53 protein-coding genes and 4 pseudogenes (2 of these 57 running past the window's edge) are annotated in these 56370 nt (G+C 70.5%); 32 read left to right on the top strand and 25 right to left on the bottom strand.

All coding sequences use genetic code 11. The annotated features are described in order from the left end of the window. On the top strand, nucleotides 1-35 hold the 3' end of the coding sequence (locus QWI33_RS15095) for a serine hydrolase domain-containing protein (protein ID WP_289957974.1). It extends 1843 nt beyond the left edge of the window; only the last 35 of its 1878 coding nucleotides appear in the window; its start codon lies off the left edge, out of view; it ends in the stop codon at nucleotides 33-35. A 54-nt stretch (nucleotides 36-89) separates the two neighbouring features. Here QWI33_RS15095 and QWI33_RS15090 read toward each other — a convergent pair whose 3' ends face one another. Then, complete coding sequence (locus QWI33_RS15090) at nucleotides 90-950, bottom strand: sigma-70 family RNA polymerase sigma factor (RefSeq protein ID WP_289957973.1); 861 nt, start codon at nucleotides 948-950, stop codon at nucleotides 90-92. Between the two features lie 88 nt (nucleotides 951-1038). Here QWI33_RS15090 and QWI33_RS29405 point away from each other — a divergent pair. After that, nucleotides 1039-1779 (top strand): annotated as a pseudogene (locus QWI33_RS29405) (SDR family NAD(P)-dependent oxidoreductase); the annotation flags it as partial. 242 nt (nucleotides 1780-2021) lie between these two features. On the opposite strand, the pseudogene QWI33_RS29400 reads toward QWI33_RS29405, so the two are convergent. After that, nucleotides 2022-2384 (bottom strand): annotated as a pseudogene (locus tag QWI33_RS29400) (CPBP family intramembrane glutamic endopeptidase); the annotation flags it as partial. Between the two features lie 423 nt (nucleotides 2385-2807). Beyond that, nucleotides 2808-3356 (bottom strand): hypothetical protein, encoded by a 549-nt coding sequence (locus tag QWI33_RS15070; protein ID WP_289957969.1) that lies wholly within the window; start codon nucleotides 3354-3356, stop codon nucleotides 2808-2810. A gap of 280 nt (nucleotides 3357-3636) precedes the next feature. Between QWI33_RS15070 and QWI33_RS15065 the strand changes: the two genes are divergently transcribed. The 3 genes from QWI33_RS15065 to QWI33_RS15055 all read left to right on the top strand — a co-directional run bounded on the left by QWI33_RS15065 (nucleotide 3637) and on the right by QWI33_RS15055 (nucleotide 6187). Beyond that, nucleotides 3637-5163 (top strand): MFS transporter, encoded by a 1527-nt coding sequence (locus QWI33_RS15065; RefSeq protein WP_289957968.1) that lies wholly within the window; start codon nucleotides 3637-3639, stop codon nucleotides 5161-5163. Then, nucleotides 5141-5731: a TetR/AcrR family transcriptional regulator gene (locus QWI33_RS15060; protein ID WP_289957967.1), complete on the top strand. Its 591-nt coding sequence runs from the start codon at nucleotides 5141-5143 to the stop codon at nucleotides 5729-5731. Before QWI33_RS15065 ends, QWI33_RS15060 begins: the two co-directional genes overlap by 23 nt. 219 nt (nucleotides 5732-5950) lie before the next feature. Then, on the top strand, nucleotides 5951-6187 hold the full coding sequence (locus QWI33_RS15055) for a PIN domain-containing protein (RefSeq protein WP_289957966.1): 237 nt from the start codon (nucleotides 5951-5953) through the stop codon (nucleotides 6185-6187). Here QWI33_RS15055 and QWI33_RS15050 read toward each other — a convergent pair. Next, nucleotides 6184-7179: a polyprenyl synthetase family protein gene (locus QWI33_RS15050; RefSeq protein ID WP_289957965.1), complete on the bottom strand. Its 996-nt coding sequence runs from the start codon at nucleotides 7177-7179 to the stop codon at nucleotides 6184-6186. The genes QWI33_RS15055 and QWI33_RS15050 overlap by 4 nt on opposite strands. 77 nt (nucleotides 7180-7256) lie before the next feature. Then, entirely contained in the window at nucleotides 7257-8450 is a 1194-nt protein-coding gene (locus QWI33_RS15045; protein WP_289957964.1) for an MFS transporter, read from the bottom strand. Nucleotides 8451-8979: 529 nt separating this feature from the next. Between QWI33_RS15045 and QWI33_RS15040 the strand changes: the two genes are divergently transcribed. Further along, nucleotides 8980-9891 carry an IclR family transcriptional regulator gene (locus QWI33_RS15040; protein WP_289957963.1) on the top strand — a complete coding sequence of 304 codons (912 nt, stop codon included), beginning with the start codon at nucleotides 8980-8982 and terminating at the stop codon, nucleotides 9889-9891. A 76-nt stretch (nucleotides 9892-9967) separates the two neighbouring features. After that, a complete protein-coding gene (locus QWI33_RS15035) occupies nucleotides 9968-11155 on the top strand; it encodes a hypothetical protein (RefSeq protein WP_289957962.1) in 1188 nt (395 codons plus the stop codon). 64 nt (nucleotides 11156-11219) lie between these two features. Here QWI33_RS15035 and QWI33_RS15030 read toward each other — a convergent pair whose 3' ends face one another. The 4 genes from QWI33_RS15030 to QWI33_RS15015 form a co-directional block, all read right to left on the bottom strand. Further along, nucleotides 11220-12239: a 2-oxoacid:ferredoxin oxidoreductase subunit beta gene (locus QWI33_RS15030; protein ID WP_289957961.1), complete on the bottom strand. Its 1020-nt coding sequence runs from the start codon at nucleotides 12237-12239 to the stop codon at nucleotides 11220-11222. Next, nucleotides 12232-14088: a 2-oxoacid:acceptor oxidoreductase subunit alpha gene (locus QWI33_RS15025; protein ID WP_289957960.1), complete on the bottom strand. Its 1857-nt coding sequence runs from the start codon at nucleotides 14086-14088 to the stop codon at nucleotides 12232-12234. Before QWI33_RS15025 ends, QWI33_RS15030 begins: the two co-directional genes overlap by 8 nt. Nucleotides 14089-14425: 337 nt before the next feature. Continuing rightward, nucleotides 14426-15343 (bottom strand): hypothetical protein, encoded by a 918-nt coding sequence (locus QWI33_RS15020; protein ID WP_289957959.1) that lies wholly within the window; start codon nucleotides 15341-15343, stop codon nucleotides 14426-14428. Beyond that, entirely contained in the window at nucleotides 15340-15963 is a 624-nt protein-coding gene (locus QWI33_RS15015; protein ID WP_289957958.1) for an RNA polymerase sigma factor, read from the bottom strand. Before QWI33_RS15015 ends, QWI33_RS15020 begins: the two co-directional genes overlap by 4 nt. A 463-nt stretch (nucleotides 15964-16426) precedes the next feature. On the opposite strand from QWI33_RS15015, the gene QWI33_RS15010 reads away from it, so the two are divergent. The 5 genes and pseudogenes from QWI33_RS15010 to QWI33_RS14990 all read left to right on the top strand — a co-directional run bounded on the left by QWI33_RS15010 (nucleotide 16427) and on the right by QWI33_RS14990 (nucleotide 21304). Then, complete coding sequence (locus tag QWI33_RS15010) at nucleotides 16427-16795, top strand: NADH-quinone oxidoreductase subunit A (protein ID WP_270110510.1); 369 nt, start codon at nucleotides 16427-16429, stop codon at nucleotides 16793-16795. Between the two features lie 35 nt (nucleotides 16796-16830). Next, nucleotides 16831-17434 (top strand): annotated as a pseudogene (locus QWI33_RS15005) (NADH-quinone oxidoreductase subunit B); the annotation flags it as partial. Continuing rightward, nucleotides 17350-18069, top strand: a complete 720-nt coding sequence (locus tag QWI33_RS15000) for an NADH-quinone oxidoreductase subunit C (RefSeq protein WP_289957956.1) — start codon at nucleotides 17350-17352, stop codon at nucleotides 18067-18069. The pseudogene QWI33_RS15005 and the gene QWI33_RS15000, both read left to right, overlap by 85 nt. Beyond that, nucleotides 18059-19027, top strand: a complete 969-nt coding sequence (locus tag QWI33_RS14995; RefSeq protein ID WP_289957955.1) for a complex I subunit 1/NuoH family protein — start codon at nucleotides 18059-18061, stop codon at nucleotides 19025-19027. Before QWI33_RS15000 ends, QWI33_RS14995 begins: the two co-directional genes overlap by 11 nt. 72 nt (nucleotides 19028-19099) lie before the next feature. Then, the gene (locus QWI33_RS14990; RefSeq protein ID WP_289957954.1) at nucleotides 19100-21304 is read left to right on the top strand and encodes a transglycosylase domain-containing protein; all 2205 of its coding nucleotides are present in this window, start codon (nucleotides 19100-19102) and stop codon (nucleotides 21302-21304) included. A gap of 70 nt (nucleotides 21305-21374) precedes the next feature. On the opposite strand, the gene QWI33_RS14985 is transcribed toward QWI33_RS14990, so the two are convergent. Together QWI33_RS14985 and QWI33_RS14980 are read right to left on the bottom strand one after the other, a co-directional pair. After that, on the bottom strand, nucleotides 21375-21698 hold the full coding sequence (locus QWI33_RS14985; protein ID WP_289957953.1) for an FmdB family zinc ribbon protein: 324 nt from the start codon (nucleotides 21696-21698) through the stop codon (nucleotides 21375-21377). A 152-nt stretch (nucleotides 21699-21850) separates the two neighbouring features. Beyond that, nucleotides 21851-22453, bottom strand: a complete 603-nt coding sequence (locus QWI33_RS14980) for a 5-formyltetrahydrofolate cyclo-ligase (RefSeq protein ID WP_289957952.1) — start codon at nucleotides 22451-22453, stop codon at nucleotides 21851-21853. A 158-nt stretch (nucleotides 22454-22611) separates the two neighbouring features. On the opposite strand from QWI33_RS14980, the gene QWI33_RS14975 reads away from it, so the two are divergent. The 4 genes from QWI33_RS14975 (at nucleotide 22612) to QWI33_RS14960 (ending at nucleotide 27676) form a co-directional block, all read left to right on the top strand. Continuing rightward, nucleotides 22612-24744: a diguanylate cyclase gene (locus QWI33_RS14975; protein WP_289957951.1), complete on the top strand. Its 2133-nt coding sequence runs from the start codon at nucleotides 22612-22614 to the stop codon at nucleotides 24742-24744. An 87-nt stretch (nucleotides 24745-24831) separates the two neighbouring features. Continuing rightward, nucleotides 24832-25722, top strand: a complete 891-nt coding sequence (locus QWI33_RS14970; RefSeq protein WP_289957950.1) for a UTP--glucose-1-phosphate uridylyltransferase — start codon at nucleotides 24832-24834, stop codon at nucleotides 25720-25722. 54 nt (nucleotides 25723-25776) lie between these two features. After that, the gene (locus QWI33_RS14965) at nucleotides 25777-27015 is read left to right on the top strand and encodes a molybdopterin molybdotransferase MoeA (RefSeq protein WP_344469270.1); all 1239 of its coding nucleotides are present in this window, start codon (nucleotides 25777-25779) and stop codon (nucleotides 27013-27015) included. A 31-nt stretch (nucleotides 27016-27046) separates the two neighbouring features. Continuing rightward, the gene (locus tag QWI33_RS14960) at nucleotides 27047-27676 is read left to right on the top strand and encodes a GNAT family N-acetyltransferase (protein WP_289957949.1); all 630 of its coding nucleotides are present in this window, start codon (nucleotides 27047-27049) and stop codon (nucleotides 27674-27676) included. Nucleotides 27677-27839: 163 nt separating this feature from the next. On the opposite strand, the gene map is transcribed toward QWI33_RS14960, so the two are convergent. Next, a complete protein-coding gene (gene map / locus QWI33_RS14955) occupies nucleotides 27840-28607 on the bottom strand; it encodes a type I methionyl aminopeptidase (RefSeq protein WP_289957948.1) in 768 nt (255 codons plus the stop codon). A gap of 179 nt (nucleotides 28608-28786) precedes the next feature. On the opposite strand from map, the gene QWI33_RS14950 reads away from it, so the two are divergent. Genes QWI33_RS14950 through QWI33_RS14940 form a run of 3 tightly spaced genes read left to right on the top strand, consistent with a single transcriptional unit; the run spans nucleotide 28787 to nucleotide 30875 of the window. Further along, a complete protein-coding gene (locus QWI33_RS14950; protein WP_289957947.1) occupies nucleotides 28787-29920 on the top strand; it encodes a 5-(carboxyamino)imidazole ribonucleotide synthase in 1134 nt (377 codons plus the stop codon). Next, complete coding sequence (gene purE / locus QWI33_RS14945) at nucleotides 29920-30432, top strand: 5-(carboxyamino)imidazole ribonucleotide mutase (protein WP_353895474.1); 513 nt, start codon at nucleotides 29920-29922, stop codon at nucleotides 30430-30432. Before QWI33_RS14950 ends, purE begins: the two co-directional genes overlap by 1 nt. A gap of 53 nt (nucleotides 30433-30485) precedes the next feature. Further along, a complete protein-coding gene (locus QWI33_RS14940) occupies nucleotides 30486-30875 on the top strand; it encodes a RidA family protein (RefSeq protein WP_289957945.1) in 390 nt (129 codons plus the stop codon). Between the two features lie 121 nt (nucleotides 30876-30996). On the opposite strand, the gene QWI33_RS14935 is transcribed toward QWI33_RS14940, so the two are convergent. Genes QWI33_RS14935 through QWI33_RS14925 form a run of 3 tightly spaced genes read right to left on the bottom strand, consistent with a single transcriptional unit; the run spans nucleotide 30997 to nucleotide 32563 of the window. Continuing rightward, entirely contained in the window at nucleotides 30997-31440 is a 444-nt protein-coding gene (locus QWI33_RS14935) for a nuclear transport factor 2 family protein (RefSeq protein WP_289957944.1), read from the bottom strand. 44 nt (nucleotides 31441-31484) lie between these two features. Then, on the bottom strand, nucleotides 31485-31976 hold the full coding sequence (locus tag QWI33_RS14930) for an HPP family protein (protein WP_289957943.1): 492 nt from the start codon (nucleotides 31974-31976) through the stop codon (nucleotides 31485-31487). A gap of 44 nt (nucleotides 31977-32020) precedes the next feature. Next, nucleotides 32021-32563, bottom strand: coding sequence for a carboxymuconolactone decarboxylase family protein (locus tag QWI33_RS14925; protein WP_289957942.1), 543 nt, complete (start codon nucleotides 32561-32563; stop codon nucleotides 32021-32023). Nucleotides 32564-32674: 111 nt separating this feature from the next. Between QWI33_RS14925 and QWI33_RS14920 the strand changes: the two genes are divergently transcribed. Both QWI33_RS14920 and QWI33_RS29395 read left to right on the top strand, forming a co-directional pair. Continuing rightward, the gene (locus tag QWI33_RS14920) at nucleotides 32675-33196 is read left to right on the top strand and encodes a CGNR zinc finger domain-containing protein (protein WP_289957941.1); all 522 of its coding nucleotides are present in this window, start codon (nucleotides 32675-32677) and stop codon (nucleotides 33194-33196) included. 48 nt (nucleotides 33197-33244) lie between these two features. Next, nucleotides 33245-33501: pseudogene (locus QWI33_RS29395) on the top strand (HigA family addiction module antitoxin); the annotation flags it as partial. On the opposite strand, the gene QWI33_RS14915 reads toward QWI33_RS29395, so the two are convergent. Next, nucleotides 33501-34655 carry a class I SAM-dependent methyltransferase gene (locus tag QWI33_RS14915; protein WP_289957940.1) on the bottom strand — a complete coding sequence of 385 codons (1155 nt, stop codon included), beginning with the start codon at nucleotides 34653-34655 and terminating at the stop codon, nucleotides 33501-33503. The pseudogene QWI33_RS29395 and the gene QWI33_RS14915 overlap by 1 nt on opposite strands. A 228-nt stretch (nucleotides 34656-34883) precedes the next feature. On the opposite strand from QWI33_RS14915, the gene groES reads away from it, so the two are divergent. Both groES and groL read left to right on the top strand, forming a co-directional pair. Next, complete coding sequence (gene groES / locus QWI33_RS14910) at nucleotides 34884-35183, top strand: co-chaperone GroES (RefSeq protein WP_270118789.1); 300 nt, start codon at nucleotides 34884-34886, stop codon at nucleotides 35181-35183. A 53-nt stretch (nucleotides 35184-35236) separates the two neighbouring features. Then, nucleotides 35237-36871, top strand: a complete 1635-nt coding sequence (gene groL / locus QWI33_RS14905; protein ID WP_289957939.1) for a chaperonin GroEL — start codon at nucleotides 35237-35239, stop codon at nucleotides 36869-36871. A gap of 292 nt (nucleotides 36872-37163) precedes the next feature. Here groL and QWI33_RS14900 read toward each other — a convergent pair whose 3' ends face one another. Then, nucleotides 37164-38900, bottom strand: coding sequence for an ABC-ATPase domain-containing protein (locus QWI33_RS14900; protein ID WP_289957938.1), 1737 nt, complete (start codon nucleotides 38898-38900; stop codon nucleotides 37164-37166). 189 nt (nucleotides 38901-39089) lie between these two features. Here QWI33_RS14900 and QWI33_RS14895 point away from each other — a divergent pair, with 189 nt between their 5' ends. After that, nucleotides 39090-39710, top strand: coding sequence for a response regulator transcription factor (locus tag QWI33_RS14895; RefSeq protein ID WP_112135091.1), 621 nt, complete (start codon nucleotides 39090-39092; stop codon nucleotides 39708-39710). Between the two features lie 657 nt (nucleotides 39711-40367). Here QWI33_RS14895 and QWI33_RS14890 read toward each other — a convergent pair. From QWI33_RS14890 to QWI33_RS14880, 3 genes are all read right to left on the bottom strand, one after another. After that, nucleotides 40368-41495, bottom strand: a complete 1128-nt coding sequence (locus QWI33_RS14890) for an amidase (RefSeq protein ID WP_289957937.1) — start codon at nucleotides 41493-41495, stop codon at nucleotides 40368-40370. Nucleotides 41496-41615: 120 nt separating this feature from the next. Next, complete coding sequence (locus tag QWI33_RS14885; RefSeq protein ID WP_289957936.1) at nucleotides 41616-42557, bottom strand: DMT family transporter; 942 nt, start codon at nucleotides 42555-42557, stop codon at nucleotides 41616-41618. 8 nt (nucleotides 42558-42565) lie between these two features. Further along, nucleotides 42566-43381, bottom strand: a complete 816-nt coding sequence (locus QWI33_RS14880; RefSeq protein WP_289957935.1) for an SDR family NAD(P)-dependent oxidoreductase — start codon at nucleotides 43379-43381, stop codon at nucleotides 42566-42568. Between the two features lie 135 nt (nucleotides 43382-43516). Between QWI33_RS14880 and QWI33_RS14875 the strand changes: the two genes are divergently transcribed. Beyond that, nucleotides 43517-44092, top strand: a complete 576-nt coding sequence (locus tag QWI33_RS14875) for a TetR/AcrR family transcriptional regulator (protein ID WP_289957934.1) — start codon at nucleotides 43517-43519, stop codon at nucleotides 44090-44092. Nucleotides 44093-44181: 89 nt separating this feature from the next. Here QWI33_RS14875 and QWI33_RS14870 read toward each other — a convergent pair whose 3' ends face one another. Further along, nucleotides 44182-44586 carry a hypothetical protein gene (locus QWI33_RS14870; RefSeq protein WP_289957933.1) on the bottom strand — a complete coding sequence of 135 codons (405 nt, stop codon included), beginning with the start codon at nucleotides 44584-44586 and terminating at the stop codon, nucleotides 44182-44184. Between the two features lie 116 nt (nucleotides 44587-44702). Next, the gene (locus QWI33_RS14865; RefSeq protein WP_289957932.1) at nucleotides 44703-45458 is read right to left on the bottom strand and encodes an SDR family NAD(P)-dependent oxidoreductase; all 756 of its coding nucleotides are present in this window, start codon (nucleotides 45456-45458) and stop codon (nucleotides 44703-44705) included. A gap of 85 nt (nucleotides 45459-45543) precedes the next feature. Here QWI33_RS14865 and QWI33_RS14860 point away from each other — a divergent pair, with 85 nt between their 5' ends. Both QWI33_RS14860 and QWI33_RS14855 read left to right on the top strand, forming a co-directional pair. Further along, complete coding sequence (locus tag QWI33_RS14860) at nucleotides 45544-46137, top strand: TetR/AcrR family transcriptional regulator (RefSeq protein WP_289957931.1); 594 nt, start codon at nucleotides 45544-45546, stop codon at nucleotides 46135-46137. 24 nt (nucleotides 46138-46161) lie between these two features. Next, nucleotides 46162-46758, top strand: a complete 597-nt coding sequence (locus tag QWI33_RS14855; RefSeq protein WP_289957930.1) for an O-methyltransferase — start codon at nucleotides 46162-46164, stop codon at nucleotides 46756-46758. Between the two features lie 54 nt (nucleotides 46759-46812). Here QWI33_RS14855 and QWI33_RS14850 read toward each other — a convergent pair whose 3' ends face one another. Next, nucleotides 46813-47457, bottom strand: a complete 645-nt coding sequence (locus QWI33_RS14850) for a dihydrofolate reductase family protein (RefSeq protein WP_289957929.1) — start codon at nucleotides 47455-47457, stop codon at nucleotides 46813-46815. Nucleotides 47458-47841: 384 nt separating this feature from the next. Then, nucleotides 47842-48540 (bottom strand): hypothetical protein, encoded by a 699-nt coding sequence (locus QWI33_RS14845; protein WP_289957928.1) that lies wholly within the window; start codon nucleotides 48538-48540, stop codon nucleotides 47842-47844. A gap of 709 nt (nucleotides 48541-49249) precedes the next feature. Here QWI33_RS14845 and QWI33_RS14840 point away from each other — a divergent pair. The 3 genes from QWI33_RS14840 (at nucleotide 49250) to QWI33_RS14830 (ending at nucleotide 53941) form a co-directional block, all read left to right on the top strand. Beyond that, entirely contained in the window at nucleotides 49250-50383 is a 1134-nt protein-coding gene (locus tag QWI33_RS14840) for a lipase family protein (protein WP_289957927.1), read from the top strand. 134 nt (nucleotides 50384-50517) lie between these two features. After that, nucleotides 50518-51582 (top strand): patatin-like phospholipase family protein, encoded by a 1065-nt coding sequence (locus QWI33_RS14835; RefSeq protein ID WP_289957926.1) that lies wholly within the window; start codon nucleotides 50518-50520, stop codon nucleotides 51580-51582. Further along, nucleotides 51563-53941, top strand: a complete 2379-nt coding sequence (locus QWI33_RS14830) for a protein kinase domain-containing protein (protein WP_289957925.1) — start codon at nucleotides 51563-51565, stop codon at nucleotides 53939-53941. The genes QWI33_RS14835 and QWI33_RS14830 overlap by 20 nt, the downstream gene beginning before the upstream one ends. Nucleotides 53942-53984: 43 nt before the next feature. Here the strand turns inward: QWI33_RS14830 and QWI33_RS14825 are convergent, their stop codons facing one another. Next, on the bottom strand, nucleotides 53985-54356 hold the full coding sequence (locus QWI33_RS14825) for a DUF5319 family protein (RefSeq protein ID WP_270116089.1): 372 nt from the start codon (nucleotides 54354-54356) through the stop codon (nucleotides 53985-53987). Nucleotides 54357-54516: 160 nt separating this feature from the next. On the opposite strand from QWI33_RS14825, the gene QWI33_RS14820 reads away from it, so the two are divergent. Continuing rightward, nucleotides 54517-54708: a hypothetical protein gene (locus QWI33_RS14820; RefSeq protein WP_289957924.1), complete on the top strand. Its 192-nt coding sequence runs from the start codon at nucleotides 54517-54519 to the stop codon at nucleotides 54706-54708. A 273-nt stretch (nucleotides 54709-54981) separates the two neighbouring features. Then, nucleotides 54982-56370, top strand: partial view of an IMP dehydrogenase gene (gene guaB, locus QWI33_RS14815; RefSeq protein WP_353895486.1) — the 5' portion only. 102 nt of this gene lie beyond the right edge of the window; the window shows 1389 of its 1491 coding nt (coding positions 1-1389); the start codon lies at nucleotides 54982-54984; the stop codon falls past the right edge of the window.

Below are 56370 nucleotides of genomic sequence, written 5' to 3'. Positions count from 1 at the left end.
ACCACTTCGCCACCGCGCCAATGCAACTCTTCTAGCGCACCGACGAAGTAGCCGCGGGGAGCGATCGCTCCCCGCGGCCTTTCGGCGTCTCAGGCGACCGTCAGCTCGATCGCCGACAGAGCGGACGCGTCGGCCACGGCGTGGATCTCGGCGATGCGGTCGCCCTCGAACCGGACGGTGAACAGCATGATGACCTTGCCGCGCGGGGCGAAGACGATCCCGGGTTCGCCGTCGATGAGCACCGGACGGGCCAGCGCGGCCTGGCCGTTGAAAGCCTCGGCCACGGCGGTCGCGCCGGTGAGCGCGGACCTGGCGCTCAGGAGCCGGGCCGCGTCGTCGAGGCGCATCGTCACATTCGGGTCCAGCAGCGACAGGAGCATGCCGAACTCGCCGTCCCGCGAAGCCTGGAGGAACGCGTCGACGGCCTGGAAGCGCCGCAACCGGTCACCGTCCACACTCGACTTCCCGTGCACCCGCCGGCGCGCTCGGCTGGCGAGGCGCTGCGTGGTCTCGGGGCTGCGCTCCACGATCGGGGCGATCTCCGCGAACGGCACCGCGAACATGTCGTGGAGGACGAACGCGAGCCGCTCGACCGGCGAGAGCGCGTCGAGGACCACGAGCATCGCCAGCCCCACCGAGTCCGCGAGCTGCGCCTCCGCCTCCGGGTCGACGCTGGGCCGCAGACGCACCTCGGTGCCTTGAGCGTCGAGGGCGTCCTCGCGGCGGGCCTTGCGGGACCGCAACAGGTCCAGGCACACCCGGCTGACCACGGTGGTGAGCCATCCGGCCGGGTTCTCGACCCCGGCGGTGTCCGCCCGCGAGACCTTGATCCAGGCCTCCTGGACGGCGTCCTCGGCTTCGCTCAGGGACCCGAGCATCCGGTAGGCGACCGCGCGGAGATGCGCCCGGTGGGCCTCGAAGGCCTCCGCCGTGAGATTTTCTTCAGTCATCCGTCTGGTTCTTCCGTCGCGGTCCGTCAAAGAGATGCACGACCAATTCCGACACGGAGCGAGAAGGAAAGCAACCATGGGAGCCAACATGACGCAGCAGTCACAGACCTCGGTCCTCATCACCGGCGCCAACAAGGGCCTCGGTCTCGAGGCCGCCCGCCGCCTCGGGGCGATGGGCTGGAAGGTCTTCCTCGGATCGCGCGACGAGGAGCGCGGGCGCGAAGCCGTCGCGAAGCTGCAGGCCGACGGCGCGGACGCGGTCCTCGTCCCGCTCGACGTGGACTCGGACGCCTCGGTGGCCGCGGCCCTCGCGATCGTCCGCGAGCACACCGCGACCCTCGACGTCCTCATCAACAACGCCGGCAACCCCGGGCACTTCGTCGCCCCTGAGCTGGCGACCGCCGATGAGCTCCACGGGGTCTACGAGACGAACGTGTACGGCCCGGTCCGGGTCACGCACGCGTTCCTGCCGCTGCTCCAGGCCGCCGAGCACCCGCGCGTGATCATGGTGTCGAGCGGCGGCGGCTCGTTCGCGGTCATCACCGACCCGACCCAGCCCGTCGCGAGCATGCACGAACTCGCTTACAGCTCTTCGAAAGCCGCGCTGAACATGATCACCGTCCGGTACGCGCAGGCGCTCCCGGGCATCAAGTTCAACGTCGTCACCCCCGGCGAGGTCGCCAACCGCAAGTTCGCGGCCACCGACATGAACGGCCACCGCGGCCAGCTCACCGTCACCGAAGGGACCGACCCGTTCATCGCCCTCGCCACCGCAGGCCCCGACGGCCCCACTGCGACGTTCACCGACCGCCTCGGCCCGGTCGCCTGGTTACCGCCGATCGGCAGCCGCGGGGAGCAGCCGCTCCCCGCGGCGCCGAGCGGTAAGAGGCCGGGTTCGCGCATGAGCCCCCCGGTCTCGGCGCGGCCGCGCACCAGGAACAGCGCGGCCACGGCCAGGAGCGCGTAGAGCACGACCGATGCGCCGGCGAGGGTGACGAGCGGGCTGGTCCCGCCCGCGGCGACCTCGTCGACGCCGCCGGTGGCGAGGAACGTCGAAGGGTCGGTGACCGCGTGGAGGAGCATCGGCCAGACCAGGAACCCCGTCACCCGCAGCGTGAGGTACATGGCGACGCCGAACACGAACGCGAACCCCATCGTCGCCAGCACCGTGCCGAGGGCTTGGCCCGAAACGATGTTGGTGGCGTGCATCAAAGCGAACAGCAGCGACGAGAGCAGCATGACCGCCGGTTCCGAGCGGCCGGCCCGGCGCAGCATGCCGATCACGATGCCGCGCGCCAGGATCTCCTCGGTGAAGCCGATGAGCAGACCTGTGGCGTACGTCAGCGCGATCACGCCGCCCGAGTACTGCTCGTAGTCCGTGCCCGCGGCGCGAGCCGCCGCGGCGAGCACGACGACGACCGGGGCGATCCACATCCAGGCCCGGCCCCGCACCGGCTGGCGTCCGAACAGCGGCCCGAACCAGCGCAGCGCGGCGACGGCCGCCAGGAGCAGCGCCGAACCGACCAGCAGCGGCAGGGCCATCGCCAGGAACAGCGTCGTGGCGTCCCCGAAGGGGTCGTCGCCGATCGCATCGCCGAACAGCGTCTCCACGAGCAGCCCCGCCCCGACGTACAGGGCCAGGTACACGGCGGTGAACAGGACCGCCCGCCACCAGCCGCCGCGTTCCATGAAGCGGCCGAACCGGTTCGAGGCCGTCTCCGGTGCGGACATGGGGCCCTCCTCGCGTGCGGGCGCTGACATCGCTGCACGGAACGTATCCCGAAGACCCCCGGGGCGGCCCGCGCATGGAAGAAGCCGCGGGGAGCGATCGCTCCCCGCGGCTTTTCGCTACGGCTGTCAGCCGACCTTGGCCGCTTCGAGCTCACCGGTCTCGGCGAGCTCGCGGTCGATCTCCTCGAAGAGCTCCTCGGCGGCGAACCAGGCCTTGGCGGCCTTGGAGCGCAGCAGCAGGAGCGCCGCGGTGGGGAAGGACCCGCACACGACGAGCATCGCGGCGGCGCTGACGAAGAACGGGGCCTCGTCGGGGAAGGTCGCGAAGTAGGCGCGGCCGAGGATCCAGAGGAACATCGCGCCGGGGACGATCGCGAGGGCCCACCAGGCGGCCTTGACCGCGTGGGCGCGGCGGCGGCCGAGGCGGACGGCGATGAACGGCATCGAGACGGTGACGGCGACGCTGAGGAGGATCGTGACCAGCCGCTCGAGGTCGATCGAACCGATGACGTCGAGCATCGTGTCGTGGCTGGAGGAGGACCTCGTCGCGTCGAAGAGGAACCGCACGCCGATCGAGTAGAGCAGCACGATCGCCGCGAACTGGAGCCAGATGACCCCTTGCGCGGCGAGAACGGTCTTCGGCTTGGCAGGGGGCCCGTGGTGTCCGAGTCGCACTGCGCTCCCTTCTCGGCCGCGAACGCGCGCCGAAGGACTCCCTGACGGGACTACGCAGTCGGCGCCAGGAGGGCTGAGCTGGAGGCACGGCTCGCGAGCTTCGCCGTGGCTGGGGGTGCCGCTTCCTGGGGACAGCGACCTTTGAACGATAGCGAACCCCGGCCACCCCCGGGGACCCGGTGGGAGCCGAAACACGTTCCGCGCTCGCATCGACACGCCTTGACATGCCTCATTTTGATAGCTACTGTCAAATGACAGTTACTTCCAGAATTGAGGACGCATGGCTCCCGTCTCCGCCCGCCGCCGCTGGTGGGCCCTCCTCTCGCTCCTGTTCGGCCTGCTCGTCGTCGGGCTCGACGTCACGATCCTCAACGTCGCCCTGCCGACCCTGGCCGTCGACCTCGACGCCTCCAACGCCGAACTCCAGTGGATCGTCGACGCCTTCATCGTCGCGCTGGCCGCGCTGCTCCTGCCCGCCGGACTGCTGGGGGACCGGCTCGGACGCAAGAAGGTCCTCCTCGCCGGCCTCGCGATCTTCGGCGCGTCCTGCGCCCTCGCCACCACCGCCGACTCGGTGGGCGTGCTCATCGCCGCCCGCGCACTGATGGGCGTCGGCGCCGCCGTGGTCATGCCCGTGTCGATGGCGGTGGTGCCCAGCATGTTCAGCGGCGCCGAGCGCACCCGCGCCGTCGCGCTCCTGACCGCCGGCATGGCCATCGGGCTCCCGCTCGGCCCGCTCCTGGGCGGCTGGCTCCTCGAGCACTACTGGTGGGGCTCGGTCTTCCTCATCAACCTGCCGCTCATCGTGCTCGGCTTCGTCGCGATCGCGTTCCTGCTCCCCGAGTCCACCGACCGCAGCGCCCCGCGCCTCCAGCCCCTCGCCGCCCTCGCATCGGTACTGGGCCTGGGCGCGCTGGTCTACGGCGTCATCGAGGCGCCCGTGGACGGCTGGCTCTCGCCGGCCACGCTCATCGGCGGCATCGGCGGGCTCGTCCTCATCGGCGCGTTCGCGGTCTCGCAGATCCGCTCCGCCGCGCCCATGGTCGACCTCGGGCTCTTCCGCGACCGGGCGTTCCTGTGGGGCTCGGCCATCGCCACGGCCTCGTCGATGCTCATGATGGGCGCGCTGTTCCTGGTGCCGCAGTTCCTGCAGATCGTGCAGGGGCACAGCGCCTTCGGGACGGGGCTGCGGCTGCTCCCGATGATCGGCGGGCTCATGGTCGGCGGCCTCGGGGCCGAGCGGCTGGCCGCCCGGTTCGGCTACCGCGCCACCGTGATCGCGGGCCTCGTGCTCTCGGCGGCCGGCTGCGCCGCCGCGACGGCCACCGACCCGGGCACCGGGTTCGGCTTCGTCGCGCTCTGGCTCGCGGTCCTCGGCGCGGGTTTCGGCATGTCCCTCGTCCCCGCCACGGACGCGGTCCTCGCCTCGCTCCCGCCCGACCGGGCCGCGATCGGCTCGGCCCTCATGCAGACGCTGCGCCAGACCGGCGGCGCGATCGGCGTCGCGGTCTTCGGGTCGATCGCCGCCAGCGTCTACCGTGCGGAGCTCGACCTGCCGCCGCTGCCGGCCGAGGCCGAACGCGCCGCCGAGGACTCCGTGGCCGGGGCCGCGGCGGTCGCCGAAGCGACCGGGTCGCCGGAGACCGCGCACCGCGCGTTCGCGGCGTTCACCGACGGCATGGGCGCGGTGTTCCTGGTCTGCGCGGGGCTGGCCGTCGTCGTCGCGTGCGCGGCGGGCCCGAGGTTCCCGAAGCACCCGGGGGCGGCCGAGGCACAATCGCAGCATGAACCGTCCCGGGCTGCGTGAGCGCAAGAAGATCGAGACCCTGCACCGCTTGCAGGAGGAGGCCCTGCGGCTCTTCGACGAGCACGGCTACGACGCGACCACGATCGAGCAGATCGCCGAGGCCGCGGGCGTCTCCCCCTCGACCTTCTACCGCTACTTCCCGGTGAAGGAGGACGTGGTCGTGCAGGACGAGTACGACCCGCTCATCGTCAACGTCTTCGAGAGCCAGCAGGAGGGGACCGCGCCGCTGGAGGCCCTGCGCGCGGTCCTCACCGCTTTGTTCAGGGAGTTCACCGACGAGGACATCGAGCGCGTGCGACGCCGGGTGCGGTTGATCTTCTCGGTCCCGGCCCTGCGCGCCCGCCAGGTCGGGCAGTCCGCGGCCACCGAGCGGCTCCTGGCCCGGATGGTCGCCGAACGCACCGGACGCGACGCCGGAGACCTGGAGGTCCGCCACTTCACCGCGCTCGTCGTCGCCTCGTGGACCGTGGCGATCAGCGCCTGGGCCGAGACCGACGGCGCCAAGGACGACCTCGCCGCCACCCTCGACACGTGCCTCGCCCACCTGGAGGCGGGCGCCCCGCTCTAAGCCCGATAGCATCCGCCGAGAACTCGACCGCGACCGCTTGAGCGACCGTGAAGACTTGGAGGACGCCGTCGCCGTCCTCCGCAACCGGCTCGCCCGTGCCGAGGGCGTGGCCGATCGAACACGAACGCGCGAAGCATGTCCTTTGCGAGGCGGCCTACTCTGACCGAGCTCCATCAAGGTGTCGCGACGGCTCGGACCGCGACCTCGCGCGCACTCCGGTTGGAGATGCTCAACTCCGCCGTTGACGAGTGCGAACCGCTGCCCTGCAGCGGCGAGGCCGCCAGCCGGTTCGGCACGCTCGCGACCTTGACGGTCGAGCGGGGGCGTTCACCGAAGCCTCGCCGGACGGACCTCATGATCGCGGCCGTCGCATCCGTGCACGGGCTGCCGCTCTACACGCGCAACCCGGATGATTCCAAGGGACTCGAGTCATTGGTGCGCGTCATCGCGGTTTAGGCGTCGCGTTCGATCATGTAGTCGCAGATGTCGACCAGGGCCTTCTGAGCCGGGCCGTCCGGGAGGGACTTCGCCAGTGACCGGGCCCGCTCCTGGTACTGCAGGAGGGTCGCCCGCGCCTGCCCCAGGGCCTTCGATCCGCGCAGGAGCGCCAGGGCCTCCGGCAGGTCCTCCTCCGGCACGGGTCCCGCGACGAGTTCGCGCAGGCGCGCCTCGGCCGGGTCGTCGTCGGCGAGCGCGTAGATCACCGGGAGGGTCGGCACCCCTTCGAGGAGGTCCGTGCCCGGGGTCTTGCCCGAAGAATCGGAGGCGATGTCGATGATGTCGTCCGCGATCTGGAACGCCACGCCGATGACCTCGCCGAACTCCTCGGCAGTCGCGATCGTCGCTTCCGCGGCGCCCGCGAACCAGGCGCCGAACTTCGCGCACGTGGCGATGAGCGAGCCGGTCTTCTCGGACAGGATCTCCAGGTGCCATTCGACCGGGTCGATGCCCTCGGGCTGCGGCATGGTCTCGTTGATCTGGCCGCGCACGAGCCGCGCGAACGTGGAGGCCTGGAGGCGCACGGCGTCGATGCCGAGGTCGGCCATCATCTGCGCGGCCTGGCTGAACAGGTAGTCGCCGGTGAGGATCGCGACCGAGTTGTCCCAGCGGGCGTTGGCGCTCGCGGCGCCGCGGCGCACGAGCGCCTCGTCCATGACGTCGTCGTGGTAGAGCGTCGCGAGGTGCGTGAGCTCGAGGGCGACGGCGGCGTCGAGGATGCCGGGCCGGGTCGGGTCGCCCAGGTGCGCGCACGCGAGGGTGAGCATCGGGCGGAAGCGCTTCCCGCCGGCGCGGATGAGGTGGGACCCGGACTGGCGCAGCAGCGGCTGGTCGGTGTCGACGGCTTTGAGCAGTCGTTCCTCGACGAGATCGAGCGAGGCTCGGATCTCTTCGGCGAAAGCCTCGTCGGAGAAGGTCAGCGCGGTCTGGGCGCGTCGGGTGGTCACCACAGCCACACCATATCGCGTAACCACCCTGGACTGCTCGGCACGGGAACCGGTAGTCGCGCGCGCCGCAACGAGGAACGTCAATGCGCGGGGCGTTTGCCGACCATGCTGCCCGCCACGATGAACAGGGCCGACGCCGCCATCGACGCGACCGCGGCCGTCCACCCCACGCCCCAGCCCGCGTGGTCGACGACGAGGCCGAAGCAGACCGGCCCCACCGCGCCTCCGAGGAAGATCCCCGTCTGCGTCACCGAAGTCGCCAGCGCCGGCGCGTCCGCGTACCGCTGGACCACGGCGTGGTTCATCAGCCCCGGCCAGGCCCAGCCGAGGCCGTACGCGGCGGCGGTGCCGATCGGCAGCAGCCACGGCAGCTCGAGCAGGTACGTGGCGACGCCCGCGGCCCCGGCGGCGAGCATGAGCGCGATGATGCGGAACTCGCCGCCCTTGCGCACGTCCGCGAGGGCGCCGAAACCGGTGCGGCCGATGACGCCCGCGATGCCGCCCGCCATGAGGACCATCCCGGCGTAGCTCTCGGACCCGCCGGTGTCGACGGTGAACGTGGTGATGAACGAGCCGATCGGGGTCGCGGCGAGCGAGCCGAGGAAGGTCGCGACCGCGAACAGCAGCAGCCGCAGGTCGAAGGAGCGCGCGCCTGTGTTCCTGGGCCGCACGGCGGGCCGTCCGAGCCCGGCGAGCGGAACGAGCGCGAGGAGCACCAGTCCGGCGCCGAAGACGAACGCCCACCGCCAGCCGAGCGTGAGCGCGACGAGCGGGACGCTGAGTCCGCCGAGCATGGTGCACAACGGCACGGAGGCCTGCTTGGCGCCGAAGAGGAGCCCGCGGCGGCCCTGCGGCGCCCATTCGCTGAGGACGGTGTTCGAGGCGAGCTGCCCGAGGCCGTTCGCGGGCGCGGAGAGCACCATGAACAGGGTGAGCACGACCGGGTCGCGGGCGACGAACGCGATGCCGAGGAGTCCGGCGGCGGACATCGCGATGGCGACGCGCGCGGTCACGAGTGCGCCGAAGCGGTCGACGAGCCGCCCGGAGGGCACGGTGGTGACCGCGGTGACGGTGAAGTAGATGCCGGAGATCCAGCCGATCGCGCTGAGGCCCATGCCGAGTTCGCCGGTGATCTGCACGGCGAGCCCGCCGAAGAGGAAGAGCGGGAGGACGGCGGCGACCTGGACGGTCATGGCGGCGGTGACGGTGGTGGCGGTCCGGGGCGGTGCGGTCCGGGGCCGGGGGCGGCGCCGGGAGGGTGCGGAGGTGGACACGACGGCAACCGTACTCCGCATATCAGATAACCCGTCGACCGCTCACAATGTCCGGTCGTGAGTGTGCGTCCCCCGTCTGCGTGACGTGTCCTGGCTTGTCTTGACTCCGGCACACAGCGTGTGCGACTGTTGCGTCTGTACGACAGCGTTGCCTAACGACAGCCGGCTTCGCCCCCGCAGGCGCACGTCACCTGCGGTTTTCCCGCCCGGAACCGCCGTATCGCTGCTCTCCCAAGAACATTGGGGCAAACGAAACGCGGCGGCCCTGGTGGGAGGGAGCCGCCGCGTTTCGGTTATTCGAATGTTCCGCGGCGGCGACGAGGAAGTTTGGTGGGGACTCGACGCCGCCGCCGCGGTTTGTCCGCGACCGGCGTGAGCCGGACCGCGAACGGTGCTGACACATAGATACTGCCCCGTATGCGACGGTGACGCAACCGGCTGTTGTTTATATAGTTAGATATGGCCGGTCCGGCCGGCGCCGTACCCGGCGCCGTCAGTCGGATCAACTGGTGCAAATTGGAGCGGCGGCATGGTGGAGCAGCGGCGACCAGGGGACGAACCGCAGCGCGGCGTCCCGAACTACTCGGGCGCGCCCCGGCAGCGGGCGGCCAGGAGCCGGCCCGCCACCCCGGACCGCAAGCCCGCCAAGGGCGCCTCGGCGGCCAGCGCCTTCCCGAGCGCGCAGAGCGAGCCGACCAAGATGATCCAGAGCGTCCAGCGTGCACTGCGCATCATGGAGCTCGTGGGCCGCCACGCCGACGGCGTCACCGCGCCCCGCATCGCCTTCGAGTGCGGCCTCAACCGCGCCACCGCCTACAACCTCCTGCGCACCCTCGTCTACGAGAACTACCTGCGCCGCCACGAGAACGGCCGCTACACGCTCGGCCTCGAGGTCTCCGACCGCTACTCCGAGCTCACCCGCGCCATCGCCGGGCCGAGCACCTGCGGCGAGTTCATGCGCCGCATGTCCGCCGAGACCGGCTACTCGACCTTCATCGCCCGCTTCGTGGAAGGCCGCCCGGCCGTCACCGACGTGATCGAGGGCCACCGCAGCCCGCACGTGGAGGAGCTCATCGTCGGCTTCGACGACGGCGCCCACGCCACCGCACTCGGCAAGGCCCTCCTCGCCACCCTCCAGCCGCACGACCGCGCCCGCTTCCTCAAGTCCGCCGGGATGCGCCCGTTCACCCGCCGCACCCTCGTCGAACCGGACGCCCTCGAATACGACCTCGCCGTCTACGGCGAATCCGGGGTGTACGCCGAGATGGGCCAGTTCCGCGAGGGCGTCGGCTGCGCCGGCGTCGTCGTGCGCGAAGGGGCGTCGCACGACGAGCGGATCGTCTTCGCCGTCGCGCTCCCGCTCCAGGAGATCCGCACTTCGTGGCCGGAGCTCACACAGCGCCTGCGCGACGCCGCCCTCGAACTCGAACCGCTCCTGTAGGGCAACCGAACCCGCCGGGCACGCGTACTCAGGGAGTCGAAGACTCTTCGGCTTCACTTGAGAGGAACGCGGATCGATGCTACGCACGACCCGGCTCGCGGGCGCCTTCGCCGCCGCGCTGGCCCTGGCGGCCGCCGCCGCCTGCACTGACGACGCGAAGGACGGCGACGTGCCCGAGGGCGCGGGCGAGTCGTTCGAGGCGCCGCGGCTCATCGACATGGTCAACGAGAGCAACCGGCTCCTGTACGAGTTGGAGGCCGCCGAGGGCCGGATCGTCCAGGCCTGCCTGGAGGACCAGGGCTTCACGGTCCACGACGAGCTGTACTTCGTCTCCGGGGCGTTCGAGCCGGCGGAGGAGCTGGTCCGCGCCGACGACTGGGGCAGCTGGCTGCCCTCGGTCGAGGAGGCGGCCGAATACGGCCTCGGCACGTGGCGGTTCGCCCCGGAGGCCGATCCGGACGAGGTCGAGGAGTACATGGCGTACAAGGGCTTCGAGGTCGACAGCGAAGCGATGGGGGGCGGACCGGAGAACGGCGGCAACCAGAGCGAGTTCGCCGCGCTCGACCCCCGGGACCAGTACGACTGGCATGTGGCCTACCAGGGCGAGGCCGCCGCGCTGGACGAGTACGGCTACCTCATCGGCGAGGAGAGCACGCAGCCCGAGGCCCGCGAGGGCGAGGTCTACACCGGTGACGAGTTCTCGTACATGCAGCCCGAACCGGGCGGCTGCCTGCGCGAGATGATCGACGCGCTCTACGACGACCTGCGGCTGGTCGAGGACCCCGAGGGCGGCGAGATCCGCGGCGCGTACTGGCACTACCGCCCGGAGAACCCCATGGACGACGCCGAGGCCATGGAGGACTCGAAGGTCATGTTCCACGAGGGGATCGCCGCGGTCCAGGGCGAACTGGTCGACTGCCTCGCCGAGCACGACCGGCACGGCTGGGAGTTCGACGAGGAGTCCTCCCTGCCGGTGACCGACTACTTCTTCGAGCTGTACGAGGGCGAGGGCTCGGTGGTGGGCGACTTCCCGGACCTGCCTGACGACGCCCCGGACGACTACGAGGGCAAGAAGGCCTTCGAGATCGCCTTCGCCGTCGATCTCGCCGAGTGCGGGGACGAGACCGGCTACCGCGAGACCGCCGAGGAGGCCTGGGTCGCCTCCCAAGAGTCGTTCTACGTCTCGATCGAGACCGCGTCGTACGCCTGGCAGGAGGAGGTCAAGTCGATCTTGACCAAGGCGCAGGAAACGCTCGAGAGCTGAGCAGTGCAGACGAAAGCGGGCCGGACCTCGAAAGGTCCGGCCCGCTTCGCGCTGCTTTTGGCGGCTAGAGCACGGTCCAGGTGTCGCCGGAGTGCAGGAGCCGGTCGAGGGCCTCCTTGCGGTCGACGCCCGTGGCGGCCTCGTCGACCTGGGTGCGCACCTGCGTGTCGTACGTGGGCCGCTTGACGTTGCGGAACACGCCGATCGGGGTGTGGTCGAGCGCGATGCCCGACAGCCGCGACAGCGCGAACGCGTACGCCGGGTCGTCCACATCGGCCTTGTGCACGACCACGTCGGCCTCGTCGACCTCCGCGGCGTCCTTGACCTGGAGCCCGTACCCGGACTGCACGACGACCTTGTCGCCGAACCGGATCGGCTCGCCGTCCTGGAGCCGGATGATCGACTCGTCGCGGGTCTCGGGGTTCTTCAACACCTCGAACGCGCCGTCGTTGAAGATCGGGCAGTTCTGGTAGATCTCGACGAAGGCGCTGCCCTCGTGCTCGGCCGCGGCCCGCAGCACTTCCTGCAGGTGGGCGCGGTCGGAGTCGAGGGTGCGGGCCACGAACGTGGCCTCGGAGCCCAGCGCCAGCGACAGCGGGTTGAACGGCGCGTCGACCGAGCCCATCGGGCTCGACTTGGTGAGCGTGCCCGGCCCGGAGGTGGGGGAGTACTGGCCCTTGGTGAGACCGTAGATCCGGTTGTTGAACAGCAGGATCTTCAGGTTCACGTTGCGGCGCAGCGCGTGGATGAGGTGGTTGCCGCCGATCGACAGCGCGTCGCCGTCGCCGGTGACGACCCACACCGACAGGTCCGGGCGGGAGACCGCCAGGCCCGTGGCGATGGCCGGGGCGCGTCCGTGGATCGAGTGCAGCCCGTACGTGTTGAGGTAGTACGGGAACCGCGAGGAGCAGCCGATGCCGGAGATGAACGCGATCTTCTCGCGTTCGAGGCCCAGCTCGGGCAGGAACGACTGGACGGCGGCCAGGATGGCGTAGTCGCCGCAGCCGGGGCACCAGCGCACCTCCTGGCTCGACTTGAAGTCCTTGGCCTTCAGCTTGGGGGCGTCGAGCTTGACGTCAGCCATTCTTGATGACCTCCTCGATGGCGTCCTGGAGTTCGTTGGAGGTGAACGGCAGGCCGCGCACCTTGTTGTAGCCGACCACGTTCGTGCCGGGGAAGTGGCCGCGCAGCAGGAGCGCGAGCTGCCCGAGGTTCATCTCCGGGACCACGACCCGGTCGTAGCGGGCGAGGATCTCGGCGGTGTTCTTCGGCATCGGGTTGAGGAAGCGCAGGTGCGCGCGGGCGACCGGGACTCCCTTGTCGCGCAGGCCGCGCACGGCCGCGCCGATCGGGCCCCACGTGGAGCCCCACCCGAGGACGAGCACCTCGGCGTCGCCGGCCGGGTCGTCCACTTCCAGGTCCGGCACGTCGATGCGGGCGATCTTCGCCGCGCGGGTGCGCACCATGTGGTCGTGGTTCTCGGGGTCGTAGGAGATGTCGCCGGTCTTGTCGGCCTTCTCGATGCCGCCGATGCGGTGCTGGAGGCCGGGCGTGCCCGGGACCGCCCACGGGCGCGCCAGGGTGTCGAAGTCGCGCAGGTACGGCAGGAACACCGGCTCGCCCTTGGCGTCCACACCGTTCATCTCGGTCGCGAACTCGACTGAGATGTCCGGGATGTCGGCGAGTTCGGGCAGGCGCCACGGCTCGGCGCCGTTGGCGATGTACCCGTCCGACAGGACCATGACGGGCGTCCGGTAGGTCAGCGCCATCCGCGCCGCCTCGAGCATGATGTCGAAGCAGTCCGAAGGGGACTGCGGGGCGAGGACCGCGATCGGGGCCTCGCCGTGGCGGCCGAACATGGCCATCATGAGGTCGGCCTGCTCGGTCTTGGTCGGCAGACCGGTCGAGGGGCCGGCGCGCTGCACGTCCACGACCAGGAGCGGCAGCTCCAGCGAGACGGCGAGCGAGATGGTCTCCGACTTGAGCGCGATGCCCGGGCCCGAGGAGGTGGTGACGCCGAGCGCCCCGCCCCACGAAGCGCCCAGGGCCGCACCGACGGCGGCGATCTCGTCCTCGGCCTGCACGGTGGTGACGCCGAAGCGCTTGTGCTTGGAGAGCTCGTGGAGGATGTCGCTGGCCGGGGTGATCGGGTAGGCGCCCAGGAACACCGGGAGCCCGCTCGCCACACCGGCGGCGGTGATGCCCCAGGCCAGGGCCTGGTTGCCGGTGATGTTCCGGTAGGTGCCGGAGTTGAGCTTCGCCGGCGGGATCTCGAAGCGCACGGCGAACGCCTCGGTGGTGTCGCCGTAGTTCCAGCCGGCCCGCAGCGCGGCGATGTTCGCCTCCGCGATCGCGGGCTTGGCCTTGAACTTGCCGCGCAGGAACTCCTCGGTCGCCTCGGTCGGGCGCGAGTACATCCACGAGACGAGCCCGAGCGCGAACATGTTCTTCGAGCGCTCGGCGTCCTTCTTCGAGACCTCGTGCTCGGCGAGCGCGCCGATCGTCAAGGTGGCGAGGGCGACGGCGTGCACCTGGTAGTCGTCGAGCGAGCCGTCTTCGAGCGGGTTCGCGTCGTAGCCGACCTTGGTGAGGTTGCGCTTGGTGAACTCGTCGGTGTTGACGACGATGGTGCCGCCGGCCTTGAGGTCGTTCAGGTTCGCCTTGAGCGCCGCCGGGTTCATCGCGATGAGCACCTCGGGCTGGTCGCCCGGGGTGAGGATGTCGGTGTCCGCGAAGTGGATCTGGAAGCTCGACACGCCGGGCAGGGTGCCTGCGGGGGCCCGGATCTCGGCGGGGTAGTTAGGGAGCGTCGACAGGTCGTTGCCGAGCTTGGCGGTCTCCGCAGTGAAGCGGTCACCAGTGAGCTGCATCCCGTCGCCGGAGTCCCCTGCGAAGCGGATGACGACCCGGTCGAGCTGCCGGACGGTATTCACCTAGTTCTCCTCATGCGGGTTCTGGGGCACGCAAGGACTGCGGCGTTCGGTTTCGGGGAGCGGGGCTCCGCCGAGTCTGCTACTTGCGATGCTACGCGGGCGTCACCTCGCGATGCCAACCCTGCGACGCGGGCGCGATGTAGGCGACACCACTTTCAGCGATCTGACTCACATGGTGAGACGACTGGAGGTCCGCAGTGACCTGGACCTCTTGTTTCGGCTTCCCTGGAGCGATGTTCGGGCCGCCGCCGCGTCCCGGATTCTGGACGCGAGCCGCGCTCGCAGACACGCCGGAGTCGTGTTTCCGACGGTGCGGCCGAGCCCGGCCCGCCTCCTATCAGGACCCGCTGGAGGCCGTCGCCGCGGCGCTCTCGTCGGCGGTCGGCGTCTCGTTCGGCGCCGGGCTCGAGGAGCTCTCGGACGGCACCGGCGACGTGGGCGCCTCGTGCTCGACGGGCGCGAAGGACCCGGTGTCGGCGTTCCACACGTACTGGAACGAACCGGTCTGGTCGGGGTGGCCCGGGTTCACGGCGTCGACGGTGACCACACCGTCCGTGATCGAGGAGATCGCGACGGTGGACGTGAGCGCCTTCGGCTCCCACACCCAGCCGAGCTGCTCGAGGGAGGTGCCGTCCTCGTTCCAGGAGAACGCGGCCACGCCGACGGTGAACACGTCGTCAGTGCCCTCGGGGCGGCATTCGAGCACGGCCGCGACGTCGTCGCCGCCGTCGCCGTCCACGTCGCCGAGCACCGGCCCGACGCCCGCGCCGGACGCGATCGCCCAGGGGGTCTCGTCGGTGAAGGTCCAGTCCTCGACGTTCAAGCCGAGGGACACGTCGGCGCAGGCGTCGCCGTACTCGCCGGGGTCGGTGATGACCAGGGTCGTCTCGGCCGGGATCTCGGTCTCCTCGGCAGGCTCCTCGCCGCCGGAGGCGTGCGGGCTCGCCGGGTCGCCGATGCTGAAGCTCGGCGTCTCGTCCGAGGTCGCGACCTCGACCGAAGCGCTCTCGTTGTCGGAGGGCTCGGGGCCGAACGCGATCGGGCCGATCGTCTGGGCCACGGCGAAGCCGCCCGCGGTGACCGCGGTGCAGGCGCCGGCGATCGCGGCCAGGGACACGAGCCGGCGGCGGCGCTTCGCGGCCGGGGCGCGGCCGAGCAGCTCGTTGACCGGCGGCGGCGGGAACTGCGCGGCGGCGTCCGCCCGCAAGCTCGCGAAGGCCGCGGTGACCTTGTCGTCATCGGGGTCGAAGGTCATGAGCGGTCCTCCTTCACGGAAGCTCGGCGGGTCGTGGAACGGGGCGTCCGCTGCGAGCCGGGGAGGGCGCGCTTGATGCGGATCGGCATGGTGTCGGGGTCGGCCTCGGGGGCCTTCGCCGCCTTGGCGGGCCTGGGGTCGGCGGCGGTGTCGGTGAGCAGCGCGGCGAGTTCCTTGCGGCCGCGGTGCAGCCAGGACTTCACGGTGCCCTCTTTCGCACCGGTCGCCGCGGCGATCGCGTTCACCGTCATGTCGGCCATGTAGTGCATGACGAGCGCCTGGCGGCGCTTGGCCGGGACCTGCTTCAGCGCGGCGACGAGCGCGACGTGGTCAGGGCTCGCGGCCGGGGCCATCTCCGGCGCGGAGGACTTCTGGAGGAACTTGCGCGCGACCTGGTTGCGGCGGTGCCGGCTCGTGGCGAGGTTCCAGGCGACGCGGCGGACCCACGCGACCGGCTCCTCGTACCCGCCGACCTTGTCCCAGCGCTGCCACGCCCGCAGGAACGCCTCTTGCACGAGGTCCTGGGCTTCGGTGGCGTCGCCGAGGTAGGCGCAGACCTGGGCCGCGAGCTCCGAGAAATGCTTCTCGTAGAGGTCGGTGAACTCCGCCTCCGTTCGCACATCCGCTCCAGCGCAGGTAGGTGGGACAAGGGAATCTTCCGGGTCATCGCGTTCGTGCCCGGCGGCAACCATTGTCGCGTTCGGGAAGGGGGAGACGCGAGGCGGGGTCGTTATGTCGACAATCCTCTCAGCGACGACCGGACCGGCCAACCCGTCGAAGTCGTCGCCGATGACCACGGGCCGGTCGAGCAGCATCGTGGCGGACTCGACGTCGACTCGGAGCAGCGTCGGTGCGCCGGCGGCGGTCATGTGCGGTGATCCCATTCCTGTTACCTGTGCGTTCGCGCGACCCATATCAGGGCTTTGCGGCGTTCGGGTGAATCCTCTTCGTACAACAACACGCCGGGGCGTGCCGGGCGGTTGCGCCCGGTGCGCCGAAGTTCCCCGGAGCCGGCCCCGAATCGCGCCGATTCGCCCGCGCGCACGGGTATCGCGAGGGCCTGTGCGCCGCTATGGTGTCGTTATGCACACGACCCGGTTGAGCGATTACGCCGTATTCGGGGTGCTCCTGCTCGCCGGGTTCGCGTTCGTCGCCGCCGCGATGACCGCCAACCGGCTCCTGAGGCCCAGTGCGCCTTCCAAGGAGAAGGGCCAGACCTACGAATGCGGCGTGGACCCCGTGGGGAAGGACTGGGCGCAGGTCCAGATCCGCTACTACGTCTACGCGTTCCTGTTCGTGCTCTTCGCGGTCGAAGCGGTGTTCCTGTTCCCGTGGGCCGCCGTGTTCCGGGCCTTCGGGCCGGCCGCGGCGGTCGAGATGGGGGTCTTCGTGGGCGTGCTCGCCCTCGGCCTCGCCTACGCCTGGAGGAAAGGGGTCCTGCGGTGGCGGTGAGACTCCCGTTCCCTTCCCGCCCGACGGAAACCAACATGCTCGGCGAGCCGATCCGCTTCGTCCTCAACTGGGGCCGGCGCTATTCCCTGTGGGTCTTCAACTTCGGGCTCGCCTGCTGCGCCATCGAGTTCATCGCCGCCTCGATGAGCCGCCACGACTTCATGCGACTCGGCGTCATCCCGTTCGCGCATTCGCCGCGCCAGGCAGACCTCATGGTCGTCTCCGGCACGGTGACGGACAAGATGGCGCCCGCGATCAAACGCCTCTACGAGCAGATGCCCGAGCCGAAGTACGTCATCTCCTTCGGCGCCTGCTCCAACTCCGGCGGGCCCTACTGGGACTCGTACTGCGTCACCAAAGGGGTCGACCAGATCATCCCCGTCGACGTCTACATCCCCGGCTGCCCGCCGCGCCCCGAAGCGCTCCTCTACGGCATCGGCGAGCTCCAGAAGCAGATCGCCGCCGAGCCGCTGCGCCGGACGCCGAGCACGCGCCCGCTCCTGAGGAGGCCCGAATGACGCACTCGCCGATCGGATCCGCGGGAGGCGGGCACCGTGCCTGACTTCTGGGAGGACCGCGTCCGCGCCGCCCTCGGCATCGACGAGCTCGGCGCCGACGGCCCGCGCGCCGTCGCCGACGTCGACCCCAAGGACTGGCACGCGGCCGTGCGCGCCTGCCGCGACGAGGTCGGCTGCGACTTCTTCGACTGGCTCTCCGCCGTCGACGAGGGCCCGGCCGAGCCCGCGGCCGAGGGCGGCCCGCCCGGCCCGATCCGCTTCCGCGTCATCGCCCACCTCTGGTCCGTGAGCGAGCGGCGCGGCGTGCTCCTGCGCGCCCTCCTCACCGAAGGCGCCATCGGCTCCGTCGTCGACCTCTACCCCGGCGCGGACTGGCACGAGCGCGAGACCCACGAGATGTTCGGCGTCGACTTCCCCGGCCACCCCGACCTCCAGCCGCTCCTCCTCGCCCCCGAGTTCGAGGGCCACCCGCTCCGCAAGGACTTCATCCTCGCCTCCCGCGTCGTCAAGCCCTGGCCGGGAGCCAAGGAACCGGGAGAGGGGCAGGGCCAAGTCACGGCTCCCAAGCATCGCCAAGAGGGGACGGTCCGCAAGCGCGCCCCCAAGCGCCCGCCCGGAGTCCCGGAGGACTGGATCGAACCGGCGGCGGATCCGGCCGCCGCACCCGACCCCCGCACCGGATCGGCCGCCGACCCGCAGGACCCGCCGGACGCGACCGCACCGGACCCCCGCCTGAGGCGTCCCGATGCTTCTTGAGATCGCGGTCAAGATCGCCGCCGTGCTCGCCGCGTTCCTCGTGCTGCCCTTGGTGGTCGGCCAGACCGAGCACAAGCTCATGGCCCACATGCAGGGCCGCCTCGGCCCGATGCACGCCGGCGGCTTCCACGGCTGGGCCCAGCTCATCGCCGACGGCGTCAAGTTCGCCCAGAAAGAGGACCTCGTCCCCGACGACGCCGACAAGCCCGTCTTCAAGCTCGCGCCCGCCGTCGCGCTCCTGCCCTACCTCCTGGTCATCCTCTTCATCCCGCTCGGCCCCGGCGACCTCGTCGGATCGAGCCTCGACATGGGCCTGTTCATCGTCGTCGCGCTCGTCGGCGTCGGCGTCCTCGCGGTCCTCATGGCCGGCTGGTCCTCCGCGAACAAGTACACGCTCATCGGCGCGCTCCGCGGCGCCGCGCAGCTCATGGCCTACGAACTGCCCCTCGTGCTCGCCGCCGCCTCCGTCGCCGTCGCGGCCGGGACCCTCAGCCTCCCCCAGATCGTGGAGGCCTGGAACCCCTGGTGGCTGCTGTGGCAGGCCCCCGCCGCGCTCGTGTTCTTCACCGCCGGGCTGGCCGAGATCCGCCGCCCGCCGTTCGACGCGCCCGTGGCCGACTCCGAACTCGTCTTCGGCTACCTCACCGAGTACGCCGGGCTGCGCTTCGCGCTCCTGCTCCTCGCCGAGTACGTGGGCATCGTCGTCATCTGTGCTCTGACCGCCGTGCTCTTCCTCGGCGGCTGGCAGGGACCCGGCCCCGCGTCCTTCAACGGCATATCGCTCGGCTGGCTCTGGACCCTCCTCAAGACCGGCGCGCTCGCGGCCGTCGTCATCTGGCTCCGCGTGGCCTGGCCGCGACTGCGCGTCGACCAGATCCAGGCCCTCTGCTGGAAGGTCCTGGTGCCCGTCGCGCTGGCGCAGCTCGTGCTGACCACATCCGTCGCACTGGCCCTCTGAGTCACTGCCGTCCCATTAGGAATAGTTCAAACCGTCGCAACCCTTTGGCGAGCTTCGCGCGTATTCCTCAACATGGAACCAGGTCGAGACGCCACCGAGACCGAAGATCCCGGCCGCACGATCAACTTGCGGCCCTTCATGAAACGGCCGAAAGCCGAGTCCGGGGCCCCCGCGGACCGGCCGCCGGGCGCCAAGCCGAAGCACCGCCGCAAGAAGCGCAAGATCGCCGCGCTCGGCCTCGCGGTCCTCATCCTCGCCACCACGGTCTCCGTGGTCGGATCGGTCTTCTACGCCACCGTCGACCTCCCCGAAGCGCTCGACGACGCCCTCAGCCAGGGCTCCACCGTCTACTACAGCGACGGCACCACCGTGATGGGCGAGCTCGCCGCCGAGCGGCGCACCTCCGTGGACCTCGACCAGATCGCCGACGACGTCGAGCACGCCGTGGTCGCCGCCGAGGACGCCAACTTCTACAAGCACCCCGGCGTCGACGCCAAAGGCGTGCTCCGCGCCCTCGTCAACAACGTCAAGGGCGGCGACAAGCAGGGCGCCTCCACCCTCACGCAGCAGTACGTGGGCCTGGTGGCCGACATCCGCGGCGACGGCTCCTACCTCCGCAAGGCCCGCGAAGCGGCCATGGCGATGAAGATGGAGGAGCAGTTCACCAAGGACGAGATCCTGAACCACTACCTCAACATCGTTTACTTCGGACGAGGCGCGTACGGGGTCGAAGCCGCCGCGCAGGCGTTCTTCGGCACTTCGGCGGCCGACCTCTCCACCTCGCAGTCCGCGCTCCTGGTCGCCCAGATCAAGTCCCCGGACGGCCCGTTCGACCCGCGCGACCCCTACGGCAAGGGCGGCGACACCGAGGCCGCGACCGAGCGCATGGCGTACGTGCTCGACCAGATGGTCGTCATCGGCGGGCTCGAGCAGGTCGAGCGCGACACCATCACCGCCCTCCCCGAGACGCTCGACCCGACGAACGACCCCGAAGGGCTCGGCCCGGAAGGCTTCATCACCAACGGCTTCGTGCTCCAGGAGCTGGCCCACGCCGGGATCGGCACCGACGAGGTGCTGCGCGGCGGCTTCGACATCATCACCACGATCGACGCCGAACTCCAGGAGCTGGCCGTCGAGCAGACCGGCATCCGCGAGGTCACGGCCGCCGACGAGAACATGGCCGCCGCGCTGACCGCGGTCGAACCGGGCACCGGCCGCGTCCTGGCCTACTACGGCGGCGAGAACGGCGCCGGCCTCGACCTCGCCGCCGACGTCGGCCACCGGCCCGGCACCGCCTTCAACACCCTCGTCTACGCCGCCGCCGTCGACGCGGGCCTCGACACCTGGTCCGACGAACTCGACGGGTCCTCGCCGCGCCAGTTCGACACGTACCTCGACGACGAGGGCGAGCCGATGGACCTGGTGAACATCGGCGGCGCCCAGGACCACGAGATCAGCCTGGCCGACGCCGTCTCCGAGAAGCTCGACACGCCCGTCTACGAGGTCGCGGAGTCCCTCGGCGGCGACGCCATCGCGCGGATCGCCGCCTCGCTCGGCATCGACCGTATGTGGGACCCGCACGACCTCGACGAGCACGGCGTGGCCGCCGAGATCGACCCGGCCGAGGCGACGGGCTTCCATCCGGACATCGGCATCGGCGCGTACCCGATCACCACTCTCGACGCCGCCGTGATGCACGCGGCGCTCTTCAGCAACGGCGAGGTCGCCGAGCCCTACTTCGTGGAGACCGTCAACGGTCCCGAAGGCGAGCGCTACGAGGCCGAAGCGCCCGCCGTCCACGCCGGGATCGACCCGGCGCTGGCCGCCGAGACCCAGGTCCCCCTGTACATGAACGGCTTCGCGTCCGGCGACGGCCGGCTCGCGGTGAACGCCTCCTCGACCTGGCACACCGGGTTCGCCCCGGGCCTGGCGCTCGCGGTCTGGGCGGGGGACGAGACGAAGGAGGGCGACGGCAGCTCGCACGAGGGCACGATCGCCGAGCGCATCTGGTGGCAGGTGATGGACGGCCGCTCCGACAAGTACCGCGGCGACGACGGGACTGCGAACGTCGCCGAGGAGGACGAGCGGGAAACGGTGCGGCCGAGCGACGTGGAGGCGGACCCGCCGGCCTACGAGGAGGAGCCCGAGTTCGAGGAGACCACGGACATCGCCGAAGAGGACGCCGCGCCGACGACCGAGACCGTCGAGGGGGAGCGGCGCTCAGCGACCCCGGGCGAGGAGGCGTCCGACTCCGGGTGGTTCGGGGACGGCGAGTAGCGCGCGAGAAACACCGGTGCCCGGTCGCGATCGCGACCGGGCACCGGTGGAAGTTGCAGCTGTGTGCCGCTCAGGCGGCTTTGGCGGCGCTCTTGGACTCCGACTTGGCGGTCGAAGCGGCGGCCTTGGTCTCGGACTTCTGCTCCGACTTGCCCTCGCTCGGCTTCGCGCCGCTCTTGGAGCCGTTCGAGCTCAGGGAGCTGGAGTCGGTCGACCTGGAGTCGGTCCGGTAGAACCCACTGCCTTTGAAGGTGACGCCGACATTGCCGAAGACCTTGCGCAGCGCACCCTTGGCTTCGCAGTTCGGGCAGTCGCTGAGGCGCGCTTCGGAGAACGACTGGTGTTTGTCGAACTCGTAACCGCACTCCTTGCAGCGGTATTCGTAGACAGGCACGTCCTAGACCTCCAGCACTCAACACAGATCTCGATCGACATTAGCAGTCAACGCCGAAGAGTGCTAATCCCATCCCGGGTCGCCGGACAGGTCACAGGACCCTTCGCGAGCGTGCGGGCGGTGACCGGCCCGGCCGGGACCCCGGATGTGGCCTATCTCAACGAGGTGAACCCCCTCGCCGGGGTGATCACGCCCGTCACCGGCCGGTCGTGCGGCTTGGCCGGGACCATGTAGCCGAACTCGCCGTCGCGCAGGAGCGCCACGACCGGGACGTCCGGACCGACCCGGGCGAGCGCCCGATCGTATGAACCTCCGCCCCGACCGAGTCGCATCCCATCATCTGAGACGGCGAGGCCGGGAACTATGACCGCCGCGGCCTGCTTGATCGCGTCCGGTTCCAGCACCGCCCCGCCCGGGTTCGGGCCGTCCCCGCCTTCGGAGTTCTGGTCCGGTTCCCCTTGCCCCCCAGGGCCTCCGACCTCGCGCCAGGCGAGGTCCTTGTCCGGCAGGAGCACCGGCTCGAGGACTTTGTAGACCACCGCGAGCCGTTCGGGCAGTTCGGGTTCCAGTGCGGCGCCCGGTTCCGAGCCGAACGGCCGGTACGCGGCCACGACGGCGCCTTCGTCCACGACTTCGATCAGGAAGTCCCGCAAGGCCTTCCATGTGGCCAGATCGGCGTATCCGCGCTGCTCACCGGGCATCGCGTTCCGCGCCTCGAGCAGCTGCCTGCGTGCTGCGGTCTTCGCCTCTTGCATGGCGTTTCCTTCCCTTTGTCGCCGGTACCTGGGAGGATTCCCCTGAACGGAGACCTCCACTCACCCTTTCGGTTAGTCCCGTTTACGTACCCTTGCCGCGTCGTGTCGAGTCGGTAGCTCTAGGTAGTCTTCTAAGTAGTGAACTTGAGGGGGATTCGGTGTCGCTGCGCTCACGGCTCACCACGGCGTTCCTCGTCGTCGTGCTCGGGCCGGTCCTGGTGGGGGCCGTCTTCGTCGCTGCCGTCATGTCCCATCTAGCGGACTCCCGCGGGGAGGCCCTGGCGAACTCGGCGGTGACGATGGTCGACTCGACCCTCGGCACCATCTGCGAACGCATCCAGGCTTCGGCTGCGGCGGTGGCATTGAACTACCGTAACGGCGATCAGGAGAACGCGGTCGAAATGGCGCAACTCCTCGTCGACCGGGCGGTGGTCGACGGCGTGGTCTTCTCGAGCCTCGCGTCGGTCGTCACCAGTCCGGGCACCGACATCGGGGCGGAGGCCCCGAAGGGCTCCTGGGTCGACTGCGGCGAGACCGTCGCCTACGCCGGGGCGGGCCCGATCGTGGCGCTCGGCGCCCAGGCCGAGGTCCAGAACACCGACGGCTCCACGTCGGTGTTCACCGCCTTCCGCGAGGTCGACCAGACGTTCCTGGCCCGCCTCGCCCGCGTCGCGGACGCCGACGTCATCCTCCAAGACTCCCGCACCACCCCGCTCTCGGTCGGCAGCGCCGACGCCGGGCGCTGGGACTTCACGGACTCGTTCCTGCCCTTGAGCATCGGCACCGTGGCCACCGACGTGACCCCGATGTACTGGACGCTCGCGGCGATGGTCACCGCCTCGGCGTTCTGCGCGGTCGGCCTCGCCGCCTGGCTCGCCCGCTCGACCACGCGGCCGCTCGCGGAGCTCTCGGCGGCCGCCGAGCGCGTCGCCGAAGGGGACCTCAACGTGCGGGTCCCGGTGCACGGGCGCGACGAGGTCGCGCAGCTCGCGTACGCGTTCAACCGCATGACCGCCCAGACCCAGTCGTACGTCAACGCCCTCACCGCCTCCCGCGACCAGATGCGCGGCCAGCTCGGCCGCCTCGGCCAGACCCTCACCGCGACGCTCGACCTCGACCGCATCCTGGAGGTCATCCTCGACACGGCGATGGTCACGGCCGGGGCCGAGGCCGGGGTCATCATGCTTGTCGACGTGGACGACGCCGACCAGCTCCGCGAGCGCGCCGGCGAAGGCGACCTCGGCATCACCGAGCCCGCGAGCATCCGCATCGGCGAGGGGATCATCGGCGCGATCGCCGCCGGCGGCGTCCCCGCCCACGGCAGGATCGTCGACGGCCGCTTCGAGGGCCGCCACCGCGCCCTGACCGAACCGGACGCCCACACGATCGTCGCGGTGCCTTTCAGCGGGCGTCAGCCCGTGGAATACGAGTGGAGCAGCGGGCGTCAGCCCGGCGAACATGAGTGGAGTGGCGGGCGTCAGCCCGTTGAATACGAGTGGCGTGGCGGCCGTCTGCCCGCCGACCACGAACGCGGCAGCGTCCACCCCGTCGACCAGGTGCGCAGCAGCGGCCAAGCGGCCGAGCACGACCGCCCCCGCCAAGGCGAAGGCGAGTACGGGGGCGCGCCGCGCACCGATGCGGGCGTCCTCGGCGTGCTCGTCCTCTACAACCGGATCGCCGGGGACGAGTTCGAACCGGGCGACGTCGACACCCTGCGGACCTTCGCCGGGCAGGCCGCGGTCGCGGTCGAGAACGTCCTCCTGCACCGCCACGCCGAGCGGCTGAGCCTCACCGACCCGCTCACCGGGCTGTGGAACTACCGGTTCATGCAGACCTCGCTGCGCCGCGAGGCCGAGCGGTCCCGCCGCTACCAGCGGCCCTCCGCGCTCCTGGCGATCGACCTCGACCGCTTCAAGGACGTCAACGACACCTACGGCCACCCCGTCGGCGACCAGGTCCTCGTCGAGCTCGCGCGCCGCATCACCGGCCAGATCCGCGAAGTCGACCTCGCGTTCCGCCACGGCGGCGAGGAGTTCATGGTCCTGCTCCCCGAGACCGACGCGGGCGGCGCCTCGGTCGTCGCCGAGCGCCTCGGCAAAGCCGTGAACGCCCGCAAGTTCAAGGTGAACGACGCCTCCGGCGGCCGCGAACTCAACGTCACCGTCTCCATCGGCATCGCCGTCCTCGGCGAGCACGCCGACACGGCCACGGGCGTCCTCGCGGCCGCCGACGAGGCCCTCTACGCCGCCAAGGCGGCCGGGCGCGACACCTGGAGGGTCGCGGCGGTCTGAACCCCGGACGACCCGACATGAACGTTCACCCTTTGTTCGGCAGGGTGGCTGACCGCCGACTCAGCGTGTGCACGCTACCCTCGCGGTATGTCAGCAACCTCGCCCCGCGCCACGAAAGCCGTTATTCCCGCAGCCGGCTTCGCCACCCGCTTCCTGCCGGTCACCAAGGCCATCCCCAAGGAACTCCTGCCGATCGTCGACAAGCCGGTCCTCCAGTACATCGTGGAGGAGGCCGCAGCCGCCGGCGCCGATGACGTCACCCTCGTCACCGCCCCCGGCAAGGACGCCATGATCGACTACTTCGACGCGCGCGCCGACCTCGACAACGCCCTCAAAGCCAAGGGCAAGGACGCCATGCTCGCCAAGGTGAAGGCCCCCGAGAGCATCGCCGAGATGACCGCCATCCGCCAGGGCGGCGCCAAGGGCCTCGGCCACGCCGTCGGCCGCGCCGCCTCGCACGTCGGCGACGAGCCCTTCGCGGTCCTCCTCGGCGACGAGTGGTGCCACCTCGACGACAAGCTCCTGCCGCGCATGATCGACCTCCAGTCCGAGACCGGCGGCATCGTCCTCGCCCTCATCGAGGTCCCCGAGGACCAGGTCTCCCGCTACGGCGTCGCCGCCGTCCGGGCCACCGACGCCGAGGACGTCGTCGAAGTGACCGGCCTCGTCGAGAAGCCCGCCGTCGAGGACGCGCCCTCGAACCTGATCCTCATCGGACGCTACGTCCTCCCCGGGGCGATCTTCCCCGTGCTCGAGCAGACCGAGCCCGGCAACGGCGGCGAGATCCAACTCACCGACGCCATGGAGACCATGCGCGCCAAGGGGACCCCGGTCCACGCGGTCGTCTTCCGCGGCCGCCGCTACGACACCGGCGAGCCCGTCGCGTACCTCCAGACCCTGGTCGAGCTCGCAACCCAGCGGGACGACTTGCCCGGCTTCAACGCCTGGCTGCGCGAATTCAGTGCGACACTTGACTGACCCGGCGACCGCGAGGCGGCGCTGAGAGGAACTTGACCGACGGGGGGATGGGGAGTGAAGGGGACCGGCGAAGCGACACCATTGGCCGACTTCCTGGCGAAGGCGCTGGCCCTGGTGCGTCCCCTGCCGCCGGTCGACATCGACATGACCCAGTCGACCGGCTCGGTCCTGGCCGAGAACGCCGTGAACCCCGGCCCGCTCCCCGCCTTCGACTACGCCGCGATCGACGGCTACGCGTGCAACGGCGACGACATCGCCGGTGCCAGCCCCGAGCGCGGCGTGGGCCTCAAGGTCCTCGGCGACCTCGCCGCCTCGTCCTGGCGCCCCGTGCGCCTGGTCTCCGGCACCTGCTTCTCCGTCGCCGCCGGCGCCGCCCTTCCGGTCGGCGCCGACATGGTCGTGCCCCTCGCCTGGACCGACGAGGGCATGGCCACCGTCGACGTCCGCCAGGTGCCGCGCCGCGGACACGGCGTGCGCCGCATGGGCTCCGAGCGCCCCTCGGGCGAGATCCTCGCCCACGAGGGGCGCCGCGTCACCCCCAACCTCATCGGGCTCCTCGCCGCCGCCGGCATCGCCGACGTCGTCGTCCGCCCCACCCCCCGCGTGGTCGTCATCGCCACCGGCGACGAACTCGTGGACACCGGCCGCCCCTCCCAGCCCGGCCAGCTCATCGACGTCAACTCCCACCTGGTCACCGCCGCGGCCTCCGAGGCGGGCGCGCACGCGTACCGCGTCGGCATCTGCGACGACGAGCCCGACGCGCTCCGGTCGGTCCTCGACGACCAGATCCTGCGCGCCGACCTCGTCATCACCACCGGCGGCACCGGCCTTGGCCCGGGGGACATGGTGCGCCGCACCTTCTCCCGCGACGGCGCCGTCGACTTCAACCCGGTCGCCGTCTACCTCTGCGAGACCATGGGGTTCGGCACGATCGGGCCCGAGGAGGTGCCCGTCGTGTGCCTGCCCGGCGACCCCGTCGCGGCCACGATCGCGTTCGAGGTCATCGCCCGGCCGCTCATCCAGCGCCTCGCCGGGGCCGAGCCCGTTTTCCGGCCCAGCGTGCGCGCCAACCTGACCGAGCCCGTATCCTCACCGAGCGGGCTGCGCGAATTCCGGCCCGTCCGCGTCGCCGAGAGGCGCGGCGGCGGCTACACCGTCGCCCCGCTGGGTGCCACGTCCTACACGCTCTCCGGACTCGCGGAGGCGACCGGCCTCATGACGATCGGCGAGAACGCGACCCGGGTGCCCGCCGGTTCGACCGTAGACGTGCTGCTCCTGGACCGGAACCGATGATCTTCACGAACGACCCGCAGCTGGAACACGAATGACCCTCTCCAACCCCGGTTGGCCCGTGCACCTGAACCACGGCGACGTCAGCGTCCGCCCCTTCCGACGCTCCGACGCCGCCCGCTGGTCCGAACTGCGCCGCGCCAACGAGGCCTGGCTCGCCCCTTGGGAGCCCGGCACCGGCACCACCTGGTACGAAGCCCACTCGCCCGCCGCGTTCCGCGCCATGCTGCGCGGCCTCAAGCGCTCCATCAAGGACGGCACGAGCTGGCCGCTCGCCGTCTGCTGGCAGGGGCAGCTCGCCGGAGGCCTCACCGTCGGCAACATCGTGCGCCGCGCCTTCGGCTCGGCCTACGCCGGCTACTGGATCGACCGCGGCCACGCCGGGAAGGGCATTACCGCCACGGCGCTGGCCATGGTCGTCGACCACGCCCTCACCGTCGGCCGCCTCCACCGCATCGAGGTGAACATCCGGCCCGAGAACGGCCCGTCGAACCGGGTCGCCGAGAAGCTCGGCCTGCGCCGCGAGGGCCTGCACAAGCGGTACCTCTACATCGACGGCGACTGGCGCGACCACTACGGGTACGCCGTCACCGCCGAGGAGATCGCCTCCGAGCGCATGATCGACCGCATGGCCCGCCTCGCGAGGACCGAAGCGGAGCATTGAAGCGCCACCTGACCCGGGGCGGTTCCGGCGCCGTGCGAGCACGGCGCTGCGGGCCGGTGGGACGCCGACCGACTCGAGACTCCTCAGGCGGCGCGACGGCTCCGGACAGCGCACCCGCCCGTCACCGCCTGGACCGGTTGCGGCCCAGGCCTGACGGCGAACCTCAGTCCCGCGCCGTGAGGATGATCGGCCCGTCCTCCGTGATCGCGACGGTGTGCTCCATGTGCGCGCCGCGCGAGCCGTCGGCGCTGCGCAGCGTCCACCCGTCCGGGTCGTAGACGATCTCGTCGGTGGTCTGCAGGAACCAGGGCTCGATCGCGATGACCAGGCCCGGCTTGAGCTTCATGCCCCGGCCGGGGCGGCCGTCGTTCGGGACGTGCGGGTCGCCGTGCATGGTCCGCCCCACGCCGTGCCCGCCGAACTGCGTGTTCACGCTGAGGCCGTCGCCGCGCGCCACGGTCGCGATCGCGTGCCCGACGTCCCCGAGCTTGTTCCCCACCTTCGCGGCACCGATGCCGGCCTCCAGTGCCCGCGCCGTCGTGTCGATCAGGTGCAGGTCGTGCTCGCTCGCGTTCCCGACCACGAGCGACAGCGCCGAGTCCGCGACCCAGCCGTCCACTTCGGCCGCGAAGTCGAAGCTCACCAGGTCGCCGTCCTGGAGCTTGTAGTCGAACGGGAGGCCGTGCAGCACCGCGTCGTTCACCGAGGTGCACAGCACCTTCCCGAACGGGCTCGCGCCGAACGACGGGTGGTAGTCCACGTAGCAGGAGACCGCCCCGGCCTCCTTGATGCGGCGCGCGACCAGGTCGTCGAGCTCGAGCAGGTTCATGCCGACCTCGGCGGTCCGCTCCAGCTCGGAGAGGATGCCGGCCACGAAGCGGCCGGCCGGGCGCATCGCCTCGATCTCGGCGGGAGAGTAGTACTCGATCATGGCGGCCCTTCGGAACTCGGTAAAGCGGTGTCCCCTCCATCATCACCGCTCGCGCCCGCCGCCGCCGAGAGGCCCCGCAAACTGCGACCGCCGAGACATCCCATCATCCTGTAAGGGCCCAGGTCACGCCGCGTCCCGAACGCCGAGACCGAGGTCGCGGCCCGGGTTAGGCTCTGGCCGTGGACGCCGCGACGCAACTTCCGACGGTGGGCATGATCGGCGCCGGTCAGCTCGCCCGCATGACCCACCAGGCCGCCATCGCCCTCGGGCAGAGCCTCAGAGTGCTCGCCGGGGACCCGGCCGAGAGCGCCGCGGTCGTCACCCCCGCGACCGTGTTCGGCGACTACCGCAACGTCGACGACCTCCGCGCCTTCGCCAAGGGCTGCACCGTGGTCACCTTCGACCACGAGCACGTCCCCCAGGACGCCCTGCGCACCCTCGTCGAAGAAGGCGTCGAAGTCCAGCCCCGCCCCGAAGCCCTGCTCTACGCCCAGGACAAGCAGGCCATGCGCACCCGCCTCGCCGCGCTCGGCCTGCCCCAGCCCCGCTGGGCCCCCGTCGACTCCATCTCCGACGTCGAGGCCTTCGGCCTCCCCTGCGTCCTCAAAGCCGCCACCGGCGGCTACGACGGCAAAGGCGTGTGGATGATCGACACCCCCGCCGACGCGCAGGCCGTCCTCGCCTCGGGCATCCGCCTCATCGCCGAGGACCGCATGGCCCTCCAGCGCGAGCTCGCCGTCCAGATCGCCCGCTCCCCGCGCGGCGAGACCGCCGTCTACCCCGTCGTCGAGACCGTCCAGACCGGCGGCATCTGCACCGAGGTCATCGCCCCGGCCCCGCACCTGAACGACGAGACCGCCGCCGAGGCCCGCCGCATCGCCGAGACGATCGCGAAAGACCTCGACGTCTGCGGCATGCTCGCCGTCGAGCTCTTCCAGACCTCCAAGGGCCTCTTCGTCAACGAACTGGCCATGCGCGCCCACAACTCCGGCCACTGGACCATCGAAGGCGCTCGCACCAGCCAGTTCGAGCAGCACCTCCGCGCCGTCCTGGACTACCCGCTCGGCGCCACCGAGACCGCCGCGCCGTACACCGTGATGGCCAACGTCCTCGGCGGCGCCGCCGGCGGCCCCCGCATCGACGAGCGCCTCCAGCACCTCCTCGCCGAGGACCCGGGCGCGCACGTCCACCTCTACGGCAAGGCCGTGCGCCCCGGCCGCAAGATCGGCCACGTCACCGTCTGCGGCGACGACCCCGACGTGCTGCGGCACCGCGCCCTGCGGGCCGCCAAATGGCTCCAGGAAGGCGCGTAATGGCAGAGCAGAACCCCCGGGTCGGCGTCATCATGGGCTCCGACTCCGACTGGCCCACCATGGCACCGGCGACCGAGGTCCTCACCGAGTTCGGCGTCCCCTTCGAGGTCCGCGTCGTCTCCGCCCACCGCACCCCCCACGGCATGCTGAACTACGCCGACTCCGCCGCCTCCCGCGGCCTCCAGGTGATCATCGCCGGCGCCGGCGGCGCCGCCCACCTCCCCGGCATGGTCGCCTCCGCGACGCCGCTGCCCGTGATCGGCGTCCCAGTCCCCCTCAAGTACCTCGACGGCATGGACTCCCTCATGTCGATCGTCCAGATGCCCGCCGGCATCCCCGTCGCCACCGTCTCCATCGCCGGCGCCAAGAACGCCGGCCTCCTCGCCCTGCGCATCCTCGGCTCCGCCGACGAAGCGATCCGCTCCAAGCTCTCGGACTACCAGGTCGACCTCGAGCGCATGGTCACCGAGAAGGACGCGAACCTCCGCTACCGCCTCGCCCACCCCGAGTAGCGCGAACCGAAAACCCGCTGCCCCGGCAACGGCGACGGCCATAGACTCGCGGTGTGTCTGACACCGAACTGCACCCCACCGGGGGATACGAGCATGTGACCGTGGTCGAGGCCGGGCGGCTCGCGATGCTCGCCGGCCAGTGCCCCGTCGACGCCGACCAGCAGGTGGTCGGCATCGGGGACCTCGACGCCCAGATCGACCAGACCGCCGCCAACTGCCTCGCCGCGCTGGCCTCGGTCGGCGCCGGAGCCGACGACGTCGTCCGCTCGGTGGTCTACGTCGTCAGCGCCGACAGCGCCGTCGTCGGCGCCGCCTGGCACCGCTTCGCCGAGCAGTCCGAACTCGCTCCGGCGTTCAAGGCCGCGAGCACCGTCGTCGGCGTGACCGCGCTCGGCTACCCGGGCCAGCTCGTCGAGGTCGACCTCACCGCGCGACTCCCGTAACACGGCGAAAGCCGGGCCCGCCGCCGGCGGCGGGCCCGGTCCTTCCTCTGCGCACCGGGTGCCCGCTCGTGGCGACACCGGCGCTGCACGTCAAGGTCCGCTCGCGGCAGGCCCTGCCTCGCTACGCACGCTCACTGTCAGGGCGGCGGCCGAAGATCTGCCGGTCCTCCTCCGCGATCCTCACGTCGTTGATGCTCGCCTCGCGGCGGGCCATCAAGCCTTCGGCCGTGAACTCCCACAGCTCGTTGCCGTAGCTGCGCCACCACTGGCCCTCGTCGTCGTGCCACTCGTACTGGAACTTCACGGCGATCCGGTCGTCGGTGAACGCCCACAGCTGCTTCCGCAGGGCGTACCCATGCTCCCGCGCCCACTTGGCGGTGAGGAACCGCTTGATCTCCTCCCGGCCCGTGAGGAAATCGGAACGGTTGCGCCACACCGAATCAGGCGTGTACGCGAGCGCCACGCGCTCAGGATCGCGGGTGTTCCAACCGTCCTCGGCAGCCTGCACTTTGGCGGCGGCGGACTCGGCGGTGAACGGCGGCAACGGGGGACGGGTCTCAGACATTGCGGTATTCCTTTCTGGACGTTGCGAGAACTGGCTGATCCGGGTCACCACCACTGCCTCGGATACCGGTGCGCGGGCAGCACTCTGCCCAGCGCCCAGCCGACGAGCACCGTGGCGGCGCTGGCGAGCAGGATCGGGTCGAGGAGGAACCACACTGACGGGCCGGTCGCGCCGATGAGTGCGGCTGTCGCGGTCGCTGGCGGGTGCGGGGCCTTCAGGAGCAGCATCGGCGCGGTCGTCAGTCCCGCCGCGATCGCGGCGGTCCAGATCGACGGGCCCATGACCGCGACGGCGGCCAGGCCCACGACTCCGGCGCTGAGCTGCCCGAGCAGCATGGCTCGCGGTTGCACGAACGGCGCTTGCGGTGCGATGGCGATGATGCCCATGGCCGCCACCCACGGCAGTGCGAACATCGCCGCGCCGGTGGCGGCCTGGAGTGCGGCGAGTGCGAGCAGTCCGGCCAGGCCGGCGACGGTCGGCACCGCGATCTTCGTCCAATCGGCCGTGGTGGTCTGGGTCTTCAGGGGCGAGTTCATAGGGGTCTCTCCGTGCTCTCGGCGGCGGTCGCCGCCGTCGGTCCTCAGTGGTCGTGCCGGACGACCGGCCAGTCGATGTCGGTGTCGGCGGTCTTGTTGAAGTAGTTGGTGAAGACCTGGAGTGCGACGGTGGCGACGACTTCGGCGATCTCCTCGTCGGTGAGCCCGGCTTCGCGCGCGGCCTTCAGATCGGCGTCGTCCACGCCGCCTCTGCTGCGCAGCACGGCTTTCGCGAATGCCAGGGCCGCAGCGGATTTCGGCGCTTCGGCCTCGCCGCGCCGTGCGGCCGCGATCTGGTCGGCGTCGAGCCGCCCGCGCTTCTCACCCAGGTACGTGTGGGCGGAGAGGCAGTAGTCGCAGCCGTTCTCTTGCGCCACAAGGAGTGACAGGCGCTCGCGCAGGTGCACGGGCAGCACGCCGGCGGCGAGGGCGCCGGAGAAGCCGAGGTATCCCTTGAGGACCGCAGGACTGTTGGCCATCGCCTTGGTCATGTTCGGGGTCCGGCCGAGGGCCTGCTGGACTCCGGCGAGGAGGCCGGCCGTTTCGCTGTCGGCGGTGTCGGGCTGGATCAGGGGGAGGCGTGGCATGGGGCGGCCTTTCGTTCCTAACCACCTAACTTCATTTAGGCGGTTTCATAAGGAGAAGGCTAGCGCCACACGACAACCGGCTACAAGAGTTTTACCGGTTATAATTGCGAGATGGCCATCACGCGACCGCTCACCGGAGAACCGCTGCCGCTCGATCTCCTCGACACCGTCTGGATGTCGAACGGCGCGCCCTTCGACATGTTCGAAGTCCCTGGCGCCCTAGTCGACTGGCTCAAAGGACACGGCCTCCCGGCCGACGCCCCCGAAGCCGACCTGCGCGAGCACCTCACCGAGGCCCGCGAGTCGATCCGCGCGGTCCTCCAGCAGGAGGAAGGCGCCGAAACCAGGCTCAACGCGGTTCTCGCCCACGGGGTGCGGCGCCCGCAGTTGATCGACGGCCGACCGAAGATGGTGGACTCGGTGGACGACCCCGCCCGCCTCCCGGCCTGGCGCTGCGCCGTCGAGTTCCTCGACCTCCTCGATCGCAAGCCGGACCGCATCCGCAAGTGCGCCAACCACGAATGCATCCTCTGGTACCTCGACACGACCCGAAACGGCAGCCGCCGCTGGCACTCCATGGAGACCTGCGGAAACAGGGCCAAGGCCAAACGCTTCCACGACCGCCACGCCTGAAGGGACGCCGAGAGCCGTGGACCGAACGATGCTGTAGCACCTGGGGAGATCCTTGCCGAGGAGTTCCTGGAGCCGCTCGGCGTCTCGCAGTACCGGCTTGCGATGACGATCGGGGTTCCGCCGCGGCGGGTCAACGAGACCGTGCACGGCAAGCGTCGCATCAGCGCCGATACCGCCCAGCGACTCGCGCGGTACTTACGCACCTCCGACCGGCTCTGGATGAACCTCAGAACTGCTACGACCTCGAGATCGAGCGCGATCGGCTCGGGAACGATCTTCGCCGGATCAAACCGTTCGCAGCCGCTCAAGCCTCTTGGCAGAGGATCGCCGCGTGGGCTTCGCCCAGGCGGGTCAGGACCAGCGTCGCCTCGTTGGTTCCCTTGAGCTTCAGCTGCTTACGAAGCGCCGCCGGGTCGATGCCCGTGCCCCGCTGCTTGATCGTCAGGCGGCCGATGCCGCGTTCCGCGAGCAGCGCCTTGAGCTTCTTCGGGTGCAGGGGCCAGACCTCCTCGACCTTCCATGACCTGGCGAACGGGGTCTTCCGCAGCTCGTCGCCGTACAGGTACGCGATGGTCTCGTTCGCCGTGTGGGCGTCCAACTGCTCCGCCAGTTCGGCCACCAGGCCGGCCCGGATGATCGCGCCGTCCGGTTCGTAGAGGTACGCCGCGACCTCGCCCACCGGCGCCTTCTCCGCGCCGCTGCCGCTCAGCTCGTGCCACTCGCCCGCCTTGCACAGGCTCGCCCGCCGTGGCACTTCCGCCGCTTCGCCCAGCCACAGGCACGCCTCCACGACGTCCCGGTCCACCGAGACCCATTCCGCTTCGGCCCCTTCGGGGATCCACTCGTGGCTGATGCCCGGCCCGAGCTTCAGCGCGGCGAACCTCGTCTTCGCCATGTGTGCCAGGAGGTCGTTCAGCGGCGGCGAGTACTCGGCCGGGTTGAAGTGCCGCCCGGCGCCCGACCGGCGCGCCGGGTCCGCGAACGCCGACTCGAGCAGCGGGGTGCGCAGCGCGTCGGCGACCTCGATGCCGACCGCCAGTCCCGCCGCTTCGGCGTTCGCCCTCGCGTACTCGGCCGTCGCCCCGTTCAGGTCCACGGCCTCGACCCGCATGCCCGCCTCCGCGAACGCCAGGGCCTCGGTGCCGAGCCCGCAGCACAGGTCCGTCACCGCCGCCGCGTGCCGCGCGAACCGCGCCGCCCGGCGCTCGGCCACGACCCACCGCGTGGCCTGCTCCAGGCCCGCCCGGGTGAGGTACAGCGACGCCGCGCGTTCGCCGAATTTTTCCCGGGCCTTCTCCCGCAGCTCAGCGAGCGTCAGGGCCGCCGCCGCGAGGTCCGGCTCCACGCCCGCCTTCCGCAGGGTCAGCGGCGCCCGGTCACCGTCGCTGCGCAGGGCTTCGGCGGCTTGCGTCTGGAGCTCGGGGCGGGCCTTGAGGGCGGCGAGCAGGCTGGTGTCCACGTGCCTCATGGTATGACGTTGGAGACCCGGTGTTGACGGTCCCCACCTGCGCGAACTAACTTACGCCTTAGCACTCGCAGACCGAGATTGCTAAGCGCTATGATCGGCTTGGCACTCTCGCCTCGAGAGTGCCAACAGCCACGGGCCGGTGCCTCGGCACCCGCGACGACGAGACCCGGGCCGTCGTGGCGTACATCCGTATTGAACACGCAGGTTTGGAGAAACCAAGTGAGCAAGGCTGCCATCAAGCCGCTGGGCGACCGCATCGTGGTCCAGGCGAACGAGGCCGAGACCACCACCGCCTCTGGTCTGGTCATCCCCGACACCGCCAAGGAGAAGCCCCAGGAGGGCACCGTTCTGGCCGTGGGCCCGGGCGCCTTCGACGACAAGGGCAACCGCCTCCCGATCGACGTGAAGGTCGGCGACGTGGTCATCTACTCCAAGTACGGCGGTACCGAGGTCAAGTACAACGGCGAGGAATACCTCGTCCTGTCCTCGCGCGACGTCCTCGCGGTCGTCGAGAACTAGCACGCCTGGGGCCCTCGTCTGAGGGCCCTTTCGTGTCTTAGGAAGGGACACCCATGCCGAAGATTCTCAACTTCGCCGAGGACGCGCGGCACAACCTGCTGAGCGGTATCGACCAGCTCGCCGACACCGTCAAGGTCACGCTCGGCCCGAAAGGCCGCAACGTCGTCCTCCAGCGCTCCTTCGGTGCGCCGCTGATCACCAACGACGGCGTGACCATCGCCAAGGAGATCGAGCTCGCCGACCCGTACGCCAACCTGGGCGCGCAGCTGGTGAAGGAGGTCGCGACCAAGACGAACGACGTCGCGGGCGACGGCACCACCACTGCGACCGTGCTGGCGCAGAAGATGTCCCGCGCGGGCATCAAGGCGGTCACGGCCGGGGCGAACCCGATCGCGATCCGCAAGGGCATCGAGGCCGCGGCGAACGCCGTGTCCGAGGAGCTGCTCCGCCAGGCCATCCAGATCTCCGACCACGAGCACATCGCGCAGGTCGCGGCGGTCTCGGCGCAGGACCCGGAGATCGGCGAGCTCATCGCGAAGGCGATGGACGCGGTCGGCGCCGAAGGCGTCATCTCCGTCGAGGACGGCTCCAGCCTGGAGACCGTGCTCGAGGTGACCGAGGGCATGCAGTTCGACAAGGGCTTCATCTCGCCGAACTTCATCACCGACCAGGACTCGCGCCAGACGGTCTTCGAGGACCCCTACATCCTCATCACCAACTCCAAGATCGGCTCCATCGAAGAGCTGCTGCCGGTGCTGGAGCGCGTCGTCGAGACCTCGAAGCCGCTCCTGATCATCGCCGAGGACGTCGAGGGCCAGGCCCTCGCGACCCTGACGGTGAACGCCCTGCGCGGCACGCTGCGCGTGTGCGCCGTCAAGGCCCCGGCCTTCGGCGACCGCCGCAAGGCGGTCCTGGGCGACATCGCGGCCCTCACGGGCGCCGAGGTCATCTCGTCCGAGGTGGGCCTCGAGCTCAAGGCGGCCGACCTGTCCCACCTGGGCCGGGCCCGCCGCGTCACCGTCTCCAAGGACGCCACCACGATCGTGGACGGCGCCGGGGAGCGGGAGGCCGTGGACGCGCGCATCGCGCAGATCAAGCAGCAGGCCTCCACGACCGAGTCGTCCTGGGACCGCGAGAAGCTCGAAGAGCGCCTTGCGAAGCTCTCGGGCGGCGTGGCCGTGATCCAGGTCGGCGCGGCCACCGAGGTCGAGCTGAAGGAGCGCAAGCACCGCATCGAGGACGCGGTCAACGCGACCAAGGCCGCGGTCGAAGAGGGCATCGTCGCCGGCGGCGGCGCGGCCCTCGTGCACGCGATCGCGATCCTCGAGAAGATCGAGCTGGACGACCCGGAGGCCCGCGTGGGCCTCAAGATCGTCGCCGAGTCGCTGTCGGAGCCCCTGCGCCGCATCGCGATCAACGCCGGCGAGTCCGGCGACGTGATCGTGAACGGCGTCGAGGGCAAGGGCTGGCGCGAAGGCTGGAACGCCGCCACCGGCGAGTACGAGGACCTGGTCGCGGCCGGCATCCTCGACCCGGTGAAGGTCACCCGCAACGCGCTGCTCAACGCCGGTTCGATCGTCGGCATGCTGCTGACGACCGAGGTGACGATCGTCGACAAGCCGGAAGAGGAAGAGGAGGCCGGTCACGGCCACTCGCACTCCCACGGCGGGCACAGCCACTCGCACTAGCGGGGGCTGACCTGAACGGTTCTGCACGACAGCAAGGCCGCCGACCTCGTCGGCGGCCTTGCTCCGTCTCTAGGTTCCCTGGTTTAGCCGCAGGTCGATCAGGAGATCGGAACCCCAAGTGTCAACATCCCGACAGTTAGTCGCACAACTGTCGGGAAACCGATAGAGTTCAAGTGCCTTCGCGGCCTTTGGGGATCGGAGCCGCGAAGGCACTTTTACGCCTGCAATCAGATGGTTCGACCCGGCCTCGCCCGAGGCCCGCCGAACACCGCGACGCTCATGCGCCGCAACCTCATTCGCCGCTCTGGCGCACCCGCAGCTCCCGCATCCGGTTGAGCGTCGCGGCCACCTCGTACCGCCGCGGCACCGCCAGGTCGATGTCGCGGATCCGCAGCAGCTCCGCCGCGCCGCCGGCGTCCAGCGCCTCGTCCATGCGGTCCAACGCATCGGCCACAGTGGACTCCCCGTCGATCCAGCCGTGCTGCACGGCCGCCTCGATCGCCAGGCCGATTCCCGTGGTCATCGCCGGGTCCGTGATCTGCTCCACCGAGCGAACATCCACATCGGACTCTCCGAACCGCAGCCCGTCCGTGCCCCCGGCCTTGATCTTCTGCTTCCCGCGCGACTCGGACGACACCGACCGCGGCTCGACCACCCGCGCCCGCGGCATCCGGAACCCCTCGGCCTCGACCCGCCGCCCCGTCGGCTTGGCCGCGAGGGCCTTCGCCCGCTCGGTCACGTCCTCCGGCCGGTACGCGTCCATCAGGATCACCCGATCGGCGACGTCCATGTAGTCGCCCGAGCCGCCCATGACGAGGATCGTCGCCACCCCGTGCTCGTCCGCCATCGACCGCACGAGGTCCACCAGCGGCGTCAGCGGCTCCCGGTCCTTCGCCACGAGCTCCTGCATCCGCGCGTCGCGGATCATCAGGTTCGTCGCGGCCGTGTCCTCGTCGATCAGGAGCGCCTTCGCCCCCGCCTCGAGCGCCTCCACCACGGCCGCCGCCTGCGAGGTCGACCCCGACGCGTTCTCGGTCGTGAAGTGCCGCGTGTCGTCCCCGCTCGGCAGGTGGTCCACGAACGCGTGCACGTCGACGCCCGTCACCGCGCGCCCGTCCTCGGCCCGGATCTTCACCGCCGACCGGTCCGCGACCACGAACTCCCGCCCGTCCCCGGGCATGTGGTCCCACACCCCGGACTCCAAGGCCCGCAGCAGGGTCGACTTGCCGTGGAACCCGCCGCCGACGATCAGGGTCACGCCCGGCCCGACCCCCATGCCGCGCACGGTCCCCGCATGCGGCAGCTCGAACTCGACCGCCATCGACTCCGGGCTCGCGAACGGCACGCCCTTCTCCAGCGGCCTGTCGTCCACGCCGGAGCGCCGGGCGAGCATCGCCCCGTCCGCCACGAACGCGACCAGTCCCGCGGCCGCCACGGCCTCCCTGAGGGCCTTCACGTCGTCGGCGTGGCGCGTCCACACCAGCACGTCCTCCTCGCTCACCGAGAGCGCCTCGTCGGCCGCGTCCGGCAGGACCTCGCACAGCAGCCGCGCGGCCTGCCGGCCCGCGATCCGCCGCCCGTGCCCGGGGAACTGCGCGCCGAGGCGGAACACCACCGACCCGTCCGCCCCCACCGTGCACGAGGCCCGCCGCAGGATCTCCTGCCCGCCCCCGTCGATCCGCAGGTCCCTTGTGGGACAAGCCCTCCGCAGCCGCTTGGCGAGCAGCACCGCCAGCGCCTCCCGCCGCTCCGGCGTCGCGTACCAGTCCGGGGCCAGGTCAGCGGCCTCGGCGTCGAACTCGAGCGCCACCCGGCTCGGCGGGGCGTACGGGTCCGACTGCACCCGTGAAATGTCCAGAATCGCCGGACCTGCCCACCATTTGCCACGCAAGGATTTATATCGGCCGTAACTCGTACCTTCCAGGGCCGTTAGTTCGTTAGACAAGTCATGGCGAGGTGGATGTGAACGATGGTCACCAAAATCGCGGGACTCGGCTCGGTACGGTCGTCCGCCTCTTCGCTGTGTCATGCCCCCAGTTTCCCATCCGGGTCGGGGAACTCGCCGCAAGCGAACCCGAACACCATGCGTCCACGCCTCGCCCTGGAATCCGCGAAAAGTCACTCGAAAAATCCGCGCGAACTCGCGTCATGGCGGCGGACCGCCTGCGTGCTGGTAACAGAGACACGCACGGCCTACCGCAGCGAAAGGTAGAACAAAGTGAGAACCGTACTGGTCTGTGTTAAGACTCCTCAAGCCGGACAGAAGATCTCGGCCTGCGCGACCCGCATGGGCTTGGCGCAGGCGGTCAAGTCGGTCGAGGGCTCTCCCGAGCTGTTCCTCGAACTCGGGCGCCGCCAAGTGGACGTGGTGCTGGTCGACGTGGCCTTGGCCGCGCCCGACCCGGTCAAGTTCGTCAAGACCGTCCGCGCCCGCTCGCCCCGGACAGGAGTCCTCCTGTCCGGCGCGGCCGATCCGCGCACGGCGGCCATGGTGGTCGCCGCCGGCGCCCGGGGTGTCATCCGCACCCCGTCCAACAACTCCGACGACCTGCTGGTCGCGCTGGCGCAGGCGATCATGTTCGCCTCGCCGACGCTGCAGCGCGTCACGGAAGCCGTGCCGCGGCAGCGCTCGACGCTGCAGGGCATGAAGCTCACCGAGCGCGAACTCCAGGTCCTGCGGGGTATGAGCGAAGGGAAGTCCAACGCCGAGATCGGGCGCGACCTGTTCGTCTCCGAGGACACCGTCAAGACCCACGCGCGGCGCATGTTCCGCAAGCTCGGCGCGCGCGACCGGGCCCACGCGGTGGCCGAGGCCTTCCGTTCGGGCCTCGTCTGCTGACCGAGCACCGTTGACGAACGCGCCCCGACTGGCAGGAACGGACGCGTCGTCCCCCGAACGAGACACGCGCAGCAGGCGCCGAGGTGACCGGCAGGGTCACGCACCTGATGCGGGCAACAGAGCAGCACGCGCTTTCTTAAGCGGCACAAGCAAACGGTGACGAGACGGACCGAGGGATCCGCGGGGCGAGGGGGCCCCGCGGCACGGCCCTCGGGTCGATCAGCCGACAACCGGTCCGCGCGACCCAGTGGTCTCAGGAGGCCGTCGCCACAGGGGAGCCGCCACTACCGTCGGCCGGATCGTCTTCGGACGTTCGCGGAACGGGATGCCCATCGTCCCGGGTACGAAAGCGCTGACGATCGCCTTGCGCGAGCACGCGTCCCGACCCTTCTCGAACAGGTCGGGGAGCTGCCGCGCGGCGGTCGTCGCGGCCGGTCACGGTCGAGCCGGTGCTGGCGCCGCGTTCAGTGCAGTCGGTGGCAGTCCCGAAAACATTGGCGCGCACGACCACCGGCCCGTCCCGAGCGGGACGGCGATCGGCGTGCGCAACAGTGCGGTCGGCCGCGAACGCCGGTGACCGGTGATCGTGCGGCGACCACCGGCCGGTGGCACTTCGGCTGCGAACGCGCCCGTCCGTTTCCGGCCGGCCGCTTGCGGTCAGGCCAGTTCCAGGAGCCGTTCGTCGCCGCCTGGGGCGGCCACGAGTTGGAGGCCGACCGGCAGGTCGTCGACGGTTCCGGCCGGGACGGCCAGTCCCGGTGCGCCCGAGAGTCCTGCGATGCAGGTCAACCGCACGATGGCCTCGCGGTCCGGCGAGCCGCCGATGGCGAACGCCGGTCCCGGCGCGGCCGGGATCGCCAGTGCGGTGCCCTGCGGCAGCCGGTCCCGGACCAGCGCCGTCACCCCGCTGCGAACGCGTTGCGCCGCGGCGATGTCCGCGCTGTCCAGCTTCGCCGCGTTCGCGAACCGCATCGCCACGCCCGGCCCGAACACCGGGTCGTTCGCCTCGATCCACTCGCCGTGCGTCTGCCACGCCTCCCATGCCTGCAAGGTCGCGTACGCGGCGCGTGCGGTCTCCAGCGGTGCCGCGTCATCGCTCTCGGCGAACAGCGGCGCGTGGTCGAGCGCGAGCCCGAGCTCCTCGACCTTCGGCATCACCGCTTCCCGCGTCGCCTCGGGGATCTCCGCCCAGATGTCCTGCGGCACGAGCAGCCTCGTGATCGGCCCGGCCTCCGCCGTCCCTTCCAGCAGGACGTCCATCGCGAGCCGCAGCGTCGCCGGGTCCCGCGTGAGCACGCCGGCCGTGTCGAACGACGGCGCCAGCGGCACCGCGCCTGCCAGGCTCACCCGCCCGTGCGTGGGCCGCAGTCCGTACAGGCCGCAGTAGGACGCCGGGACGCGGATCGACCCGCCGGTGTCCGTCCCCAGTCCGATGTCCGCGCGCCCCAGGGCGACCGCGGAGGCCGATCCCGACGACGAGCCGCCCGGCACCCGGCCCGGCGCGGCCGGGTTGTCCGGTGTCCCGTAGTGCGCGTTGGTGCCGTTGAGGCTCCACGCCAGCTCGTCGGTGATCGTCTTCCCGACGATCCTCGCGCCCGCTTCGCGCAGCAGCGCGACCGCCTTCGCGTCCGCGCACGGCACTTCGTGGGTCTCGAGCCAGCGCGGGTTGCCCGCGCCGGTCGGGACGCCTGCGAGGTCGAACAGGTCCTTGACCGCCAGGCGCAGGCCCGCGAGCGGCCCTTCGCGTCCGGCGTCCACGATGGCCCTGATGAACGGATCGGTCACGGTCCGGCTCCTTCGGCGGTGCGGGGCGTCGTCCGGGTCCTGGTCGGGCCCGGTCGCGCTCCAGTGTTCCGCAGGCTCGGCGAAGGGTCCGCCGAGGGCCGCGGTGTGTCGGCGCGGCGGCTACGGCTCCGAGCGGGCCATCTCGGGTCCGGTGTCCGATGCGGCCACGGGCTGATCCGTGTTCACGCCGGTGTTGCGGAGGCCGAAGGCGATGCCCGCGCCGACGATGGCGGCGCCCGCGATGTCGGGGACGGTCACCGGGGCGATGCCGAGCACCGCGGTGGTGAGGAGCGCGCCGACCGGTACGAGCCCGGCGAGCAGGCCGCTGCGGTCGGCGCCGATGCGGCGGAGCGCGTTGTACCACAAGAGGAACGCGACGGCCGTGACCAGGACGCCGAGGTAGGCGTAGGCCGCGCCTTCGGTGAGCGTCGGCATCCGCAGCGCGTGCGTGCCTTCGATGAGCAGTCCGGCGGCGAGGAGCATCGGCACGGCGAGTGTGGCGGCGTAGGCGGACACGCGGGTGGGCCCGAGTTTCGGGAGCAAGGGGATCGCGAGCAGGGAGAACAGCACTTCGCAGCCGAGTGCGCCGATCGCCAGGAGCAGGCCGGCGGCGCTGCCGGTGCCGAGCCCGGCGGCGACGGCCGTGCCGCCCGCGACCACGAGCGCCGCGATGACCGTTCTGCGTGAGGGACTGCGCCGCTGCAGGACCGGCCCGAGCAGTGCCAGTGCGACCGGGACGGCCCCGACCACGGAGCCGATCATGGCGGGACCGGCGTGCCGGGTCGCCTCGATGAGGAAGAGGTTGAAGCCGGCGAGGCCGGTCGCGGCCAGGGCGAGGAGCAGGAGGAGGTCGCGCGGGGTGAGCCGGACGCGGGGGAGTCGCTGCGCCCGTACGGCGGCCAGGAGGATCACGGCGGCGAGCGCGAAGCGGACCGATTGTCCGATGAGGACTGGATAGTCGGCGATGGTCGCCGCCACGGCGGTGGAGGTGCCGACGAGCAGCATCGCGGCACCACCGCCGATGACCGCGAACCGCTTCGCGCCGTCGAGCGCGCGGCTCACCGCGCGGCTCACCGCGCGGCCGCTGCGGCCCGGGCCTTCGGGGCGCCGCCGAGTACGGACCGGGTGACCCGTTCGCCGATGGCGGCGACGAGCGCGCGGGGGCGGCGCGGCATGAGGTGCGCGCTGACGGCGTTGCCGAATCCTGGGGTCACATAGGCGCGGTTGCGGTCGAGGGCGCGCAATGCGGTGCGCACCACGCGGTCCGCCGGCAGCAGTGAGCCGAACGACGCGCCCTTCTCGTTGCCGATCGCCTCGACGAACCCGGTCGGCACCGGCCCGGGGCAAACGGCGAGGACCTTCACGCCGCGCCCCCGGTACTCGTTGCGCAGCGCGAGGCTGAAGTTGAGCACGAAGGTCTTGGCGGCGCTGTAGACCGCGAAGTACGGCGAGGGCTGGAACCCGGCGGTCGAGGCGATGTTGACGACCGAGCCGCCGCCGTTCGCGAGCATGCCGGGCAGCAGTGCGTGGCTGAGGTCGACGAGGGCGACGACGTTGACCATCAGCTGGTCGTGGTCGCGGGCCCCGGCGATCTCCTCGAACCGGCCGCAGGTGCCGAACCCGGCGTTGTTGACGAGCAGGTCGACGCGGCGCCCGCGGGCGTCCAGTTCGGACTTGATGAGTTGCGCTGCATCGGGTTCGGTGAGGTCCTGCACGATGACCTCCGCGTTCACTCCGTGCTCGGACCGGATGCGGCGGGCCTCGGTCTCGAGGCGCTCGCGGCTGCGGGCCACCAGCACCACGTCGTGGCCGCGCGCGGCGAGCTGTGTCGCGAACTCCGCGCCGAGCCCGGAGGAGGCGCCGGTGATGAGGGCGGTGCTGGTCATGGTCGTGCTCCGTTCATCGGTATATGAGACAGAACTGTACACGAAAATCAGATAACTGCAACACCCGAGTTTCATTTATCAGGTTTACGCCGACGTCCGTGTATCGTTTGCGCAGCACGAGGGACGGGAGCGACCATGGAACCGACGACGAAGCGGCCGCTGCGGGCCGACGCCGAGCGCAGCGTGCGCTCGATCCTGGAAGCCGCCGAGCAGGTGCTCGCCGCCGATCCCGGAGCGTCGATGGAGCAGATCGCGACCGCCGCCGGCCTCGCCCGCACCACGGTCCACCGCCGCTTCGCCAACCGCCAGGCCGTCCTCGACGCCCTCGCGGTCTCGGCCGCCCGCCAGCTCATCGACGCCGTCGACGACGGCCGCCCGGACACCGCGCCGCCGCTCGTCGCGCTCCACCGGATCACCGCGAACGTGCTGCAGGTCAAGCACTCCTGGACCTACGCCCTCGGCCTCCCCCCTGCCCGCGGCAGCGAGGCGGCCCGCCTCCACGCCGAGGTCCAGGCCCGTTGCACGGCCGTCCTCGAACGCGCCCGGGACGACGGCCTCCTCAGCCCGGACGCCGACCTCGAGTGGGCCCGCCGCGTCTACTACGCCCTCGTCGGCGAATCACTCCACGAGAACGACGCGAACGCCGACCCGGACGCGGTCGCCGCCCGCCTCGTCGAGACCTTCCTCCACGGCTTCGCCGCCGCGAAGTGACCGAATCATCTTGGCCTGGAACGAGTTTCGCCGCCGCGCGATGAGGCGGGGCCTCGGTGCGCGGCGGCGTGGTCGTGCTTGCGGTTCGCTCAGGCGTCGAGCGCCTCGGTGATCTTCCGGGCCATCGCGGCCATGCTCGGGCCCGGCTCGCCCTTGTGCGCACGCGTGGCCGCTTCGACGGCGGTGACCACAGTGGTCCGGAAGTTCGCCGCCTCCTCCGCGTCCTGCTCCTGGAGCAGGTGCACGGAGGCGGTGAGCGCGGGAAGGACCTGGTCGGCCAGTGCCGCAGCGGACTTCGCGCTCAGCTTGAAGTCGTTCTTCTTCGACGCCAGCACGTGGCCGACGGCGCCGGTCGCGGCGGCGTAGGCCAGCGTCCCGTCGGTCGCGACCTTGTGGGCCGACCCGGCGATGCCGGCGAACGACATGAGCGTGACGGCGCCGAAAGCGGCGGTGCGGATGGTGGTGTGGTCCTGGGCGGTGAGGGTGACGTTCATGTCGTGCTCCGTTTTCGTCTCGGTCTTGCTTGCTGATGAGGCAACTATCGACCGCCCGCCTTGCACCGTGCTGACACCGACCTGACACCCCCGCTGACACCCGAACCGGGGGAGGATCAGAGGTGGGAGCCGCCGGTGGCGTCGACGATCTGGCCGGTGGTCCACCGGCCCGCCGCTGAGGCGAGGAACAGCACCGGACCGGTCACATCCTCGGGCTGGCCCACGCGGCCGAGGGCGGCGCGGGCCGCTGAAGCGGCATAGGCCTCGGGGTTGCCTCGCAGCCAGGAGGCGTTGACGTCGGTGTCGACGATGCCCGGCGCGACCGTGTTCACGGTGATGCCGCGGGGTCCGAGCTCGGCGGCGAGCGCGAGCGTGAAGGTGTCGACCGCGCCCTTGGCCATCGCGTAGGCGATGCCTTCGGGGAAGGCGATCCGCGTGACGCCCGATCCGATGTTGATGATGCGCCCGCCGTCGGGGATGAGCGCCAATGCCTTGCGGGTGATGAAGAACAGCGACTTGGTGTTGACGGCGAAGACGCGGTCGTAGTCGTCCTCGCTGACGGTCCCGATGCCGCCGTAGGCCCCGATGCCGGCGTTGTTGACGAGGATGTCGAGCGGAGCTCCGCGCAGCTCGGCGGCGAGGGCGTCGACGAGGGCGCCCGCCGCGTCGGGTTCGGCGAGGTCGGCCTGGACGGTGAAGGCGGTGCCGCCTCCGGCTTCGATCGCCGCAACGGTCTCCTTGGCGGCCTGGGCGTTCGCGCCGTAGTGGACGGCCACGCGGGCGCCGGCCTCGGCCAGCATGATGGCGATGGCGCGGCCGATGCCCCGGCTGGCGCCGGTGACGAGGGCGGTCTTCCCCGAGAGCGTGAACATGGCGACTCCTTTATTGATCGATCACTCAACAATCTGACGGGCGTGACGCTACCAGATTCTTGAACGATCGCTATACAATGGCCCGGTGACTAGAGGAAGGCCCAGGTCGTTCGACCGCGACGCCGCGCTCGAACAGGCCCTGCAGGTGTTCTGGCAGTACGGGTACGAGCCCGCGTCCATCAACGTGCTCACCGAAGCGATGGGCATCAGGCCGGCCAGCCTCTACGCCGCCTTCGGCGACAAGCGCCGCCTCTTCAGCGAAGCCGTCGCCCGCTACCAGGCCACCTACGGCGCGTTCACCGCCGCAGCACTCGCCGAAGAGCCCACTGCCCGCGGCGCGATCGAGCGGATGCTCCGCGAGATCGCCGCCAACTACACCGATCCGGCCCACCCGCCCGGATGCCTGGTCATCTCCGGCGCGGTCAACCACGGCCCCGACGCCGCCGAGGTCGAAGCGGAACTGCGGGAGATCCGGCTCCAAGGGCGGGCGGCCGTCGCCGAGCGACTCCGCGAGGGCATCGCCGACCGCGAACTCCCCGAAGACGCCGACACCGACGCACTCGCCGAGTTCATCGCCGCCGTCGTCCGGGGCATGTCCCGCTCCGCCCAGGACGGCGCGACCGCGGCAGAGCTCCTCGCCGTCGCCGACCTGGCCATGAAAGCCTGGCCGCAACCATAAAGGACCGACCGCAGGGAGCCGGCCGTGTCGATCAAGGGAACCGCGAGCTACGCGGGAGCCCAGGGCCTGCCCGGGATCGTCTCCGCTGCCGTCGAACTCGCCGAAGCGCTCGGGTTCACGTCCTCGTGCCGATTGGAGCAGGGCCGGCTGCTGCACGCGCTGGCGGGCGGTGCCGCCGGGAGCATCGGCGAGACCGGGACCGGTTGCGGCGTCGGGCTCGCCTGGTTGTGCGCCGGGCGGCGGCCTGGCGTGCGGGTCGTGAGTGTCGAGCGGGATGCGGAGCGGGCGGCGCGGGTTTCAGAGTTGTTCGCCGACGTGCCGGATGTGGAAGTGCTGCAAGGGGATTGGACCCTCATCAATGAGCACGGCCCGTTCGACCTGCTCGTGGTCGACGGGGGCGGGAACGGGAAGCGAGGCGCCGCCCCCGACCCGGAGCGGCTGCTGCATCCCGGTGGCAGTCTGGTCATCGACGACTTCACGCCGCTGACCGAGTGGCCGCCCATGCACGAGGGGGAGCCGGATGTCGCCCGGTTGAGCTGGCTCGAGCATCCGGCGCTCATGGCCGCCGAGGTGCGGTTGGCCCCTGACCTGTCGACGATCGTTGGCACGCGCCGCCCGTAGTCGCGTGAACGCCGAAGCGGCCCTTCCCATCGGGGGAGGGCCGCTTCGCGTCGGCTACTTCTTCCAGAACAGGTGGTGCGTCACGCCGCTCGGGCTCGGGACGACCTCGAGGTTGAAGCGGTCGGTCAGCTCTTCCGGCGACTTCCAGAGCCGCGCTCCGGAGCCGAGTTCGACCGGGGCGACGGCGACGTGCAGGGTGTCGACCAGGTCGGCCTCGAGGAACTCGCGGATGACGGTGGCCCCGCCGCCGAGGCGCACGTCCTTGCCCTGCGCCGCCTGCTTCGCCGCTTCGAGGACCGAGGCGGGGTCAGCGTCGGTGAAGTGGAACGTGGTGTCCGACAGGGTGAACGAAGGCCGCAGGTGGTGGGTCATGACGAACACCGGCGTGTGGAACGGCGGCTCCTCGCCCCACCAGCCCTGCCAGTCCAGGTCCTTCCAAGGGCCGCGGTGGGGGCTGAACTTGTGCGCGCCCATGATCTCCGCGCCGATGTTGTTGTGAAAGTCGCGCGTGAAGTAGTCGTCCAGGCCCCGGGTCCCGCCGCCGTCGGTGCGGTTCGGCCAGCTCGCCGTGGGGAAGGCCCAGGACACGAGTTCCGCAGGGTCGGCGTGGCCGAACGGCCGTTCGAGACTCTGGCCCTCGCCGGCGCCGAACCCGTCCAGCGAGACGGTGAAGTTCTGGACTCTGAGCAGCTGACTCATGTGCTTGCCTTCCCTGGTGGCTGCGGTGATGCCTATATGACGGCGCACGCCGCCCGGATTCATCGGCACGACGAGGATGAATGACGTGCGCCGTGTCACCCTAACCGCAGTTGACTCGAGTTTTGAACGAGTTCAACTGAAATGTATAAGCTGCAACGGAAAGTGACCTAGTGCGAAAGATGCGTCCTGCTCGGCATGGTCCGTTCGGATGGCGCCACGATGGAAACCCCCGGCTGCCGCACTGAAACTGTTGCGAAGGACGTCCGCCGACCTGGACCCTGTGCGAGAGCATCTAACTCGAGGACGGCGGGGGCGTCCGCCGGCCCAGGGATCTGACGCTGCAGTCGTTGTGCGCCCGACGCGGCGCCGGACACCGCCAGCGGGTCAGGTGGCCTTCGCCCGTCGGCGGCGCCGGGCCGTCAGGGCGGCTTTGACGGTGCCGTCGTCGATCAGATAAAGCCGGATCGCCGTGGCGGCTGCGGTGAACAGCAGGGTCAACGGCAGGAACACCAACCCTCCGGCCGGGCTCGGGTCACCGAAACTCGGGTTGACCCGGCCGAGCGGGTCGAAGACGATGATCCGGTGGTCGCCGATCTCGAGCGCTTCCTCACGGTCGGTCTTCAGCGTGGGCGGATCCCACCCGACGCACCTGAACTCGTGGTCCGACATGGGTTCGTCGCCGTCCTCATGATGAGCGATGTAGTCGTTCCGGTACGAGACCGCGCACTCGACATCGATGCCGTGATGTGCGAGCGCGAACTGGTTGAAGGCCGGAACCAGCGCACCGGATCCCGCCGCGATGAGCAGAGGGAACGCCAAGGTGGCCTTCCAGTTCCGGTGAGCCCGGCCGCGGAAGCTCAGGACGGCCGCGGCAACCACAGGCGCGGCGATGGCAGCGAAGCCGAGGGCCTTGGCCCATCCCCGCAGTGGATCGGAGAGGAACAGGTTCAGCCACAGAACGGTCGCCGTCAGCGCGACCGCTGTGAGCGGCAGCGCGATCGCGAGCGCGATCTCACGGCGTGCGTTGAGGGGAGGCCCGGGTGAACGACTCGGGCGACGGACGGGGTGAGAGCTGTGGGGCATGGGGTTCCGGTTTGAGATTGTGGGCATCGGTCGACCTAACGAGAATTACTATGGCCGAACCTCTGTCGCAACGCAAAGGAGCCCGCGCGGCTACGTGATCGTGGCGCTTGCAACGCTGGCCTTCTGCACTTCGGAGCAAACGCGTGGAGCTGTACCGGATCCAGGGCGTCCTGTGGTCGTACAGCGGCGAGATCGGCAGGAAGGATCTCTCGCTAGGGGCGCACTGTCTTCAATATGCGGCCGACAGGTGGAGGGCCTGGACACCCGCAGCCGCTGCGATGATGAGTGCGAGGGGCCGGCTCAGCCGGCGGCGGTTTCGAGCGCCGTCCATCCCGAGTTGAACTCCGACCACGCGGTCGAGCACGCCTCGCTGACGGCGGCGTCATCGGATTGCCCTCCGGCCGCCGACCATGCATCGCACTCTTCGGTCAAGCGAGAGCCCTCGCTCGGTCAGCGGCATCCTCGCATCGATCCACCGGGACCCGTCCCGACTCGCCCCCAGATCCCCGTGCTTGAGTGAGCCGATTCGAGCAAGATGCCGGCACCGCGCATGAGCGCGATCTGCTGGGGCAGAGGGTGCGACGCGGCAGGCGCATCGCCCATCACCGGCTGAACGGGGGATAGGTCTGGATCGACCTTTGTCGATATATTGAGGAGCATCGTCCTATGCGGGCCTTCGCTCGGCTCGCCTCGCCCATCGGGGAGATCGATGTTCGGCCTTCGTCTTTCGCGCCCTGCGCGGTTCCTCGGGGTGGCGCTCGCTGCTTGTCTGGCAGCGATCGGGCTTGGGATCCCTCACGCAGCCTCGGCGCACCAGGGGCCGCCTCCGGGATCCCCCACCGAGTTCTCCTGGCTGCCCGACCACCTGCGCCTCGACGGCGCCGGACTGGCATGGCGAGTCGAGTACACCTCGACCTCGTTCGACGGCACCCGCAACATCGTCGGCGGGACCCTCACCTTCCCGTCCGGGCGCCCTCCCGCCGGAGGATGGCCCATAGCGGCACTCCTGCCCGGCGCGAGCGGGACCGCCGAGCGGTGCGCCCCCTCGATCGTCGGCAACCCGCCTTTCGCCACGCCGCTGCTGGAGTCCTTGCTCGCCGCCGGCTGGGCTGTCGCCGAGACCGACTACGAGGGCGTCAGCACTCCCGGTCCCAATCCAGGCGTCCACGGTCCCTCTGAGGCCCACAGCGCCATCGACCTCGTCCGCGTCGCCCAGCACATCGGCATCGCCTCCGACACCTGGGCGGCCGTCGGCTACTCCCAAGGCGGTCACGGCGCGCTCCACACCAGCGCGCTCGCCGCCGACTACGCTCCCGAGCTCGACCACGTCGGCACGGTCGCCATCGCGCCGGTCACTCAGCTCCAGCTACTGCTCTCCCCGCCTGCCGACGACCCCCAGTTCCCGGTCAGCGTCTTCATGCCCTATTTCGGCGCCGCCCTCGCCGCAACGCACCCGGACCAGTACGAACCGGCCGACTGGTTCACTCCGGCCGGACTCGCGCTCGTCGCCGCCGCTGACGAACTCTGCACCGAGCAGATGGCGGCTCGGACAGCCGCACTCACCAACGCCGACGTCTTCACCGACGCGCCCTCTGCCATGGCCGAGATGCGCGAGCTGCTCGCCGCGCAGGAAATACCGACCGCCGGACACGCCCAGCCGATCCGGATCGTCCACGGCACCGCCGATGGATTGCCTTGGCAGTTCACCGAGTTGACCGCCGGCCAACTCACAGCGGGCGGCGCCGATGTCGAGTTCGTGCCGCTCACTGGAGAGGACCACTTCAGCGTGCTGGCCGCCGCCGAGCCGATGGTGCTCGACTGGCTCGCGGCGTTCCTCGAATAGCCACGGCTCGCGACAACGTGCGAGCAAGTTCGCCTCAACTGACCGCCCGTTGAGGGACTGCGCATTGTGGCCATTCGGGCTATCCTGAGGACAATCCGATTCCGCCGCTCCACCGCACCCCGAGCGAGGCCGAATTGTTCGATGCATACGCCCACGACGCCCCACGGTATTGGAACGACGACCACCCCGTTCTCGAACTGATCCGGGCGCGCCGAGACGACGGCACCACGCCCGGTTCGCACGTCGACGGCTTCAAGCTCGGCCTGGCCGTCGAGGGCGGCGGGATGCGCGGGGTCACCTCCGCCGCGATGCTCGTCGCCCTCGACGACCTGGGCCTGCGCGGGGTCTTCGACGCCGTGTACAGCACTTCGTCGGGTTCGATCAACGCCGCCTACTTCCTGGCCGGCGGCGACTGCTGGTACCCGCTGACGATCTACTTCGACGACCTCTGCACGCGCCGGTTCGTCGACATGCGCAACATGTTCGGCAACCGTCCCATGCTCAACCTCGACTACGCCTTCGACGAGGTCCTCGAGGTGATCAAGCCGCTCGACTTCGAGGAGATCCTCAAGAGCCCGACCGAGTTCCACGTGGCGATCAGCCTGGTGGACAGCCTGACCGCGATCGGCCCGCACGAGTTCGAGTCCAGAGAGGACCTGAGGTCGGCGCTCAAGGCGAGCTGCTGGATGCCCGTCGCCGTCCCCGGCACCGGCATGTTCCGGGGCGAACGCGCCCTCGACGGCGGCGTGCTCACCGCCCACCCCCACCTCCTAGCCCTGGAAGACGGTTGCACCCACGTGCTCTCCCTCAGCACCAAGCCGCTCAAGGCCCCGCCCACCCGCCTCTCACCCGGCCGCCGCTGGTCCGTCACCTACCTGGATCGCATCCGGAAGGGACTCGGCAAGGCCTACGCCGCCTCCCAGTTCCAGTACCGATCGCAGCGAAAGCAGTTGCAGCGCTGGATGACCGAACCGAGCCCCGGACCGCAGGTACTCGACCTCGCCCCGCTGCCGTGGATGAAAGAGGTCGGGAACCAGACCCGCGACCGCGACGCGCTCATCGCCGCCGCCCGCCACGCGCACGCCGTCATGGCCGCCGCGATCCAGGGAATACCCGTCGCGGAGCTGCGCGACGGGTCGTTCCGGTCCGTGCCCCGCATCGTCACCGTGAGGACCGCCGATGGCAAGCGCATCAGTTGACCTGCTGAGCGCCGCCTGCGCGCACCTCACCCGCAGCCCTGAAGCCCCCGAGGCCGACGACCGCGGCGCCGAAAGCCGCGATGCCGCGATCGAACTCGACACCTGGGACGCTGCCGACTGGCGGGCGGCCCTGCTCGACGTGCCGCTCGACGAGCGGGCCTACGCCGACAGGTTCGGCATCGAGCGGGCCAAGGAGATCGACAGGCTGTGGGGCTGGTGGTCCGACCCCGTAGCCGACGAGCGGGTGACGCACGCGACCACCGGCTACCTCGGGTTCTTCCTGCTCACGCTCATCTCGATGCACCGCTCCGACCGGATGCGCTACCACGGTGAGGCGTACGGGAGCAGCGAGATCGCCGGCCGCCCGGGGGACGAGCTGTGCGGCGAACTCGTCGCGCATCCGTATGTGCAGCATGCGATCGAGCACCTCTACGCGCCGTCCGAAGAGGACGACGAGGCGGCGGTATGGGACACGATCGACTTCGCCACCATGGCCTTCCACCGCCAGGGCACGACCTCGATCATCGTCAAGGTGGACTCGGTCGCCCCCAAAGCCGGCGACCCTGAGGAGTACGCCCTCAAGTGCCTCATCTACCCGTACCTGCGCATGCAGCCGATCGTCGAGGCGACCAGAGGCTACAAGCGTGAGTTCGGCGGCAAGCGTCCCAAGGACTCACCCCTGGTCACAGTGTGGGACAGCTACGACAGCTGGGTGCTCATGAGATTCGTCGAGGGGAAGACGCTCGCCGACCACCTCCGCGAGATCGCCGAGCAGCGCAGGCAGCCGAAGTCCGAGATCCTGCGGCCGGTCGACATCGAGCAGCTGCGGGCCCTCGGCATGCTCCTGCTCGACGCGATGGAAGTGCTCGCCGAGAAAGTGGGCCACCACAACGACCTCACGCCGTCGAACATCATCGTCCGGTTCAAGAACGACCTTCCCTTCGAGATCAAACTCATCGACCTGGGCGTGAACTTCCTCCACACCCGGACGCTCGTCGGCGCCGAGTCCCGTGAATCGGTGTACATCGCGCCCGAAGTCAAGGCCAAGGGGAAGGGCGGCCACCACGCCGACCTGTACTCGGTCGGCATGGTGCTCATCGCGATCGGCGGCATCCCCCACAGCGCGCCGGGCACCGTCCCCGACCAGTTCTACGTCGCGTCGGTCGGTCTCGCGCGCCTCTTGGAGGACCTGCTCGACGCCGATCCCGAACAGCGCCTCGCCGTCTCGGACATCGACGACGGCCCCGGCCGCTTCGCCGAGATCCGCGACCTCTTCGTGTGCGAGATCGAAGTGCTCGAAGCGGCCGAGAAGGAGCAGCCCAAGACCCGTTACGAGCGGCTGAAGAACCTCCTGCCCGGCTCGGGCGCGGTCAAGCGCCAGCGCGCGATCTGGAAGGTCCGCCGCAAGCAGGCCAAGGCGACGGACAAGGCGACGCATCCGATGCGGGCCCACCACCTGCGGCAGGCGAAGGGGCTCAAGCGCTGGGCCGTCGCGTGCGCGCTGCTGTCGTGGGCGACGCTGGCGCTGGTGGTGACCTGGTGGTCGCGGGATCTCGATCTGTGGTGGCAGGCGAAGCCCTTCGAGTACGTCAACTGGTTGCTCAACCGCTCCGGGGACCAGGGCATCCCGGTCCTCGACGACATCCGGGCGGCGGACTACCCGATCCCGTCCGCTTGGGACAACCTGCCGGTGCGGATCGTGGCCCTCGCCTACGCGATCCCCGGCCTGCGGCTCTACATGAACATCTTCGCCGACATGACGCCGCGCTCGGCGCGGCGCAGGCGCGGCTGGAGGGGCGTGCGCACGGCCGCGGCCTCGTTCATGATGCGGGCCTCGGCGGTCTACCCGACCGTGTACATCCTGCTGCCGACGCTGGTGCAGCGGCGGTGGTGGTTCCTGTTCGCCCCCTTGGGGATCATCACCGTGGCGACGATGATCACGGCGTGCCTGTGGTTCGCTCGCGACGCGAACGCCCGCGCCCGGGCCTGGAACGGCGGCAAGGGTCTCTCGACCGTCCCCAAGGGAGAGATCATGACGCTGCAGCGCATGGAGTCCTGGGCGCCCGCCGCGTGGCTCTACGCCCTGCCGGTGGTCATCATCGGGACCTTCCTCTACTTCGACCGGCTGCAGGACGAGCTGATGTACGCCATCGCGATCGCGCTGATCAACATCGGCATCTGGACGTTCAAGAACACCGGCTCCGACGCCCCGTACGTGCGGGCCGGGCTGACGCGGGCGATCCTCGCGGCCGAGCGGCTCGACGTGCTGGAGGCGAACCGCAAGGCGAAGGCCGAGGCCGCGAGGAAGCAGGCCCCTGAGCCCCGCGCGGACGAGCCCTTGCAGGAGGCGGTCGCCTAGACCGCCTGCTCGGAGACGCTGCCGAATCGGCCCGGTAGGGGCGCTAGGCGGCGTCCTCGCCGTGCGTCATGAGCCAGCAGTCCGAGAACCCGCGGGCGTAGTCCCAGGTCACGTAATGCGCCGGATCGGGGTCGAAGGCGGGTTCGTGGACCTGCGCGCAGTTGGCCTCCAGGAGGCCGCGCAGGTTCGCCATGAGCAGGCCCCAGGTGAAGTAGTGCGGCTCGTCGCAGTCGGCGCAGTCGACCACGACCCCCCGGTAGCCCTGCGGATGCAGGACCTTCTCGAACAACTCCAGTTCGTGGAGGTCTTCGAGGAGGTCCGCGCGGTCGTCGTCGTCCAGTTCGGGTTCGAACGGGGCGAGCGCCTCCGCGTGGTCGGGATCGTCGGCGAACGGGTCGCGTGGCTCCTCATACACGTCTACCAGCCTAACCCTTGGCAACGACCTTGCCAGGAGGCCGCGGTGCGCATGGTGTGACTCCCGGATGCGTGCCAGCCTCGGCTCCGTGTGCTGACATCGGGCCCCGGGCTCGTTAGCATGGGCCGCAAGTCAACCCGCTAACACTGAGGAGACGGCCATGGACGGCTTCGGCGAGAACGTAGAAGAGATCTTCGACGACGTGGTGGACGGCGTCGCCGACGCCGTGACCGACATCGACGCCACGGAGGTCTGGGAGGACGTCAGCGACGGCGCGGGCGACGCGTGGGAGGCCGTGTCGGAGTCCGACACGTTCGAAGCCGCCTCTGAGGAAGTCAGCGACCTCTTCTAGGACAAAACCGGTTAAAGCCGAAACGGGCCCGGTCAAGGGGGCGGGTGAGCGAGGCTTCGTCCCGCTCACAAATGCGCCGCTCTTCCCGGGCCCGTCCGGTCATCCCCTCAATCGGCGGTGTTTCCGCTGCGAATCACACCTCAAGGGGACGTGTGCGCTTCGGAGCGACGCAGGTTACGGCTCTACGATTGACCCATGGCGTTCTCAGGGGATTTCGGAATTCAGGGGCACGAGGGTGCCGCCGGTGAGCGGGTCGGGGGCACCACGGTGCCGATGGGCGCGGCCAGTGCCATTCCACTCGGCCTGACCTTCGACGACGTACTGCTCCTGCCCGGCGAATCCGACGTGATCCCGTCCGAGGTCGACACCTCCTCCCAGCTCACCCGCAACGTCCGCATCTCGGTGCCGCTGCTGACGGCCGCGATGGACACCGTCACCGAGGCCCGCATGGCCATCGCCATGGCCCGCCTCGGCGGCATGGGCATCCTGCACCGCAACATGTCCGCCGAAGAGCAGGCCCAGCAGGTCGACCTCGTCAAGCGCTCCGAGTCGGGCATGGTCGCCGACCCGGTCACGTGCTCGCCGCACGACACGCTCGAGCAGGTCGACAAGCTCTGCGGCCGCTACCGCATCTCCGGCCTCCCCGTCACCGACGAGGGCGGCAAGCTCATCGGCATCGTCACCAACCGCGACATGCGCTTCGAGAGCGACATGTCCGTCACGGTGGCCTCCGTCATGACCTCCCGCAACCTGGTGACCGCCCCCGAGGGCGTCTCCAGTGAAGAGGCCCTGGCGCTGCTCAAGGCCAACAAGATCGAGAAGCTCCCGATCGTCGACGCCGAGGGCCATCTGCGCGGCCTCATCACCGTCAAGGACTTCTCCAAGCGCGAGGAGTTCCCGAACGCCTCCAAGGACGACGTCGGGCGCCTGCGCGTCGGCGGCGCCATCGGCGTCGGCGACGACCAGTACGCGCGCGCCGGCCAGCTCGTCGAAGCCGGGATCGACGTGCTCTCCGTCGACTCCGCGCACGGCCACTCCCGCGGCGTGCTCGACATGATCTCGCGCGTCTCCAAGGACTTCGGCGACAAGGTCGACATCATCGGCGGCAACATCGTCACGGCCGAGGCCGCGACCGCCATGATCGACGCGGGCGCCGACGGCATCAAGATCGGCGTCGGCCCCGGCGCGATCTGCACCACCCGCGTGGTCGCGGGCGTGGGCGCGCCGCAGATCTCGGCGATCATGGACACCGTCCGCGTCGCCCGCCAGCGCGGCGTCCCGGTCATCGCCGACGGCGGCATCCAGTACTCCGGCGACATCGCCAAGGCCATCGTCGCCGGCGCGTCCTCGGTCATGATGGGGCAGCTGTTCGCCGGCTGCGCCGAGAGCCCCGGCGAGCTGATCTACATGAACGGCAAGCAGTTCAAGTCCTACCGCGGCATGGGCTCGCTGGGCGCGATGCAGTCGCGCGGCGAGGCCAGGTCGTACTCGAAGGACCGGTACTTCCAGGGCGGCGTCGACTCCAACGAGAAGCTCGTCCCCGAAGGCGTCGAGGGCCAGGTTCCCTATCGCGGGACCCTCGCACAGGTGGTCTACCAGCTGGTCGGCGGACTGCGCAGTGCCATGGGCTACACGGGGGCCGGTACGATCGAGGGGATGCAT

The organism is Glycomyces tritici (genome assembly GCF_030403505.1).
Note: the sequence above shows the minus strand (reverse complement) of the source record. Positions and strands in the feature narration are given on the sequence as shown.

Coding starts and splice junctions, on each gene's coding strand:
- QWI33_RS14980 (WP_289957952.1), bottom strand. CDS start 22,453: ATGCAAGAGGCGAAGACCGCAGCACGCAGGCAGCTGCTCGAGGCGCGG.
- QWI33_RS14870 (WP_289957933.1), bottom strand. CDS start 44,586: ATGAACGTCACCCTCACCGCCCAGGACCACACCACCATCCGCACCGCC.
- QWI33_RS15030 (WP_289957961.1), bottom strand. CDS start 12,239: ATGGCTGACGTCAAGCTCGACGCCCCCAAGCTGAAGGCCAAGGACTTC.
- QWI33_RS15010 (WP_270110510.1), top strand. CDS start 16,427: ATGCACACGACCCGGTTGAGCGATTACGCCGTATTCGGGGTGCTCCTG.
- QWI33_RS14880 (WP_289957935.1), bottom strand. CDS start 43,381: ATGACCAGCACCGCCCTCATCACCGGCGCCTCCTCCGGGCTCGGCGCG.
- QWI33_RS14820 (WP_289957924.1), top strand. CDS start 54,517: ATGGACGGCTTCGGCGAGAACGTAGAAGAGATCTTCGACGACGTGGTG.
- map (WP_289957948.1), bottom strand. CDS start 28,607: ATGATCGAGTACTACTCTCCCGCCGAGATCGAGGCGATGCGCCCGGCC.
- QWI33_RS15065 (WP_289957968.1), top strand. CDS start 3,637: ATGGCTCCCGTCTCCGCCCGCCGCCGCTGGTGGGCCCTCCTCTCGCTC.
- QWI33_RS15060 (WP_289957967.1), top strand. CDS start 5,141: ATGAACCGTCCCGGGCTGCGTGAGCGCAAGAAGATCGAGACCCTGCAC.
- QWI33_RS14830 (WP_289957925.1), top strand. CDS start 51,563: ATGGCAAGCGCATCAGTTGACCTGCTGAGCGCCGCCTGCGCGCACCTC.
- QWI33_RS14970 (WP_289957950.1), top strand. CDS start 24,832: ATGTCAGCAACCTCGCCCCGCGCCACGAAAGCCGTTATTCCCGCAGCC.
- QWI33_RS15090 (WP_289957973.1), bottom strand. CDS start 950: ATGACTGAAGAAAATCTCACGGCGGAGGCCTTCGAGGCCCACCGGGCG.
- groL (WP_289957939.1), top strand. CDS start 35,237: ATGCCGAAGATTCTCAACTTCGCCGAGGACGCGCGGCACAACCTGCTG.
- QWI33_RS14840 (WP_289957927.1), top strand. CDS start 49,250: ATGTTCGGCCTTCGTCTTTCGCGCCCTGCGCGGTTCCTCGGGGTGGCG.
- QWI33_RS14930 (WP_289957943.1), bottom strand. CDS start 31,976: ATGAACTCGCCCCTGAAGACCCAGACCACCACGGCCGATTGGACGAAG.
- purE (WP_353895474.1), top strand. CDS start 29,920: ATGGCAGAGCAGAACCCCCGGGTCGGCGTCATCATGGGCTCCGACTCC.
- QWI33_RS14920 (WP_289957941.1), top strand. CDS start 32,675: ATGGCCATCACGCGACCGCTCACCGGAGAACCGCTGCCGCTCGATCTC.
- QWI33_RS14865 (WP_289957932.1), bottom strand. CDS start 45,458: ATGTTCACGCTCTCGGGGAAGACCGCCCTCGTCACCGGCGCCAGCCGG.
- QWI33_RS14850 (WP_289957929.1), bottom strand. CDS start 47,457: ATGAGTCAGCTGCTCAGAGTCCAGAACTTCACCGTCTCGCTGGACGGG.
- QWI33_RS14845 (WP_289957928.1), bottom strand. CDS start 48,540: ATGCCCCACAGCTCTCACCCCGTCCGTCGCCCGAGTCGTTCACCCGGG.
- QWI33_RS14875 (WP_289957934.1), top strand. CDS start 43,517: ATGGAACCGACGACGAAGCGGCCGCTGCGGGCCGACGCCGAGCGCAGC.
- QWI33_RS15020 (WP_289957959.1), bottom strand. CDS start 15,343: ATGACCTTCGACCCCGATGACGACAAGGTCACCGCGGCCTTCGCGAGC.
- QWI33_RS14960 (WP_289957949.1), top strand. CDS start 27,047: ATGACCCTCTCCAACCCCGGTTGGCCCGTGCACCTGAACCACGGCGAC.
- QWI33_RS15040 (WP_289957963.1), top strand. CDS start 8,980: ATGGTGGAGCAGCGGCGACCAGGGGACGAACCGCAGCGCGGCGTCCCG.
- QWI33_RS14995 (WP_289957955.1), top strand. CDS start 18,059: ATGCTTCTTGAGATCGCGGTCAAGATCGCCGCCGTGCTCGCCGCGTTC.
- QWI33_RS14990 (WP_289957954.1), top strand. CDS start 19,100: ATGGAACCAGGTCGAGACGCCACCGAGACCGAAGATCCCGGCCGCACG.
- QWI33_RS14925 (WP_289957942.1), bottom strand. CDS start 32,563: ATGCCACGCCTCCCCCTGATCCAGCCCGACACCGCCGACAGCGAAACG.
- QWI33_RS15035 (WP_289957962.1), top strand. CDS start 9,968: ATGCTACGCACGACCCGGCTCGCGGGCGCCTTCGCCGCCGCGCTGGCC.
- QWI33_RS14935 (WP_289957944.1), bottom strand. CDS start 31,440: ATGTCTGAGACCCGTCCCCCGTTGCCGCCGTTCACCGCCGAGTCCGCC.
- QWI33_RS14900 (WP_289957938.1), bottom strand. CDS start 38,900: ATGACACAGCGAAGAGGCGGACGACCGTACCGAGCCGAGTCCCGCGAT.